The sequence below is a fragment of the Mycobacterium gordonae genome (assembly GCF_017086405.1).
Taxonomy (GTDB): Bacteria; Actinomycetota; Actinomycetes; order Mycobacteriales; family Mycobacteriaceae; genus Mycobacterium; species Mycobacterium gordonae_D.
Genome location: NZ_CP070973.1, coordinates 5124642 through 5182312, shown reverse-complemented (window position 1 = coordinate 5182312; position 57671 = coordinate 5124642). Strand labels below are relative to the sequence as shown.

The 57671-nt window shown below is 66.8% G+C and carries 47 protein-coding genes (1 of these 47 only partly in view); 22 read left to right on the top strand and 25 right to left on the bottom strand.

The window, feature by feature from the left end:
• Both JX552_RS33460 and JX552_RS21940 read left to right on the top strand, forming a co-directional pair.
• Positions 1–1658: the 3' portion of a nucleotide-binding protein gene (locus tag JX552_RS33460; protein ID WP_277396002.1), read on the top strand. The gene continues 1435 nt to the left of window position 1, outside the view; the window shows 1658 of its 3093 coding nt (coding positions 1436–3093); its start codon lies beyond the left edge, outside the window; it ends in the stop codon at positions 1656–1658.
• 48 nt (positions 1659–1706) lie between these two features.
• The gene (locus tag JX552_RS21940; RefSeq protein WP_205873984.1) at positions 1707–3347 is read left to right on the top strand and encodes an outer membrane protein assembly factor BamB family protein; all 1641 of its coding nucleotides are present in this window, start codon (positions 1707–1709) and stop codon (positions 3345–3347) included.
• A 265-nt stretch (positions 3348–3612) separates the two neighbouring features.
• Here JX552_RS21940 and JX552_RS21935 read toward each other — a convergent pair whose 3' ends face one another.
• From JX552_RS21935 to JX552_RS21895, 9 genes are all read right to left on the bottom strand, one after another.
• The gene (locus JX552_RS21935; protein WP_205873983.1) at positions 3613–3909 is read right to left on the bottom strand and encodes a hypothetical protein; all 297 of its coding nucleotides are present in this window, start codon (positions 3907–3909) and stop codon (positions 3613–3615) included.
• A gap of 17 nt (positions 3910–3926) precedes the next feature.
• Complete coding sequence (locus JX552_RS21930; protein ID WP_205873982.1) at positions 3927–4202, bottom strand: hypothetical protein; 276 nt, start codon at positions 4200–4202, stop codon at positions 3927–3929.
• Between the two features lie 67 nt (positions 4203–4269).
• Complete coding sequence (locus tag JX552_RS21925) at positions 4270–5088, bottom strand: ESX secretion-associated protein EspG (protein WP_205873981.1); 819 nt, start codon at positions 5086–5088, stop codon at positions 4270–4272.
• A complete protein-coding gene (locus JX552_RS21920; protein ID WP_205873980.1) occupies positions 5085–6161 on the bottom strand; it encodes a PPE domain-containing protein in 1077 nt (358 codons plus the stop codon). The genes JX552_RS21925 and JX552_RS21920 overlap by 4 nt, the downstream gene beginning before the upstream one ends.
• 47 nt (positions 6162–6208) lie before the next feature.
• Positions 6209–6511 (bottom strand): PE family protein, encoded by a 303-nt coding sequence (locus JX552_RS21915; RefSeq protein WP_205873979.1) that lies wholly within the window; start codon positions 6509–6511, stop codon positions 6209–6211.
• Positions 6512–6521: 10 nt separating this feature from the next.
• The gene (locus tag JX552_RS21910; RefSeq protein ID WP_241010674.1) at positions 6522–7889 is read right to left on the bottom strand and encodes a hypothetical protein; all 1368 of its coding nucleotides are present in this window, start codon (positions 7887–7889) and stop codon (positions 6522–6524) included.
• 10 nt (positions 7890–7899) lie between these two features.
• Positions 7900–8187, bottom strand: coding sequence for a hypothetical protein (locus JX552_RS21905; protein ID WP_069434235.1), 288 nt, complete (start codon positions 8185–8187; stop codon positions 7900–7902).
• Between the two features lie 185 nt (positions 8188–8372).
• Entirely contained in the window at positions 8373–8723 is a 351-nt protein-coding gene (locus tag JX552_RS21900) for a YbaB/EbfC family nucleoid-associated protein (protein WP_205873978.1), read from the bottom strand.
• Entirely contained in the window at positions 8720–9064 is a 345-nt protein-coding gene (locus JX552_RS21895) for a hypothetical protein (RefSeq protein ID WP_241010673.1), read from the bottom strand. The genes JX552_RS21900 and JX552_RS21895 overlap by 4 nt, the downstream gene beginning before the upstream one ends.
• A gap of 206 nt (positions 9065–9270) precedes the next feature.
• On the opposite strand from JX552_RS21895, the gene eccA reads away from it, so the two are divergent.
• The 3 genes from eccA (at position 9271) to JX552_RS33455 (ending at position 16413) form a co-directional block, all read left to right on the top strand.
• The gene (eccA, locus tag JX552_RS21890) at positions 9271–11109 is read left to right on the top strand and encodes a type VII secretion AAA-ATPase EccA (RefSeq protein WP_205873977.1); all 1839 of its coding nucleotides are present in this window, start codon (positions 9271–9273) and stop codon (positions 11107–11109) included.
• A 257-nt stretch (positions 11110–11366) separates the two neighbouring features.
• Positions 11367–12704, top strand: a complete 1338-nt coding sequence (locus JX552_RS21885) for a MinD/ParA family ATP-binding protein (protein ID WP_431196004.1) — start codon at positions 11367–11369, stop codon at positions 12702–12704.
• Between the two features lie 877 nt (positions 12705–13581).
• On the top strand, positions 13582–16413 hold the full coding sequence (locus tag JX552_RS33455) for a PPE family protein (protein ID WP_277396001.1): 2832 nt from the start codon (positions 13582–13584) through the stop codon (positions 16411–16413).
• 92 nt (positions 16414–16505) lie between these two features.
• Here JX552_RS33455 and JX552_RS21875 read toward each other — a convergent pair whose 3' ends face one another.
• From JX552_RS21875 to JX552_RS21855, 5 genes are read right to left on the bottom strand one after another with little or no spacing between them, the layout of a single operon-like run.
• Entirely contained in the window at positions 16506–17996 is a 1491-nt protein-coding gene (locus JX552_RS21875; RefSeq protein WP_205873976.1) for a class I adenylate-forming enzyme family protein, read from the bottom strand.
• Complete coding sequence (locus JX552_RS21870) at positions 17993–18928, bottom strand: acyl-CoA dehydrogenase family protein (protein ID WP_205873975.1); 936 nt, start codon at positions 18926–18928, stop codon at positions 17993–17995. The genes JX552_RS21875 and JX552_RS21870 overlap by 4 nt, the downstream gene beginning before the upstream one ends.
• The gene (locus JX552_RS21865) at positions 18925–20082 is read right to left on the bottom strand and encodes an acyl-CoA dehydrogenase family protein (protein ID WP_205873974.1); all 1158 of its coding nucleotides are present in this window, start codon (positions 20080–20082) and stop codon (positions 18925–18927) included. Before JX552_RS21865 ends, JX552_RS21870 begins: the two co-directional genes overlap by 4 nt.
• Entirely contained in the window at positions 20079–21173 is a 1095-nt protein-coding gene (locus JX552_RS21860) for an acyl-CoA dehydrogenase family protein (RefSeq protein WP_205873973.1), read from the bottom strand. The genes JX552_RS21865 and JX552_RS21860 overlap by 4 nt, the downstream gene beginning before the upstream one ends.
• Positions 21174–22244, bottom strand: coding sequence for an acyl-CoA dehydrogenase family protein (locus JX552_RS21855; RefSeq protein ID WP_205873972.1), 1071 nt, complete (start codon positions 22242–22244; stop codon positions 21174–21176). It abuts the gene before it with no gap.
• A gap of 73 nt (positions 22245–22317) precedes the next feature.
• Between JX552_RS21855 and JX552_RS21850 the strand changes: the two genes are divergently transcribed.
• Positions 22318–23169 carry an LLM class flavin-dependent oxidoreductase gene (locus JX552_RS21850; protein ID WP_205873971.1) on the top strand — a complete coding sequence of 284 codons (852 nt, stop codon included), beginning with the start codon at positions 22318–22320 and terminating at the stop codon, positions 23167–23169.
• Here the strand turns inward: JX552_RS21850 and JX552_RS21845 are convergent.
• Together JX552_RS21845 and JX552_RS21840 are read right to left on the bottom strand one after the other, a co-directional pair.
• A complete protein-coding gene (locus JX552_RS21845; RefSeq protein ID WP_205873970.1) occupies positions 23132–23860 on the bottom strand; it encodes an SDR family oxidoreductase in 729 nt (242 codons plus the stop codon). The genes JX552_RS21850 and JX552_RS21845 overlap by 38 nt on opposite strands.
• The gene (locus tag JX552_RS21840; RefSeq protein ID WP_205873969.1) at positions 23857–24678 is read right to left on the bottom strand and encodes a FadR/GntR family transcriptional regulator; all 822 of its coding nucleotides are present in this window, start codon (positions 24676–24678) and stop codon (positions 23857–23859) included. The genes JX552_RS21845 and JX552_RS21840 overlap by 4 nt, the downstream gene beginning before the upstream one ends.
• A gap of 86 nt (positions 24679–24764) precedes the next feature.
• Between JX552_RS21840 and JX552_RS21835 the strand changes: the two genes are divergently transcribed.
• Complete coding sequence (locus JX552_RS21835) at positions 24765–27152, top strand: CaiB/BaiF CoA-transferase family protein (protein ID WP_205878607.1); 2388 nt, start codon at positions 24765–24767, stop codon at positions 27150–27152.
• A gap of 18 nt (positions 27153–27170) precedes the next feature.
• Positions 27171–27362 (top strand): ferredoxin, encoded by a 192-nt coding sequence (locus tag JX552_RS21830; RefSeq protein ID WP_205873968.1) that lies wholly within the window; start codon positions 27171–27173, stop codon positions 27360–27362.
• A gap of 65 nt (positions 27363–27427) precedes the next feature.
• Here JX552_RS21830 and JX552_RS21825 read toward each other — a convergent pair whose 3' ends face one another.
• Positions 27428–27754 (bottom strand): DUF222 domain-containing protein, encoded by a 327-nt coding sequence (locus JX552_RS21825; RefSeq protein ID WP_205873967.1) that lies wholly within the window; start codon positions 27752–27754, stop codon positions 27428–27430.
• A gap of 454 nt (positions 27755–28208) precedes the next feature.
• Between JX552_RS21825 and JX552_RS21820 the strand changes: the two genes are divergently transcribed.
• From JX552_RS21820 to JX552_RS21800, 5 genes are read left to right on the top strand one after another with little or no spacing between them, the layout of a single operon-like run.
• A complete protein-coding gene (locus JX552_RS21820; protein WP_205873966.1) occupies positions 28209–29330 on the top strand; it encodes an aromatic ring-hydroxylating oxygenase subunit alpha in 1122 nt (373 codons plus the stop codon).
• The gene (locus tag JX552_RS21815; RefSeq protein ID WP_205873965.1) at positions 29330–30889 is read left to right on the top strand and encodes an AMP-binding protein; all 1560 of its coding nucleotides are present in this window, start codon (positions 29330–29332) and stop codon (positions 30887–30889) included. Before JX552_RS21820 ends, JX552_RS21815 begins: the two co-directional genes overlap by 1 nt.
• 29 nt (positions 30890–30918) lie before the next feature.
• Complete coding sequence (locus JX552_RS21810) at positions 30919–31341, top strand: nuclear transport factor 2 family protein (protein WP_205873964.1); 423 nt, start codon at positions 30919–30921, stop codon at positions 31339–31341.
• Between the two features lie 59 nt (positions 31342–31400).
• Positions 31401–31874, top strand: a complete 474-nt coding sequence (locus tag JX552_RS21805; protein WP_205878605.1) for an FAS1-like dehydratase domain-containing protein — start codon at positions 31401–31403, stop codon at positions 31872–31874.
• Positions 31871–32311 carry a MaoC family dehydratase gene (locus JX552_RS21800; RefSeq protein WP_241010671.1) on the top strand — a complete coding sequence of 147 codons (441 nt, stop codon included), beginning with the start codon at positions 31871–31873 and terminating at the stop codon, positions 32309–32311. Before JX552_RS21805 ends, JX552_RS21800 begins: the two co-directional genes overlap by 4 nt.
• On the opposite strand, the gene JX552_RS21795 is transcribed toward JX552_RS21800, so the two are convergent.
• Positions 32283–33767 carry an aldehyde dehydrogenase gene (locus JX552_RS21795; RefSeq protein WP_205873963.1) on the bottom strand — a complete coding sequence of 495 codons (1485 nt, stop codon included), beginning with the start codon at positions 33765–33767 and terminating at the stop codon, positions 32283–32285. The genes JX552_RS21800 and JX552_RS21795 overlap by 29 nt on opposite strands.
• A 92-nt stretch (positions 33768–33859) precedes the next feature.
• Between JX552_RS21795 and JX552_RS21790 the strand changes: the two genes are divergently transcribed.
• Positions 33860–35182 (top strand): lipocalin-like domain-containing protein, encoded by a 1323-nt coding sequence (locus tag JX552_RS21790; RefSeq protein ID WP_205873962.1) that lies wholly within the window; start codon positions 33860–33862, stop codon positions 35180–35182.
• Here the strand turns inward: JX552_RS21790 and JX552_RS21785 are convergent.
• Together JX552_RS21785 and JX552_RS21780 are read right to left on the bottom strand one after the other, a co-directional pair.
• On the bottom strand, positions 35154–36308 hold the full coding sequence (locus JX552_RS21785; RefSeq protein ID WP_205873961.1) for an aromatic ring-hydroxylating oxygenase subunit alpha: 1155 nt from the start codon (positions 36306–36308) through the stop codon (positions 35154–35156). The two genes, JX552_RS21790 and JX552_RS21785, sit on opposite strands and share 29 nt — an antisense overlap.
• Before the next feature lie 70 nt (positions 36309–36378).
• A complete protein-coding gene (locus JX552_RS21780; protein WP_205873960.1) occupies positions 36379–37215 on the bottom strand; it encodes a helix-turn-helix domain-containing protein in 837 nt (278 codons plus the stop codon).
• Positions 37216–37463: 248 nt separating this feature from the next.
• On the opposite strand from JX552_RS21780, the gene JX552_RS32645 reads away from it, so the two are divergent.
• The 4 genes from JX552_RS32645 to acpS all read left to right on the top strand — a co-directional run bounded on the left by JX552_RS32645 (position 37464) and on the right by acpS (position 48730).
• Entirely contained in the window at positions 37464–37739 is a 276-nt protein-coding gene (locus tag JX552_RS32645) for a hypothetical protein (protein ID WP_241010670.1), read from the top strand.
• A gap of 59 nt (positions 37740–37798) precedes the next feature.
• Positions 37799–38518, top strand: coding sequence for a DUF1906 domain-containing protein (locus tag JX552_RS21770; protein ID WP_205873958.1), 720 nt, complete (start codon positions 37799–37801; stop codon positions 38516–38518).
• 548 nt (positions 38519–39066) lie between these two features.
• Positions 39067–48309, top strand: coding sequence for a type I polyketide synthase (locus JX552_RS21765; RefSeq protein WP_205873957.1), 9243 nt, complete (start codon positions 39067–39069; stop codon positions 48307–48309).
• Positions 48310–48337: 28 nt separating this feature from the next.
• Positions 48338–48730: a holo-ACP synthase AcpS gene (acpS, locus tag JX552_RS21760; protein ID WP_205873956.1), complete on the top strand. Its 393-nt coding sequence runs from the start codon at positions 48338–48340 to the stop codon at positions 48728–48730.
• Between the two features lie 162 nt (positions 48731–48892).
• On the opposite strand, the gene JX552_RS21755 is transcribed toward acpS, so the two are convergent.
• The gene (locus JX552_RS21755; protein ID WP_205873955.1) at positions 48893–49222 is read right to left on the bottom strand and encodes a hypothetical protein; all 330 of its coding nucleotides are present in this window, start codon (positions 49220–49222) and stop codon (positions 48893–48895) included.
• A gap of 39 nt (positions 49223–49261) precedes the next feature.
• On the opposite strand from JX552_RS21755, the gene JX552_RS21750 reads away from it, so the two are divergent.
• The 3 genes from JX552_RS21750 (at position 49262) to qcrB (ending at position 51927) form a co-directional block, all read left to right on the top strand.
• Positions 49262–49882 carry a helix-turn-helix domain-containing protein gene (locus JX552_RS21750; RefSeq protein ID WP_205873954.1) on the top strand — a complete coding sequence of 207 codons (621 nt, stop codon included), beginning with the start codon at positions 49262–49264 and terminating at the stop codon, positions 49880–49882.
• Complete coding sequence (locus JX552_RS34250) at positions 49828–49986, top strand: hypothetical protein (protein ID WP_431196003.1); 159 nt, start codon at positions 49828–49830, stop codon at positions 49984–49986. Before JX552_RS21750 ends, JX552_RS34250 begins: the two co-directional genes overlap by 55 nt.
• A 330-nt stretch (positions 49987–50316) precedes the next feature.
• Positions 50317–51927, top strand: a complete 1611-nt coding sequence (gene qcrB, locus JX552_RS21745; RefSeq protein ID WP_205873953.1) for a cytochrome bc1 complex cytochrome b subunit — start codon at positions 50317–50319, stop codon at positions 51925–51927.
• Positions 51928–51976: 49 nt separating this feature from the next.
• Here the strand turns inward: qcrB and JX552_RS21740 are convergent, their stop codons facing one another.
• From JX552_RS21740 to macS, 3 genes are read right to left on the bottom strand one after another with little or no spacing between them, the layout of a single operon-like run.
• Positions 51977–53863: a DUF2339 domain-containing protein gene (locus JX552_RS21740; RefSeq protein WP_205873952.1), complete on the bottom strand. Its 1887-nt coding sequence runs from the start codon at positions 53861–53863 to the stop codon at positions 51977–51979.
• A gap of 59 nt (positions 53864–53922) precedes the next feature.
• A complete protein-coding gene (locus JX552_RS21735) occupies positions 53923–54579 on the bottom strand; it encodes a response regulator (protein WP_205873951.1) in 657 nt (218 codons plus the stop codon).
• Positions 54572–55702 carry a MacS family sensor histidine kinase gene (gene macS / locus JX552_RS21730; RefSeq protein WP_205873950.1) on the bottom strand — a complete coding sequence of 377 codons (1131 nt, stop codon included), beginning with the start codon at positions 55700–55702 and terminating at the stop codon, positions 54572–54574. Before macS ends, JX552_RS21735 begins: the two co-directional genes overlap by 8 nt.
• 26 nt (positions 55703–55728) lie before the next feature.
• Here macS and JX552_RS21725 point away from each other — a divergent pair, with 26 nt between their 5' ends.
• Positions 55729–57069, top strand: a complete 1341-nt coding sequence (locus tag JX552_RS21725) for a dipeptidase (RefSeq protein ID WP_205873949.1) — start codon at positions 55729–55731, stop codon at positions 57067–57069.
• Positions 57070–57196: 127 nt separating this feature from the next.
• Here the strand turns inward: JX552_RS21725 and bcp are convergent, their stop codons facing one another.
• Positions 57197–57670 carry a thioredoxin-dependent thiol peroxidase gene (gene bcp / locus JX552_RS21720; protein WP_205873948.1) on the bottom strand — a complete coding sequence of 158 codons (474 nt, stop codon included), beginning with the start codon at positions 57668–57670 and terminating at the stop codon, positions 57197–57199.
• Between the last annotated feature and the right edge of the window lies 1 nt (position 57671).

Sequence of the window (57671 nt, the reverse complement as noted above, 5' to 3'; positions counted from 1 at the left end):
CTCCCGCCGAAAGTACCAATGACGCTGAGGCGGAAGCTGTTTCGTCGGCCCACGACGAGCCGGACCTCGAGCCCATCAGCGACGAAGCGCCGACCGACGATGCCGTGCCAACACAATGGCTGCCGACCGACCTCGTCGGCGGTGCTGCCGCACCCGAGTACTCACCGGTCAACGACCCCGACATCGTGTCACCACCTGACCCGGTAACCGCGGATGAACAGGCCGACGACGCCGTCGTTACCCAGGCCGAATCCCTGTTACCCCAGCAGGGCACCGGCGCTGCGCCCGCCGCCGAGCAACGCAGCAAAGGGCCTCGACGGCCGGCGCAGCCCCCATGGCAGACGCCCAGCTCTGCCATGGCAGCGGAGATAGAAGAAGTGGTGTTGGACGTTCCGGTGCCGCAGCATGAGCCCGCGCCGGCGCCCGAACAACACCAGCCGCCAACACCACACGGTCCGTCAGCTTCCAGCCCGCAACCGCCGGTGCAGACCAGAAAGAGACCGCGCCCGAGCGGGCGACCCCCTTGGCCGCCACCGCCGCCACCGGGCCCTTTCCCGCCGCCGCCCTGGTGGCCGGGCCCACCACCCGGTCAGGGACTTCCGCCGAAAGCACGTCCGGCGGCGTCAGCCCAACCGCCGCGGGCACCGCAGCCGGTGCCGCCGCCGGGCCGTCCGCAACCACCCCTCGGAGGTCCGCCGCAGGGCTACCAGCCGTTCCGGGTCCCGCCCTCCATCGACGAGGCGGAGATCACCAACCCGGATCGTTTTGCGCCACCGTCAGGTTGGCGTCGCGCGGTACATAAAGCCACAGGGGGCCACGTCAATCCGGGTGCCTCCCGCAAGGAGCGCCAGCAGGATCATCTGCTCGCTGAGATCCGGCAGCCGATCGTCGGGGACTTCCGCATCGCCGTGCTCTCGATCAAGGGCGGGGTCGGAAAGACCACCACCACGTTCGGGCTGGGCTCGGCACTGGCGACGGTGCGTCACGACCGGGTGATCGCCGTCGATGCAAACCCGGACCGCGGCACCCTGGGGGAGCGCGTCGGTGACACATCGACGCAATCGACCGTCCGTGACCTGCTGTCGGATCCGAACATCAACCGCTACGCCGACGTTCGCAATCACACCCTGATGGCGACCAGCCGGCTGGAAGTTCTTGCCAGTGAACAAGATCCGGCAGTGTCCGAAGTGTTCGGCGCTGACGATTACCGGCGCACGGTGGACATCCTGCGGCACTACTACAACATCATCCTGACCGACTGCGGCACCGGCATCATGCATTCGGCGATGTCTGCGGTCCTCGACCTGGCGCACACCATCGTGCTGGTGAGCTCACCGGCGATCGACGCCGCGCGCAGCGCCTCGGCCACCCTGGATTGGCTGATGCAGCACGGACATTCGGGGCTGGTCCGGGAGGCGCATGTGGTGCTGAGTGCTTCACGCCCGGGTTCGGCGGCCCTCAAGCTGGACAAGGTGTACGAACACTTCCAATCACGTTGCCGTTCCATCCATCTCATTCCGTTCGACCCGCACCTGGCTGAAGGCGCCGACGTCGACTTCGGCCGGCTGAACCCCGCCACCAGGCAGGCCTACCTCGAACTGGCTGGGTCGGTGGCGGAGAACTTCGGGCGGCTGCGGGTGCCGCGCGAACAGTCTTGAGGCTGGTTCGGTGGTCCCTCGCACGCGCAAGGTAGGGCGTGTCGGTTCATGGTGACCTCTGAGGAAGAAACGCCGGTGATGCCGCGGCTCTGGCGCCTGCGCAGGTTGCTGACGAGCGTCGGCGTGGGCGCTGTGTGGGCGGCGGTCAGCGTCGCGGTCGTCTCTCCGGTGTTCGCCGTAACGAGCGACAGCCCTCCACGACCGTCTGCCATGGCCGGATTTGTCGCCATCTGGGTGTTCATCTTGCTGTTGCTTGCGGCGGCGACACATCGGTCGGGCAGGGTGGCGTTAGCCAAGTTCCTCGGTGTGGTCGCCGTGGCCGCAGCTGCGTGGGGCCTCTGGGACGTTAGGGCATGCTTTGGATCCCGCGCTGAGCTTCCGTTGGTGCCCGTCTCAACCGGAGGCGCCGTCATGGTGGCGGCCGCGATGATAGCGGCCACGACAGCCGCGGTCTTGGGCCTGGTTCTTTCAGCCTTCCTTCGGCACGTCGACGCGCGAACGGCGGTGTGTGCATACCTGGTCGTGCTGATCGGCGTTTCGGCCCTGATCCACCATGTGTTGGAGGATTATCGCGCGCGCCTATGGCATCCCGGGCACACCGCCGCCGCTGCGCCGGCCGCCTCGCTGCCCGATAGGATCGGCCCGGCCCGGTACCGGCTTCCGCTTCTGGACAAATACGGGGCATCCACCGTGCTCCCCGCGGGTAACGGCTTCATCGTCCGTAGCAGCGAAGAAGTGACCGCGTACGACGGCCCGACCGGGGCCTTGCGCTGGCGCGCAAAGGATTTTGGCGAATATCGACTTTCGACCGTCGAAGTGGTTCGGCGTGATCTGCACGATACGACGGGGATCGTGGTGCTCTTCTTTGATGCCGCCGTTGTTGCGCTCGACGGCAGCTCGGGTGCGGTGGTGTGGCGCCGCCATTACAGCGGTCGGGTGATCGCGTCGAGCGCGTCAGTTGACGGATTGGGCATCGCGGTCGATGACGACAGGCCAGCACCCGATAGACGCACGATGGTTTATTCCCTGGGGCCCGCGAACGGCGAACTCCGATGGCGTAAAGGCGCTCCATGTAGCCATCCGACCGGTGCCATGGCAATTCCGGGACAGTTGGGCTTCCGCTGCGAAGGAACCCCGTCGATTATCGACGCGCACAACGGAAACATCGTCACCATCTCAGCGCTGAAGCTGAAGCCGTACGAGTTCGTAGCGGGCAGCGACGTCTATCTGGCACGGATCGATGCCGGCCGGTCCGACGGGGCAGGCGCAGACACCGGACTCATTGTCATCGATCCGACGGGGCGGATCATCGATCAAATCTCCGGTCTTTACGCTATTTCCACGCCCGCTGATGGCCGTCTGCTCTTGTACGACGGCCGGGATAATTGGACGCTGCGCGATTATCACCAGGGCAAATCCACGCCGGTGCCGATTCACTTGACGAAGCACCCAGAATTTCTCTCCGAGCTGAAGACTACATGGCTCAAACACCGCCTCGTATTCTTCGGCTTGGACGAATCGCAGCCGGTGCTCGTCATCGACCCGGAAACGCGGACTACCGAAACTGTCGGCATCGAGAGGATTTGTCCGTTTCAAGAGGCTATTCGACGCCTGCAGGCTGTCGCGGGTGCTGTAATCGCAGAGTGCGGCGAGAACGATCTTGTGGGACTAGTGCCGGCGGCCTTCTAGTAGTGTGGACCGCCGGACCGACGTGAAATGCGCCCGAAGGTAATTGTCAGACAAGTGCGGGGAAGTTTCTCCGTCCGCAACGCGAAGAGCACTTCCTGCGGGAGATGCGGAGTATTAGCCACCGCTACACCCTGGCGTGTCGGGTCAGCCCGGGGTGCCCAACAGAGGTGCTATGCCCGATCTCCTTCACGCGTCCGCGAATAGCCGATAGCCCGGACTCACCGAAACCGGTGAGTCCGGGCCGCGGTCGAAACCGCAACAGCGGTCAGCAGCTGATGTTGGCCGCTTGGCTGTTGTCGAGGTCCTGAACCTGCTGGTTCTGGTCGACGGCGCGCGCCCTGGTGGTGTGCAGATCGTTGATGATCTCGTCCATCTCGTTGGAGAACTGCGTACGCAGTGCGTGGATCTCTTCCGGGGCGTGGCCCGTGTAGGCCCCCGAGGTAAGCGCGTTGAACAGTTGGTCGACTTCGTTGCGCATCTGCTCGGCGTCGGAGGTGATGCTGCCGATCAGGTCCAGCGATTCGTAGTTCGCGGCGAAGTTGTACTTGATGTTGTGCGTCATGATCGTCTCCTGAATTCCTAGCCGTCGAGGTTCTGGTGGGCCTGGATGTACTGCATCGAGCTTTCCGCGAGATTCTTTGTCCGCATCTGAATTTGCGTGAGGTGCTCAAGGTGCTCGGTCATGCGGCCGTGGAACAGTTGAGCCTGGTTGCCCGCCCAGTTCGCGCCGACCATGAGACCGACTTCGTCTTCCATCTTGCGCAGCAGCCGGTCGGTCTCGACCAAGTGCTCGTGAATTGACTTGACCTGCGGCGGTGCGTCTTCGGTGACTTCGAACTGCCCTGGAACTGCCATTATCTCTCCTTGATCATGTGCCCTGAATCGCCGGACACGATGGGTCTGGTCTCATCGAAATACCGTGCTAAACCAATGACGCCTCCCACTGGTCCGTCGATAGCTCGACAAGCTGCCTGATCGCCTGGCCGATCGAGTGATCCGATCCCGGCTTCAACGTGGTCCACAGTTGGCTGCTCGGGGACGCGCTCGGCGCCCCGACGATCCGGCCCTTCTTGGTATAGAACACCCCTACCGCCGCCGGGCGACGGGTGATCCGGTCCTGGTCGGGGCACAGGGCGTAGTACACGATTTCGGCGAATGCCATCCGGGACGACAATGCCGAGCCCAGCTCCATTGCCGCGCGAGGTTCGGCGCCCAAGGCGCGCACCCGGTCGGCGAGTAATCGCGCGTCGTGGGTGCCGATCAGGTTGCGGGTCACCGTCTCTGTCGGCGCACCGACCGGCGTGACCTGCGCCGCCTGGGCCCGCGGCAGCTGACCGATGAGCGCCTGGATGGCCCACGACAGACCCGCGGCGCCGTCGGCCACCTGCAGGCTGATGGTGTCGCCCACTCGTCGCGCCACCACACCCGAAGCGCCGCAACGCAATACGCATACCCGGGCGATGCCGTCCGGGGTCACCAGCCGCATCGCCAGCTCCCGCTCAGGCCGGCGCAGTGCTCGCAGTATCGGCACCAGGTCAGGCTCGATCACGCCGTCGGCGATCAGGCCGCGCGCGATGAGGCTGCGGGTGGCCGCGTCGAACGCTGCCTCAAGGGAGTCGACGTGTTCATACCTGGGCCGCACGTTCAGCACCGTGGGGAAGCCCTGCACCCCGACGCGCTCGCCGACGACCTGTAATTCATCGTCGGTCAGGGTGAAGCCGGACACCAGCGTGGCGGTCACAAGGTCACCTCCTGCTCGGCGCCGATCACCGGCGGGGACACCCACCGGTCGGACACCTGCTGCAGCGTCCGCTCGGGCTCCTCGGCAAAGCCTTCTGGCTGCTGCGGGTCGGGCGCGGCGAGGTCGTCGAAGATCGCGGTGTTCGGGCCCCAGCTGACGTGCGACACCTCAAACGGTGCGTCGCTCTGATGCGCGGCCGGCAACCAGGACTGGCCACCCTCGGACAGGCTGGCGCCGGGCTCGCCCGCACCTTCCAAAGTCCCTGCCTCGCGGAACGACTCGTAGGACTGGCCGCTGCCGTCTCGCCGGTGTCCACCCATCGGGGCGTAACCCGCGCCGCCGCGGCCCATTCCGCTGCCGCCGCCGGAGCCGTCGGATTTGAAGCTGGTCTTCTTGAGTTCCTTGGCCTCGGCACTGGGCGTGACCGGGGTGGCCAGCATGGGTGACAGCTGCCGCGCCGCGCCGCCGCCACCGCCGCCGCGCGATCCGCCGCGGGACTTGCCGTCCTTCTCGCCGTTGAGCGCAGCGGAATTGGTGACCTGTGGCGGAACCGGCTGTTCCCACGGCTGGGCGAGTTCGGCAACGGCATCCTCGTAGCGATGCATCACCGCCGCGGCGTCCGCCTGCTGCGCCGAGGCGGCCTCTTCGAACTCGGCGAAGTGGCCCTGCACGATCGCGCCGTTGTAGGCCGACAACGACGCCATCATGTCCTGGGCGGCTTTGGCTTCGACGGCCTCGGACACGCTGGGCATCGACAAGATGGCGACGGTGTTCGCGACGGCGGCTTCCTCGGCCCGCCGGCCATTGGCGGCGGCGCTCAGGCTAGCCGCCTGCAGCCACTTGCCGAACGTCTCCAGCTTCCGCACGGCGGCCTCGGAGGCGTTGCCTTCCCATGCGCCGCGGACACTTTCGACCAGCCGGTCGTAGTCGGCGGAGATCTTGGCGAACTCGTTGGCCACCCGAATCCAGGCGGCGCCGGCTTCACCGACGGAGGATGGGCCGGGGCCCTCGGTCAGATCGCGCGCGAGCTGCTCGGTGCTGCGCGATTCCCACACCACATTGGTGAATCCCATTGCCTCAACCCCCCTTTCGGTGTCTACTCGCGGTGCGGCAGTCGGTGTTACCCCATTACTCGGTCCGCGAGGTCGGCGTCGGAGATGCGACCCGCGTGGGTGCGCATTGTCGCCGAGACCTCGCGAATTTCGTTGGCGCCCTGGTCGGATGCCTTGGTGAACGAGCCGTGCACCTCGTTGAGGGTGTGCGCGACGCGCTGCGACACCTCGTCCTGACCGGAGGCGATGGTGGTCAGGTTGGGCCGCTCGGTTTCCAGCACGTGCTGCATCCGGTTGGCGAGTTCGTCGAGTTGGTGGGAGACCTCGGTGACCTCGTCGGGCCGGATGGACAGGCGGTTGTAGTCGGTCATGTCAGTGCTCCTAGATTCGAAGTTTGATGTCGGGGCTGTCGTCGGGATCGATTGTGGTGTCACCGATTACGGCCGGGCTGGCATGGCCGAGGTCGCCCACGATCTCGCCGCCCTGTTCCGTCGTGTGCAGGAATGACGCGGCGGTGTGGTTACCGCTGCCGCCGGCCTTGCCGCCCTGACCGCCGTAACCGGCCGCGCCCGGCATCATGCCGCCGCCGCCCAATCCGGCGGCGCCGGCCGTCGGCCGGGCGGTCGCCGACCGCGCCGCCGCGGCGGCTCCGCTGTTCTCGTTCTGCACCAGTGGGGAGGAAGCGGGGTTGCGTGCCGGAGTCGTCGCTCCGATACCGCCACCGCCACCGTGTCCACCCCCGCTGGGGTGAGTCGCGCTGACCATCCGTCCGGTGTGCCCCAGCGCAGAGGCGGGGGCGGCGCCCGCGCCCTGCCCGGCCTGGCCGAGACTTGAGATCAGCCCGGTGCCGGCTTGCATGCCCGCCTGCAGGGCCTGGGTGCCTGCCTGCACGCCCATGGTCAGGGGCATCATGCCCATCTGCATTGCCGGACCGATCATGCTCATTCCCACCGAGAGCATCGGGCCGACCATCCCCATCGCCATCTGGGGGCCCTGCGCGACCGCGACCGGAGCGCCGGTCGCGGTGGTGGTCGCGGCCTGGCTGGTCAGGGTGCTCTCCAGCTCGGTGATGCATTCGGTGGCCAGTGCGCTGGCCCGGGATGCGGACTCGACCATGTTGGCCGCGGTCCAGGGCAGGCCCGCGGCGAGACCCTCCAGCTCGTGCTGGCACTCCTGCAGGATGTGCAGGAGTCGTTCCTGGCCTTGGGCGACGTTGGCCGCCGCGGCGCTATATTCGCCACCGAGTGCGGTGCCTTGTGCGGCGACGGCGGCGCCGTTCGCCAAGGTCTCGCCGGTCTTGGCCGCGGCAGCTCCGGCCCCGGCTCCCGACCAGCCCTGGCCGCCCATGCCGCCCATCATTTGGCTCATGGCCTGCTGGACACTCCCGGCGGCCTGCTGAAACGCCTGGCTGATCCCCCCGAACATCTGTGTCGGGTTCAGGCCCTGAAACAGACCCGGCCCCAAGGTGCCGAGCATGTCGGTGACCGGTTTGAGCAGCCCACTGGCGAAGTTGCTGCCCATGCCGCCGGGCGCGGCGGCACCGGTGAGTTCGGCCGGGATTTCCTCGCCCGGCAGGCCGGGGAACGCGGGGCCGCCGGCGGGCAGCTGCCCCAGGTTGAACTGGTTCAGGATGTCCTGAACAGGCCGATTCAGCCACGCCTGCAGGTCGTTCTCCATCTGGTTGACGACCGGCGTGTGATCGAAGTCGGGAATCGTGCCCGGCTGTGGTGCTGGGTCGGTAGTGCCCACGACGGGTTGCCTAGACGTCGGTGGCGTCGACGGCGGTGTGGGTTGCGCCGACGATGTGGGTTGCTACGCCGAGCATGCCGTGCTTGGCGGCCGTCATCATGCCGCTGGCGACGTTGTTCGCGGTGGATTCGAACATCGCCGGGATCATGTTCGCCGCGGCGATCGGGCCGAGGGCCATCGAGAACGAGCTCAGCTGAGCCGGGGTGACCGCCCCGAACGCGGTGGTGATCGCGGTGCCCGCCGCCTCCTGCGCGTCGGTCAGCGCCTCCATGAACTCAGGCTGCATTTCGAATGTCATTGTCGGCTTCTTTCCCCCAGATTGTCCGCTGAGCTGCAGCTAGCGCTGGTCCCTCAACCTTAAGCGCTGCCTCCACCAGTAAATTGCACGAAATTTAAGCAGACTTTCCCAATGCGCGCAGTTCACTTGGGTCCAACATTGCCGGGGCTGTGGTCTACATGTGTGCAATAACACAGCCCATTTGGCTATCTCGGTTCGATAACGGTGCCGTCAGAGCGGGCCAGCGGGGCTCTCTGCAGCTCCTCCATGCGTGCCATGAACTCCCTGAGCAGGAAGTTATAGCGTTCGGCGGCGACCCTGGCCGCAGCGTGCGCGGTGTCGACGATCAACGTGGCCAGGGTGTCAGGGTCCAGGCGGCTGGCCGGTGGGCCCAGCCACAATCCGGTCAGGCTGCCCAGTCCGTCCACCTCGGCGCTAACTGCCCGGTCTCGGCTGGTCACCCGCGCCGTGATGGTCCTCGACTGCTCGTTCATCGCCTGCATCAGGTCGCGTTGTTTGATGGCTCGCGCGATCACGGACTGCGCCAGGCTGGTCATACCGACCTCATCCAGGTGGCTGGGGGATCGTCGTCTTCTTGGCCGAACAGCTGTTCTTCCAGCCGAGCGAGGTCCTCCTCGGTCGGCAGCCCCATCTGGCGCAGTGTCGAGGAGGTGTAGCCCTTGCCCGCTAGGTCACGCCGAAAGGCGACCTGGGCGCGCAATGCCGACAGCTTGCACAGCGACAAGATCTCGGTGGCCAACTCCTGCGGGGGTCGGGCGAGTTCGGAGCGGTCCAGCTTCAGTGCCGTGGGCAGTCCGCGTTCGGTGGTGACCACGGCGATGGTCCCGGTACGTGACCGCACCGGCTGCCGCTGTTGCGGCTGTTGCTGTTGTGGCATTCGGCCTCGATTTGGCTGGCTGGATTTGACGACGAATTGAAAGTCCCCAGATCGGTACAATAACTTTCTACCGCTATGTCATGGCACACCTCGTTTTACGTGCATGATTACGCGGGACACCCCGAGGGGCAGCGGGTTCGTTTGTGCGGCAGGGCCACCGCGCGGTAGCCGCTAGTTGGTTCGCTAGTAGTAAGGACACCGAGTAGATGCCTGGCACCAGGGACGCGCAGCGGGTCTTCGACGCCGGCGTGTTGTCACTGGGAATCCCCATCGACGGGCTGGAAACCGATCGCGATGTCCAGTACGCGGCCCTAGCTTTCAAGCGTGCCACCGAGCACGACCCGCAGATGAGCGACGCCTGGCTGGGCCGTGCCGCCGCCGGCGACGTCAGCAGCGAGGTGCTCTACAACCTGTGGCGGACAAGCAAAGACAACCTCAACCGCGAGCAACGCCGGCTCGGATTGCCCCGCCGCGCGCTCAGCGGCCGATTCCAGACCGGTCTCTACCTCGACTACACCCTGAGCACCCTCACCGAGGTGTGGCTCGCCTACGCGGCAAGCATGATCGCGGGCAAGGACTACGACGAAGCGCAGCGGGTGCTCGACGAACTCGAGACGCTGCGGCGCTCGATGCCCGATGGTGACGCGGGGAACAACGAGATCTGTGCGTATATCCGGGGGGTGCTGCACTTCACCACCCAGCGCTGGCCCGATGTCCTTACGGCACTGGCCAATTCGGCCTCGTTCAACGACGAGTACATCGGCGCCGGGGCACACCTGATGGTGGGTTCGGCCTGCGCGCAGATGGGCTTGTTCGGCGAAGCCATTCGGCGGCTCGACCAGGCGATCGACGGGCCGATTCCGGCGGCGAGTCGGGCAGCCGAGTTCTGCAAAGGGCTGACCCTGCGTGAGATGGGTAAGGAACCGGAGGCGCGAACCATTTTCGAGCGCATCTACAGCGAGGAGCCCGGCTTCGAGGCCAATGCCGCCGCGCTGCACGACCCGAAGTACCGCCTGATCGTCAGCACCAGAGAAGACATCGACTCCCGCACCGACAAATGGGATCCGTCGACCGCACGCAGTGTCCGTGCAGTCAGCGCCGAGGGCTTGACCGAACGCGGCAACGAATATTTGCGCGCCGCGCAGATCGAATTGGACCGTCAGATCGGTCTCACCGACGTCAAGCTGCAGGTGGCCAAACTACGCTCGGCCGCCAAGTTGGCGAAGGTACGTGAAGGAAAAGGCTTGAGCGCTGCCGCGCGCAGCCTGCACCTGGCGTTCACCGGCCCACCCGGCACCGGCAAGACCACCATTGCCCGCGTCGTCGCGCAGGTGTACTGCGGATTAGGACTGCTGAAGACCCCCGCGGTGATCGAGGCCAAACGCAGTGATTTCGTCGGCGAACACCTCGGTAGCACGGCGATCAAGACGTCGGCGCTGATCGATTCGGCAATGGACGGGGTGCTGTTCATCGACGAGGCCTACAGCCTGATCCAGAGCGGGCTGTCCGGCGGCGACGCATTCGGGCGGGAGGCCGTCGACACGCTGCTCGCCCGGATGGAGAACGACCGCGACCGGCTGGTGGTGATCATCGCCGGATACGACGCCGAGATCGACCGCTTCTTGGCGTCCAACGAGGGCATGGCGTCGCGGTTCACCAAGCGGATCCGGTTCGCCTCCTACAACCCGACCGAACTCGGTGACATCGGCCGGCTGATCGCCAAGACCAGGGATTCCGAGCTGACCGAGGGGGCATACGACGAGTTGGTCACCGCGTGCGACGTCCTCTACCGCAACCAATCCGTGGACAACACCGGTGCGTTGCGCCGCGAGATCGACCTGGTGGGCAACGGACGCTTTGTCCGCAACGTCATCGAAACGGCCGAAGAGGAGCGGGAGTATCGCTTGAGCGAGCGCGAAGACGTCGACGTGGAGGATCTCGACGAAACCGAGCTGATGCGCATCGAACTCGATGACATGCGCGCCGCGTTGGAGAACGTGCTCGGGATCACCACCGGCCAGCTGATCTCGAGAACCCGATCGTGAGCGGATCCGAAGCCCCGAAATCCGGGTTCAAGCGCAGCAGTGACGCCGACACCAACCCGATTCCGGTTCGGGAGATCCAGGCCAAGCTGGCCGAGGAGGCCGCAGAGGCGGCGACGGTTGTAGAAGAGCTGCCGCCAGCTCCGGGACCGTCGTCGGCGGGCACCCGGGTGATCGACGTGCCGCCGGCGCCGCAGCCGGTTGTCGAGGCCGCGCCTGAATTAGAGCCCGAGCCCGCGGCTGAGCCCGGACCAGACCCGGTGCGTCCGGCCCCGACTGCCGAGGGCACCCGGGTGATGGAGCTGCCGCCGCTGCCGCGGCGTCCGGTACCTGAACCGTCGGCAGCCGAAGCACCGCCGCCCCGGCCGGCACCGGTGTTCAGCAAGCCGCCGGTGTTCAGCGAGCCACCCCGATCGCCGGAGCCCCCGGCACCGGAAGCCACCGCCGTCGTCGAGATACCCGAACAGCCTCCGGTACGTCCGGCGCCGATTCCCGGCCGGCCTGCGCCGGAACCGCCACCAACACCGCCGGCTGCTGCCGCACCGCCGCCGGCGCCTGTTCCGCCGCCGCCGGCGCCGGATCCCCGGTTGAACCCGCCTGCCCCAGCTCCGGTTGCGACGCCGTTTACCAGGGCCGCGCCGACCGCCCCGCCGCAGCACCCGCAGGACCCGCGGATGCCCTCGCATACGGACCTGGGGCTGGTGCGTCGCGTTCGGCCGCTCCCGCAGAGCGGGTGGCGCAAGGTGGTGCATCGCGTCACCGGCCTCAACCCCAAGGAGTCCGAACAGGAGAACACCCGGCAGCAGCTGGTGGCGAGGGTGAGCCAGCCGGTGCGAGGTGATTACAGCATCGCCGTGTTGTCGATGAAAGGTGGTGTCGGCAAGACCACCACCACGGTCGGGTTGGGGTCCACCTTCGCCGCGATCCGGGGTGACCGCGTCATCGCGGTCGACGCCAACCCCGACTTCGGCACTCTGGCGCAACGCGGTCCCGATCAGAGTCGCTCGACGGTACGCGATTTATTGTTGGACGACAACATCTTTCGCTACTCCGACATTCGGCGGCACACGTCGCAAAGCACCAGTCGGCTGGAAATCCTTGCCTCCGAACGCGATCCGGCGACCTCCGAGGCGTTCTCGGACGCCGACTACCGCGGGGTGATCCGGCTGCTGCAGCGGTTCTACAACCTGATCCTCACCGACTGCGGCACCGGGCTGGTGCACTCGGCGATGTCGGCCGTGCTCGACGAGGCCGATGCCATCGTGTTGGTCGCTTCGCCCGCCATCGACGCCGCTCGTAGCGCCTTCGCCACGCTGGATTGGCTGGAACACCATGGGCGTGGGCATCTGATTCCCAACGCGACGGTGGTGATCAGCGCGTCACGGCCGGGGAAGTCGTCGGTCGAACTGGACACGCTGGCCGCGCAGTTCCTCACCCGGATTCGCGCGGTCCACGTGATCCCCTTCGACGACCATCTGGCCCAGGGGTCAGAGATCGTCCTGGATCTGATGGCCAGCCGAACCCGTCAGGCGTTCCTGGAACTGGCTGCGTCCATCGCTGACGGGTTCGCGCACACCAAGCGGACCTCGCGGGCCTGAATCGTTTAGCCTTCAGATATCCGTTTGCCGGGCCGTCGAGCAGAAAGTGCGCGGTACCCAGGCGCGGCGTAATTGGCTCCGAGCGTTATCAGCGCGCGGCATGTATGCAGGTTCGGGCGGTCGACACGTCATCCGTGAGCATTGCACGCGACGGCTGATCGAGAGCCGAACCGCGGGCTGACGACGTGTTGTGATCCGCCTGGGATTGGCAACGCTCCCGTGCCTTTTAGTGCCGAACGAGTTTATACACCACTTTTTCTATGAGTATTCGCGAGGCATCGAAGGCGTCACGCGGCACCGCAACCGTCGAAGTACCCGCCCTCGGCGCTGGTCGATTTGCGATACCGGCGATGGTCCGCCCGTCGACTGCGCGCCGGTCTGGCGGTCTCGTATCGGTGTCCTCATTCCTTCACAGCTTCGAATCCAATCTGCAGGGGATCCGCGCTATGCGGCTGATGAATGGCCTCTAATCAGGCAATTTGGTGCGGTGTGCGCAGATTGATGTCGATGATTCGCCGGGTTGTCGGGATGGGATCGGCTCCAGCGCGCAGGGCCTGCACACCATCGAGTCAGTGTGGAGCCGGTCGCCGGCAGCAGGTGATCTCGACCATCCCGCGGGCCGGCATCTGGCCGCACCGGGTGGCGGCGCGAAGCGAATGCCGACCAATAACTGAATGGTCGGCGCCGCCACTTACTAGCCAGTGCTCGGTGCGTCTTGTACCGTGTCGCGCTATCAAACTTCACTGCGAAGACTTGATGCAATTGTGACCATCTTGGCAGGGCCTATCCGGTCGTTATCAGACCCGGCGAGAGCAATTAAATAGTGCGGGTACCGGCAGGGGTGCTCGCGATTGATCTGTCGAAAAGGAATGCAAATATGAGTTTCTTGACTTCGCCTCCTGAGATTAATTCCGCCCGGATTTTGTCCGGGGCAGGGTCGGCGCCGATGTTGGAGGCGGCCGCCGCCTGGAATGGGCTGGCCGGTGAACTGGCTTCGGCGTCGGAATCGTTTTCGTCGGTGACCGGTGAACTGACGGGCACGGCGTGGCAGGGGCCGGCATCGGCGGCGATGGCCGCTAGTGCTGCAAGGTATGCGAGGTCATTGGCCGTCGCGGCAGTGCATGCTTCGGGAGCGGCCGGCCGGGCCGAACAGGTCGCCGGTGCTTACGAGACGGCGCGGGCGGCCATGATCCCTCCAGCGGCAGTTGCGGCCAACCGCGGTGGTCTCGTGCGGCTGGTTGTGTCGAATTTCTTTGGCCAGAATGCGCCGGCGATCGCGACCGTCGAGACGGTCTATGAGGAGATGTGGGCGCAGGACGTGACGGCCATGGTCGGGTACCACGGCAGCGTGTCGGCGGCCGCCGCCGAACTGGCGCCGTGGGATCAGGTCGCCCACACCCTGTCGGGTCTGACGGCGGCCGCACCTGCCCGGCCCGAACCGGCCGCAGGCGCCGTGGGTGGAGCCGCGGAAGCTGGGGCGACGACGCCCTTGTCAATCAGTAGTGCCAGCGCGAACCGCGCTGCAGTTGCACCGCAAGACAGCCACGCCCTGAGCTCCGTCGCCACTGGCGCGAGAGGGCTACTCACCAGCGGTGGTGGGCAGGTGGGGGCGGTGTCGGTGGAGATGAATGTGGGTGACAGCGGGGTGGTGGGGGTGGCCTCGGGTGTGGGGGCTGGCGGTGCTACTGGCGGTGTTGGTGGTGGTGGGGGTGCGGTGAGCGTTGGACAAAGTGGGGTGGGGCATTTGGGTGCTGGGGTGGGCATTGATGCGGTTTCGGGTCAGGTGGCAGGTGGTGGTGAGTCGTTGTCGGGTGGTCGGCTTGGTACGGGTTTGCGGGTGGTGGATGCCGGTGATGACAGCGCGGCGTGGAGTATTTCTGAGCGGTTGAGGACCGGTGGCCAGATCAGTGTGGGTGATCTTGGTAGTGCGGGTGTGCTTGGTGGTGGGTCGGTGAGCCCGGTGGCTGATCCTGCTGGGCAGCTTGGGGTGGGCCCGGTGCCCCTCCACGGTGGCGGGTCGGTTGCTTCGGTGGGTGGGGGAAGTGTGTCGATCGGGGATGGGGTGGGTGCGGTCGTTGGCACTGGTGTCAGCGGTGGTGGGCAGGTGGGGGCGGTGTCGGTGGAGATGAATGTGGGTGACAGCGGGGTGGTGGGGGTGGCCTCGGGTGTGGGGGCTGGCGGTGCTACTGGCGGTGGTGGTGGGGGTGCGGTGAGCGTTGGACAAAGTGGGGTGGGGCATTTGGGTGCTGGGGTGGGCATTGATGCGGTTTCGGGTCAGGTGGCAGGTGGTGGTGAGTCGTTGTCGGGTGGTCGGCTTGGTACGGGTTTGCGGGTGGTGGATGCCGGTGATGACAGCGCGGCGTGGAGTATTTCTGAGCGGTTGAGGACCGGTGGCCAGATCAGTGTGGGTGATCTTGGTAGTGCGGGTGTGCTTGGTGGTGGGTCGGTGAGCCCGGTGGCTGATCCTGCTGGGCAGCTTGGGGTGGGCCCGGTGCCCCTCCACGGTGGCGGGTCGGTTGCTTCGGTGGGTGGGGGAAGTGTGTCGATCGGGGATGGGGTGGGTGCGGTCGTTGGCACTGGTGTCAGCGGTGGTGGGCAGGTGGGGGCGGTGTCGGTGGAGATGAATGTGGGTGACAGCGGGGTGGTGGGGGTGGCCTCGGGTGTGGGGGCTGGCGGTGCTACTGGCGGTGGTGGTGGGGGTGCGGTGAGCGTTGGACAAAGTGGGGTGGGGCATTTGGGTGCTGGGGTGGGCATTGATGCGGTTTCGGGTCAGGTGGCAGGTGGTGGTGAGTCGTTGTCGGGTGGTCGGCTTGGTACGGGTTTGCGGGTGGTGGATGCCGGTGATGACAGCGCGGCGTGGAGTATTTCTGAGCGGTTGAGGACCGGTGGCCAGATCAGTGTGGGTGATCTTGGTAGTGCGGGTGTGCTTGGTGGTGGGTCGGTGAGCCCGGTGGCTGATCCTGCTGGGCAGCTTGGGGTGGGCCCGGTGCCCCTCCACGGTGGCGGGTCGGTTGCTTCGGTGGGTGGGGGAAGTGTGTCGATCGGGGATGGGGTGGGTGCGGTCGTTGGCACTGGTGTCAGCGGTGGTGGGCAGGTGGGGGCGGTGTCGGTGGAGATGAATGTGGGTGACAGCGGGGTGGTGGGGGTGGCCTCGGGTGTGGGGGCTGGCGGTGCTACTGGCGGTGTTGGTGGTGGTGGGGGTGCGGTGAGCGTTGGACAAAGTGGGGTGGGGCATTTGGGTGCTGGGGTGGGCATTGATGCGGTTTCGGGTCAGGTGGCAGGTGGTGGTGAGTCGTTGTCGGGTGGTCGGCTTGGTACGGGTTTGCGGGTGGTGGATGCCGGTGATGACAGCGCGGCGTGGAGTATTTCTGAGCGGTTGAGGACCGGTGGCCAGATCAGTGTGGGTGATCTTGGTAGTGCGGGTGTGCTTGGTGGTGGGTCGGTGAGCCCGGTGGCGGATCCTGCTGGGCAGCTTGGGGTGGGCCCGGTGCCCCTCCACGGTGGCGGGTCGGTTGCTTCGGTGGGTGGGGGAAGTGTGTCGATCGGGGATGGGGTGGGTGCGGTCGTTGGCACTGGTGTCAGCGGTGGTGGGCAGGTGGGGGCGGTGTCGGTGGAGATGAATGTGGGTGACAGCGGGGTGGTGGGGGTGGCCTCGGGACCCGTGGCCGTTCCACTGGCTAATCTCCTGCCCGCATTCCGGCTGCCGTGAAATGTAGAACTGGCGTTGCCCGCTAGGTTCTTCTAGGGCCGGCAACTCCTGTGGCAGCTCGGTAGGCCGACAACACAGCGGGTTTCATTTGCTCATCCTCCCCGCGCCGCGACCATCGTGGAACGGTTCACCTTGGTGGCCGCGGTGCGGGGGATGGCGTCGACGAATTCCACCGTCTTGGGAACTTTGTACGGCGCCAGTCGGCTCTTGGCGTACTCGATCACCTGCTGCTCGGTCAGCGGACCCGCGGCGTGTACGACGGCGTGGACCCGCCGTCCCCAGCGCGCGTCGGCGAGGCCGATGACCACGACATCGGCGATACCCGGATGCCCGGATAGTGCCGATTCCACTTCTGCGGGAAAGACATTGGCGCCCCCGCTGATGATCATGTCGGCGCGTCGATCAGTGATGTGCAGGTAGCCATCTTCGTCGAGATGGCCGATGTCGCCGGCCGAGCGGAACCCGTCCTCGGTCGACGGCAGTGGCGGAGCCCCACCCAGATACCGGTAGCCGGCGCTCATCGGCGCCCGCAGATACACGTCACCCTGTTCACCGGGAGCGAGGGGCCGCTTGTCGGCGTCCAGAATTCTGATCTCGGTGTCCCGGAAGCCGCGACCGACGCTGCCCGGATGACTCAGCCACTCGTCGCCGCGCAACGCGGTCAGACCAAGGTTCTCGGTCATACCGTAGGCCATCACGATCTGTTCCGGGCTGAGCAACTCGAACCAGGTGTGCAGCAGCGACGGCGGCATCACGGCCGCGCCCTGCAGGATGAACACGATGCTGGACAGGTCGCGCCGGCCGATGTCTGGCAGTGCGGCGACCCGGGACAGCATCGTCGGCGTCGCCGTGAAATTGCTGATGCGGAAGCGCTCGATGGTGTCGACAAACGTTGGCGCGTCGAACTTTTCCAGTATCACCAGGTGATCGCCGGCCAGCAGCATCAGCAGCGGTGCGAAGCCGTTGGTGTGGTACATCGGGGCGGGCACCATGATCCGCTGCGGCTTGGGCACCGGCGTCCAGTTCTCCAGGAACGGCTCGCCCTGCTGGGGTATCCACAGCGACGGCGCCAGGTTGAGGATCACTTTGGGCACGCCGGTGGATCCGCTGGAACAGATGCCGTTGGCGGTGGGGGACACGGCTGTCGGAAGCGGAGTTGCCGGTGCGGCCGTCGCGTACGCATCCAGCTCCCAGCGGCTGACCTCGTCGACCACGACTGCCGGGTTGATCACCGCCCGCACCCGATCGCGTTCCCACTCCGGCAGGTCCCAATGCATCGGGATCGGAACGGCGCCGACCTTCCAGCAGCCCAGCGTGGCCAGCACCAGGTGCATCGAGTTCGGGATGGCGATGGCCACCAGCGAACCCGTCTCCGCCCCGCGAGCCGCCAGCGCCCGGCCCCACTGACTGGCCCGGGCATCGAGTTCCCCGAAGGTGACTGCCTGCGCGCTGCCACCCAGCGAGACGACCGTGACCGCGGTGTCGTCAGGTTGTTGTTCGGCAAGCTCGGTCAGCTTGGTCGCGAACGGGACACCGTCCTCGAACGGGTTGGACGGCATCGCCGCGGTGACTGGCTGGTTCATGCCGGGACACGCCCGCTGAACAAGGTCTCGAAGGAACCGTCCGCCACATCCGGAATCAGCCGCAACGCCAGCGCCTCTGGACTCAACGGCAATCGAATCAGCGGTTGGGTGTGCCGGTCGAGCACGCTGATGTCGGACTCGTCGCAGAAACCCAGCGCGCCGAGCAGTTGATGCGCGGTGCGTAGCACCTGCCGTGCCGTCTCGGCCGCCTTGAGACGCAGTATCCGGGCGTCGGACGAAAAGGTCTGCGCCGGTGCTGATTCCGGCCGGCACAGGGTGTACTTGGCGAGCTCGTGCAATCCCCGCACCGCGACCGCGGCATCGGCCACGGCGAATCGGACGGTTTGAAAATCGGCGAGTGGTTTGCCGAACTGCACCCGCGCCTGCACATGCCCGGTGGCGATCTCCAGTGCCTGCTGCACCGCACCAAGAATCCGCCATGACCCCAGCACGAGATGAAGGTTGACGTCGGCAGCCGGCACCGTGCCGTCGGGCGCCGACAACGTGGCCGAAACCAGAAACGGCCCCAATTTGGCGGCCGTCCGCGACGTCGGCTGGGCCCGGTAGCGGGTGCCGTCGACAGCGGCGCCGAGCCAGGCACCGGGCAGGTCGCCGTGGTCGATGCGCGGCGCTTGCGGATTGACCAGGCTCAGCCGGGCACCGTCGATTCCCAGCAGTTCCTCGACAAGCGGATACGGCAGGGCCGTCGCTCCGGCAGCCTGGCAGAGCACCGCGGCGGCCAGCAGGTCGTCTGATTGCGACCGGACGTCGAGGTCGAACGCGCCAACTTCCGCCAAAGCGTCGCGCGCCGCGAGCCGAACACCGTCGTCGCTCTCGGCGCGCAGCGCGGCCGGCGGCCCGCCCAATCGGGCCAGTCGCTTGACCGCCACCGCGGCGAAGTCGGTGATATCTTGTGGCAGTTCGGTATTCACCGGTGCTCTCCCAAAACGTCGCGTGCCACCATCATCCGCTGGACTTCGATGGTGCCCGAGGCCACGGTGGCGGCCTGGGCGTAGCGCCAATGGTCGTCGACCGCGCCGTACAGCGCCGCGGAGCTGCCGCTGTCCAGAGCCGTGGGGCCCAGCACGTCGAAGAGCAACTCGGCGACCAGTTGATCGCAGGTGGTGGTGGCGATGCGTGCCGCGCTGGCTGCCGCGCCCGCCGCCGGGTCATCCTGCAGCGACACAGCGCGGTAGGCCATCAACCGGGCCACCCGCAGATCGACGAGCGCCCGAACCCACCGCACCCGAATCGATTCGGGCAGTCGGTCCCAGTCGGCGCCAAGCTCGGCCTGCATCCGGTGCAGCAGCGACTCGCAGCGGGCATAGCGCGCGATGCCGACCCGTTCGAAAGCCAGCGCCTCGCGCATCACCCGCCAGCCGTCGCCGGGCTCACCGAGCACATCACCGGGCGTGGCCGACAGCTCGTCGAGAAACACCTCGTTGAGGTGATGGGGCCCCAGCATGGAAGGGATGCCGCGAACGGTGAAACCGGGCCGGTCCATCGGGATCAGAAACAGGCTCAGCCGCTTGGACTTCGGCGCATCGGGGTGCGTGCAGGCGGCCAGCACGCACCAGGACGCCATGCGAGCGTAGGACGTCCACACCTTCTGCCCGGTGATCCGCCAGCCGTCACCGTCCGGGACGGCGCGGGTGCGCAGCGACGCCAGGTCGGTTCCGGCTTCGGGCTCGGAGAAGCCCTGGCACCAGATCACCTCTCCAGATGCGATGCCGGACAGATGTTGGGCCTTCTGCTGCTCGGTCCCGTAGCGCATGATCGCCGGGCCGACCCAATTGATGCCCATGTACTGAGGACCTCGGGGCTCGTAGTTGGCCCACATCTCCTCACGCAGTACGGTCTGTTGCCAGATCGAACCGCCTCCTCCGCCATGCTCTTTCGGCCACGCCAGGGCCAGCAGTCCCTCGGACGCCAGCAGCTTGCAGAACGATTCGGTGGTCGCCAGGTCGTCGGGATCGTCGGTACATGCGCCCAGGAAATCGGCGGGAATGTGTTCGGCAATGAGCCGCCGCAACCGGTTTCGCAATTCGCCGGCGTCGTCGCCGAGGTCGTAGTCCATCGTGGTCATCCCTTCGGCAGCCCGAGCAGCCGCTCGGCGATGATGTTGCGCTGGACCTCGGAGGTCCCGCCGTAGATGGTCGCGGCCAGGGCGTCCTGCCGTTCGAACAGCAGGTCGGGGTCGCATGTCGAAGCCGGTCCCGCCGCAGCCGCGCTGAGTTCCCAGACTCGCTGCAGGGTAACCGATCCGAGCAGCTTCATGGTGTCGGCTTCCGGGCTGGGGCGACCGGCCAGTTCGTTCTGCAGGGCGCGGTATCCGGTGGCCCGTAACGCTTCGGCGTCGGCCAGCAACGCGCCGAGTTCACCGTAGACGTCACCGGTTGCGGTACCGCGGATCGAAGTCAGCCCACGCTGGATCTCGACCCAGTTCATGATCCAGATCATCTGGCGCTCATGGTGTAACGACGACATCGCAACATTCCAGCCGCCGTGGAGCGGACCCAGCAGGTTCTCTACCGGCACCTCGACGTCGTCGAGAAAGACCTCGCAGAACGTCTCGTCGGAGATGGACGCCATCCGGATGGGTTCGATCCGCACGCCGGGTGACCGCAGATCGAGGATCAGGCACGAGATGCCGCGGTGCTTGGGCGCGCCCGGATCGGTGCGGGCATACAAGGTGCACCAGCGGGATTCGTGGGCGTGGGTGGTCCAGATCTTGTGGCCGTTGACCCGGAACATCTCACCCTCGCGCTCGGCCCGGGTGCGCAGGCCGGCGAAGTCCGAACCGGCTTCGGGCTCGGACATGCCCAGCGCCCACCATTCGTCGCCGCGCAGCAGTGGCACCAGCAGTCGGTCGATCTGCTCGGGGGTGCCGAACTGGCGAATGCCTGGTGCCGCGACCCCGGGACCCTGGACGTTGGGCAGTTTGGGCGCCGACCGCACCGCGGCCTCAATGCGTATCTCCATCGCCTCGCGCAGGCCAAGCGACCGGCCGCCGTGTTCGCGGGGCCAGGTCGGTTGCAGCCAGCCGGCCTCGAAGGCGGCCCGCTGATAGGCCCGCCGCAACGGAATGTCCCACCGGTACTCGCGATAGCGGTCGTAGTAGTCGGGTGGTAGGAAGTCACCCAGCCAGGAACCGAATTCATCTGTGACCGAAGTCATTTAGTGCCCCTCCGCGAACCGGCGACCCACCTCGTGGTACAGCGTGCGGCTGTCACCCAGCAGGGCTGCCCCCTGCCAGGCGTGCCGGACGTAGAGGTGTGCATCGTGTTCCCAGGTCTGCCCCAGCGCGCCATGCACCTGAACCATGGCGCGCGCACACGCGCTCGCGGCATCGGCCGCGGCCGCTTTGGCCAGGGCCGCTGAAGTCCATGAGTCGGGTCCGCCGAGGCGTGCCGCAGCGGCATAAGTGAGGCTGCGGGCGCGTTCCACGCTGACGTAATTGTCCGCCAGAGCGTGTTTGACGCCCTGGAAAGCGCCGATCGAGCTGCCGAACTGGCGGCGCGTCTTGGCGTGCTCGACCGAGCGTTGTAGCGCCGCTGCGGCCACCCCGACCAGGTCCGCTGCGATCGACACCAGCGGCGCCGCCAGCGCGGATTCGACGGACGCCACGGGCGCGACGGCCAGAGGGGCGGCGTCGATCTCGACGTCGGCGACCGGCTGGGCGGGGTCGGTGCACTCGGCGGGCGCGACCGTGACACCGGCACCGGCACGTGCAACAGCGGCCACCTGCCCGCGATCGCTTTCGGCCAGTGTGACGATCAGTTCCGCGCGGGCAGCATGGGGAACGGCAACCGCGCGACCACGCAACCGGCCGTCCCGTAGTGTCACCGGCGCGCCGGGCAGCCGGCTGCCGGGGGAGTGGACCGCCAGGGTTGCGACGACCCCGGAGGCGATCTCGGCGAGCACCTCGCCGACATCGGTACCGACTTGCGGGCCGGCCGCCCGCAGCAGGGCGGCGGCCAGCCCGATGCTGCTCAGCATCGGCACCGGCGCGACGGCGGCGCCGCATTCCTCGAGTACCACCGTCAACTCGACCGGGCCGAATTCGCCGCCTGGGTGACACCAGGCCAGCTCCGCCCAGCCCAGGTCGACGAACGTCTTCCACAAAGTGCGCCAGCGGTCCGGATCCTCACAAGCTTGCCGGGCGGCATCGGGTGGACACTCGGCACGCAGGATGCCACGCACGGTGTCGCGCAGCGCCAGCTGCTCCGAAGTCAGACCAACATCCATAAGACCCCTAACATAATAAAAATAGTAAACTAGCGAGCGGCACGCAATCGCAGCCGTCGGGAAGTGGGGTCGGGTGGTCGAGTGGTATCTGTTCCTGCCGCAGGTGCGGCTCCCCGTCGCCGACATCGTGGACCGGGCTCAGCGCGCCGAAGCGGCCGGATTCGACGGGATCGCCTTCATCGACCATCTCGAAGCCCCGGGTCAGCCCAATGAAAACATCTGGGAGGCAATGGGCATTGCCAGCTGGGTCGCCGCCAAGACCGAGCGGCTGCGCATCGGTCACCTGGTGCTCTGCGACGCGTTCCGGCATCCGGCGGTACTGGCCAAGCAGGCCGTCACGCTGTCGGCGGCGTCCGGCGGTCGTTTCGACCTGGGTCTGGGATCCGGCTCCTGGCCCGCGGAGTTCACCAAATTCGATGTCGGTCAGCAAGATCCGGTGGCTCGGGTCGAACAACTGGGCCGTCATCTGTCGTTGATCAGCCGGTACTGGGCAAGCGGCCAGCGTCCGGGCCCGGCGCATCCGATACCGTTGATCCTCGGCGGCAGCGGTCAGCGGATGATGAAACTCGTTGCCGAGCATGCCGATTGGTGGAACCTGCAGGCGAATCATCTGGACCGCTTGGCGCGATTGGCCGACTCGACGGGTTCAGCCCGCATCTCGGTGCAGCAGATGGTCGGCTTCGTGCGGGCCGGGGCCGATCCCGGCGTCGTGCGCGACGTCAGCGTTCGACGATTCGGCCACCTGGGCCCAGGTCTCGTCTGCGGCGATGCCGGCGAGTTGATCGCGCACTTCGCCGGTCTGGCCGCCCAGCGCGTGGAACGCTTCTACGTCTGGTTCGCCGACTTCGCGGCACCACAGACCCTGAAAGAATTCGGCGACTCGGTGATCAGCGACTTCCCGAACGGCGCCGGCGCACTTCGGTAGGCACCACCGGCGGTCGGGCGTAGGGTCCGCGCTCTACCGCGCTGAGCCTGATCTCCGGCAGGTCGACCGACGGATCGACGGTGTCCAGCCACGCCACCGTGTCGGCGATGTCGGAGGCGCAGATCGCGTACATCTCGAACGGAACGTCCTGCAGCATCTCGGTTTCCACCGGACCCGGGGTGACCAGATGAACGGCGATGCCGTCGCGGTCGACCTCCATCGCCAGAGCACGGGCGAACGCGTTCATACCGGCCTTGGACGCCGAGTAGGCGGTCCGCGCCATCATCGGTTCGTGCGCGGCCGAGGAGGAGATGAAGATCAGGCGTGAACCCGGGCGCATCCGGGGCAGCACCGCGGAGGTCACCACGAAACAGGAATCCAGGTTGGCCGAGATGATGGTGCGCCACTGCTCGAACGTCTGCTTGCGCGCATACGTTCCACCCAGGGCCCCGGACGCGTGAACGACGAGGTCGACGTGGGCGAGCTGGCTTATCGCAGCGGCGAACCCCTCCGGATCGGATGCGTCGGCCACGATGGCACGGGCACCGATCGCCTCGGCCGCCGCGCAGAGTGGCTTCGGGCGGCGGGCCACCACCACGACGTCGTAGCCGAGCTCACTTAGCTTGGCAGCACACGCTTTTCCGATGCCACCGCTGCCCCCGGTGACCAGTGCGGTCCGTGGCGTCGTCAAGGGCGCCGGACGTCCCGCGGACGCGACAACGCTTGCGGGGACAGCGCGTAGATCCGTTGTTCCGGCCGGCCGGACAGCACGTAGGTCTGGGTGTCGGCGAGGTGGCGGCCGGCGATGCGTCGGGCCCGGTCGACGTCACCCTCGGCGATGGTCTCGGTGAGTTTGACGTGGGTGTTCAGTGCCGCACGTCGCTTGGCTAGCGAAGGATAGGTGCCGCGCGCCGCGCTTTCGTCGGCCCACTGCTGTTCGTGGCTGCTCCACAGCGTTTCCAAGCTGCCGACGACCGCGATGATGGTGTGGTTGCCGCAGCCGCGGACGATCAGATTGTGGAATTCGCGGCCGATCTCGGTGAACAGCCGCCCGTCTTCGAGGTTCTCGGCCATGGCGTCGTTGACCCGCTTCAGTTCCGGTACCAGGGTGTCGGCGCGGTCGGGCCGCTGGGCGGCCAGCGCCGCGCAGGCAGGCTCCAATTCCTGTAACGCCGCGCCGAGGTCGCTGACGGCGACCGACTCGCTCTGGAGGACCAGACCCAGCATGTACGCGGCGCTGGTCTTGGCGGGTGCATGCACGACGGCACCGCCGCGGTTGCCACGCCGCACCGAGACCAGTCCCTCGGTCTCCAGGATTCGCAGCGCTTCACGCAGCGACACCAGGCTGACCTTGAACTGCTCGACAAGCACCTCCTGCCGCGGCAGCAGGTCGCCGTCGGCGAGTTCTCCGTCGATGATCTGGCGGCGCAACTCGTCGGCTACGATTTCGGCAATCCTCGGCGCCGAGAGCCGGCGACGGGCGTCGGGTCCAATACCCAAGGCGGTCATCCGGTTCCTCGCAACCTGCAGCAGGAGAGAGCGCACGGTCGGAGGGCCGCGAACTCGACTGGCTTAGCTATTTTAGCAGTAATGGTATAAATAGCCGCGTGAGTCACGTGGCCGATAACCGGCCGACGCCCCTGGAAGAACTTCGGGTCGTCGAGATCAGTGACCGGCTGGCCGGCAGCTACTGCGGGAAGCTGTTGGTGGACGCCGGCGCGCAGGTCCGAAAAGTCGAGCCGCCGCAAGGGGATTCGCTGCGGGGATACTCGGCGACGTGCTCGCCGGTGCCACCCGGGCAAGCCTCGCCGCTGTTCTGTTATCTCAATGCCGGCAAGAGCAGCCTGAGCGTGTCGCCGGAATCACAACGATTACAAGCCGAACTGGCCGGGGCCGACGTGGCGATCGTCGCTTTGTCCCCCTCACGGGCGTCGGCCCTGGGCATAGACCCGCAGCGGTTGCTGGCCTCCGCTCCTCGGTCGGTTGTGGTGACCATCTCCGACTTCGGCTGGACCGGACCGTTCGCCGACCGGGCGGCCACCGAGTTCACCCTGCAGGCATGGGCGGGCTGCACCGGCTTCCGCGGCGACCCGGCCGGCCCGCCGATCTCGATCGGCGGTGACCTCGGGGAGTACATGGGTGGGGTCTACGCCGCGTTCGGTGCGCTGGCCGTGCGCCGCCGCGTGCAGCGTGGCGGCCCCGGCGAGCATCTGGACTTGTCCATGCTCGAGGCGATCACCGCCATGCAGAGCAGCGAATGGCTGCACTCCCAACTTCTGCGCGTCCCGCCGATTCGTCGCACGCTGGAGGTGCCGTCGATCGTGCCCGCCAAAGACGGGTACGTCGGCATCACGATGGTCACCGGTCAGCAATGGCTGGACTTCGCGGCGATGGTCGAATGCCCCCAGTTCGAGGAGATTCCGCAGCTGCGGTTTCAGATCGGCCGGTGGGAGTACCGCGACTTCATCTACGAATCGATCGGTCCCTGGTTCGCCGAGCGAACGGTCGCCGAGATCGTGGAGCTGGGTCAGCTCTTTCGGCTGCCGATCGCGGCTCTGGGCAACGGCGCCACCATCCGCGACATGGAGTACATGACCGAGCGTCGGGTTTTCGTCGAGAACCCGGCCGGATTTCACCAACCGCGCCCGCCGTGGCTTATGGCGACGTGCGGCCCCGCGCCGCTGCGCGATACGCCTGCACTTGGTGCGGCCAATGACGAAGCACCCTGGCAGCGGCCGCAATCCGGCGCTACCCTGACTGACGCGGAGCTGCCGCTGCGGGGCGTGCGCATCGTCGACCTGACGGCCTTCTGGGCCGGCCCGGCAGCCACCCACCTGCTCGCGGCGTTTGGCGCCGACGTGGTCAAGGTGGAGTCGATCCAGCGCCCCGACGGTATTCGCTACTCGGGTGGCATGCGGACCGATGTGGACGACTGGTGGGAGTACGGCTGGGTCTTCCACGCGATGAACACCAACAAGCGTTCGGTCACATTGGATTTGGGAAGCGAGGAAGGCCGCGGATTGTTCCGGACGCTGGTCGCCGGCGCCGATCTGGTGATCGAAAACTTCTCGCCCCGCGTGATGGACCATTTCGGGCTGACCGCCGACGTACTGCTGAAGATCAACCCGCAGTTGGTGGTCACCCGCATGCCGGCCTTCGGACTGACCGGGCCGTGGCGCGAGCGGGTGGGATTCGCTCCCACCATGGAGCAGATCGGCGGACTGACCTGGGTGACCGGGTTGCCCGATACCCCGCCGGTGACGCCGCGCGGCGCCTGTGACCCGCTGGCCGGTGTGCACGCGGCGTTCGCGGTACTGGCCGCATTGCATTTCGCGGAGCGCACCGGCACCGGCCAACAGGTCGAGTTGCCGATGCTCGAGACGGTGCTCAACACCACTGCGGTACAGCCGATCGAGGCCGAGATATTCGGTAAGACATTGAGCCGCAGGGGAAATCGTGGCCAGGCCGGGGCGCTGCAGAACATCTACCGGTGCTCGGGAAACGACGACTGGATAGCGGTCAGCGTCTGTAGTGACGGCCAGTGGGCGGCGCTGGCGCGGGTAGTCGGCGCCTTCGGCGATGACTTGGCCACTGCGGCTGCCCGCCTGGAACGGGCTGACGAGATCGACCGCGTGCTGCGGGACTGGTTCGCCGCACAACCGCTCGATGCGACGGTCGAATTGCTGGCGGCGGCCGGTGTTCCGGCCGCGCCCGTTGGCTCGCCGTCGTTGGTCACCGAGAATCCCCAGCTGCGGGCACGTGGATTCTTCGAGCCGCTGGACCATCCGCGGACGGGTCCTGGCCTGTACCCGACGCCGCCGTTCGGACTGCTGGCGGGTCAACGGCAGTGGCTACTGCGCCCGCCGCCGACGCTCGGCGAGCACAATGAAGAAGTATTGCGCGATCAGTGTGGCCTGACCGAGGCCGAACTCGCGCATCTTGCCGCCGGCAAGGTGATCGGGACCCGGCCAGTCGGGCTCTGAGGAGGAAGGGGGCATCCGATGCGGGTGATCGTCGACGCAGACATGTGCGAGGCCAATGGCTTCTGTGAATCCATCGCAGCGGACATCTTCGAGCTGGGGGACGAGGACGTGGTAAGGATCGCCGACGGTACCGTGCCGCCGGATCGTGAAATCGACGTGCGCGCCGCGGTCGAACAGTGTCCGAGGGCCGCACTGCGCGTCGTGGAGTAGCGCCGATTCAGAACCAGCTACGGTTCATCGGCCTCGGGCGCCAGTGGCCTTTCGGGGTGGTGCATTCAGTTGGTGAGAGGTCGTCCGAAGTCGAGGTGTGCGGGCAGGAAGTCGTCGTCAGGCTTGAGACAGTCTTTGAGGACCTGGGCGTACTCGGCGAGTTCGTCGGGGCGAAACCCGGTCGCGGCTAGAGCCAGTTGTCCTTCGGCATAGGTGCGGGCGGCGGCATCTACGGTATCGGGCAGCTTGGCGAAGAACTCACGGATGACCGCGACATTGCCGTCGCTGATCTGTCCCTGGCGTTGAGCAGCCGCGTTCGCGGGCAACACCGGCGACAGTGGCTCTCCGGTCAGGGCGCGGCGCGGGCCCAGGTCGGCGGCCTCGGCGATCAACCGATTCCTCGGTGGTGGTGATCCGCAACTGATTGGCCAATGCCTGGCCCACGCTGCCGCCCAATTCGGCGTTGGTGGCACGGGTGCACAGTTGGTCGATCACCGCAGCCCGGGCACCCGCAGCTTACGCGCCACCCGGTGCAGACGGTCCATGACCGCCAACAACTCTCAGGTACCAGGATCCTCAAATCCGAACTTGCACAGTCGATCCGCGCACGCTCCGAGCCCGCCGAGAACCTCGGCGATCTCCTCGCACGTGCTCGCTGACATGCCCGAATTATATTGAAGGGCCACCGACAAGTCGTCGCGCGCAAGCGGTGCAGCCCGTGCCCCGTCGGCCCACCGGCAGTCGCGTTGACGTTCAATGTCTAAGATAGTAAAAATAGACGCACGCGCCGAACCGCGGTGCAGCGTGGGTGGCCTCAGCCGCGCAGCCGCGTGGAAACGGAGAATCGTGACAGAGACATCTTCAGACCTGGCATCGGCTGCCGACCCCTCAGAACAGGAATTCGGGCCGACCGGTATCGCGCTGTCCACCTACCGCTTTCCGACAGGGTGGTTCATCGTCGGCTTCGCCTCTGACCTCGCCGCCGGTGAAGTCAAGCGGGTGCACTATTTCGGCGAGGAATTGGTGCTGTTCCGGACCGCGTTGGGCAAGGTACATGTGCTGGACGCCTACTGTCAGCACCTGGGCGCCAACATGGGCGTCGGCGGCACCGTGGAGGGTGAACACATCGTCTGCCCGTGGCACGGCTGGCAATGGCGCGGCGACGGCACCAATGCGCTGATCCCGTACAGCAAGATCGGCTGCAAGAACAACGTCCGCATCCGGACCTACCCGGCCACCGAGTGGTACGGCTTCATCCTGGTCTGGCACGAACGGCACGGCCGGCCGCCGTACTGGCAGCCGCCGGTGCTGCCCGAACTGGAGACCGACGAGTACTACCCGCTGCACCCGCACACCCGGATGGTCAACCGGGTGAAGGTGCACGCGCAGATGATCATCGAAAACGCGGCCGACCCGTACCACGTGCAGTATGTGCACAAAGCGGCCAACCCCGCCAACACCGCGTCGTTCGAGGTAACGGGATATCACCTACATGCCACGGTGAACGCCCACTTCGGCGGTGGGCGGGCTAAGACCTGGTTGACGCCGAACGGTCCGGTGGACGCCAAGATCATCTACGACAACTACTCGCTGGGACTGGGCATCGTCCGCTTCCCGAGCGACCTGGTGGCCACCTGTCAGGTCACCGGCCAGACTCCCGTCGACGAGGACTACACCGACTACTTCTACACCCAGGCCTCCATCCGTGAGCCCGGCGACACCGGTGACGCGCCGACCGGTCGCGCGGCCAAATTCCTCGCGCTGCAGCAGGAAGTGATCAAACAGGACTTCTTCACCTGGGAGAACATGAAATACCTGGAGAAGCCGAATTTGGCGCCGGAGGAGGCGCACGACTACGCGGCGCTCCGGCGCTGGGCACATCGCTTCTACCCGGGTAAACAGCCGTCGCCCAACGACTTCGGCTACACCGCCGAGGGCGAGCCGGACTCGGCGGCCGCCGAGGTCTGATGGGACCGCCGGAGCCCGCGGAATTCGGTGTCGACAGCTTCACCGTGGCGGCAGTCCTCGATCGCCGCGCCGAGCAGTATCCGGATCGGGTGGTGTTGTCAGTGGCCGGAACCGACATCACCGTTGGGCAGCTGCGGCAACGCTCCTGTGCCGCGGCGAAGTTACTGATGGAGAACGGTCTTGGCACGGGAGACTGCGTTGCCTTATTCACCGCGACCTGCCCCGAGTGGATCTATTTCTGGCTGGGAGCGGCCCGGATCGGTGCGGTGAGTGCCGCGATAAACGCAGCCAACAAAGGCCAATTCCTCCGCCACAATCTTGAGCTGTCACGCGCCAAGCTGGTTGTCGCCGATGCAGAGCGCAAACATCGCATCGACGAGATTGCCGATACGAGAACGATTGTGGTGCATGATGTCTCGATCGCTGCGGCCCTCGACCGGGACGCTTCCGTCCCGGTTGTCGACGGCAGTGAGACGGGCGCGCTGTTCTTCACCTCGGGCACCACGGGCCCGTCGAAAGCGGTCGCCACATCGTGGCAGTACCTGTTCACCGTGGCGGCGACCGCGGCTGCGGCCTGGGAGTTGCGCACCGGGGAGGTGGTGTGGACCGCGATGCCGCTGTTTCACCTCAGCGCGGCCCCTAGCGTGCTGGCGCCGCTGCTGGTCGGTGGACAGACTGTGCTTGCCGGTGCTTTTCATCCGAGTGAAGTGTGGGATGACGTACGGGCGCACGGAGCTGTCGGCTTCGTGGGTGCCGGAGCGATGGTCGCCATGCTGCAGAACCTGCCCGCGGATCCGCGTGATGCGCAGCTGCCACTGCGGTTCATCTCGGCAGCCCCCATCGACGCTGCCTCCTACCGGACGATCGAAAACCGTTACCGCTGCGCTGTTGTCACCATGTACGGCATGACGGAGGCCTTTCCGCTCGCGGTCAATTGCGTCTCCTACGACGGCGTTCCCGGCACCTCGGGCCGGACGAACCCGAACTTCGAGGTGCGTATCGTGGACGCCGCCGGTGCCGCGTTGCCGGCCGGATCTGTCGGTGAAATCACCTGCCGACCCAGGTTCGGCCAGGTGATGAGCCACGGGTATGTGCGTGCGGGTGACGGACCGCACGTTCAGGTGGATTCCCACCCCGACTGGTTCCGCACGGGCGACCTGGGCAAGCTCGACACCGACGGGAACCTGACGTACGTGGACCGGGTCAAAGACTCGCTGCGCCGCCGCGGCGAAAACGTCTCCTCGGTCGAAGTGGAAGCGGTGGTGATGAGTCACCCGGCCGTGGCTGAAGCCGCGGCCGTCGCCGTCCCCAGTGACCTCGGTGAAGACGACATCCTGATCGTGGTGACGTTACGGCCCGGCGCCGCAGTGGATTGCGCGGAATTGCTCGATCACTGTAGCGCCCGAATGCCGTACTTCTGTGTGCCGCGGTACGTCGATACGGTCGATGAGATTCCGAAGAACGCGATCGGGCGGGTGCGCAAAGATCTGTTGCGTGCCAGGGGATTGTCGGCGGCTGCATGGGATCGTCAACGTCACGGATACGTGGTGAGTCGGTGAGTTCGGGAAGGCGAGGTTGGAGAAACGCTATGACAATGACCTACCAGGAACAGCAGATGCTGCAGGCCGCAACCGGTCGCGCGGGCATCCTGGATCTGACCGCGCGACACAACCGGGCTTACTCCGCAGGGAACCGGGAAGCCTGGATCGCCACCTTCCGCCATTCGGGTGCCCGGTATGTCCGCGGCGGGGAATCGTTCACGGACCTGTGGTCGGCCTTCGACGGGGGCGACGGCCAGCGCCTGGTCAGCGTCGATCATGAAATCCACGTCGACGGTGTACATGCGACACAGCATTGCGTGGCAATGCTTTTCGCCGCTGTGCAGGACGACACCACGTTGCGGGCCACCGGCACCTACCGCGATGAGCTGATCTACGAACGGGGCGGCTGGTATTTCACGTCCCGAGAACTCGTCTGGGATTCGGTGCCCGCCCGTCACCTCGTCATGTGAGTGCGGACGTGGAGCTGAGCTACCAGCTGGCTGTCGGCACCTACGAAGACGCACTGCGGATGGTTGGCACGGCGGGCGAACCCCGCACGGCGGCAACGCCGGTCAGCGCTGCGCGCATCCAGTTGTTCGCCGCCCTGGTCCGCGACGGCAACCGGTCCTACTGGGATGAGGAGTTCGCCCGGCGGCGGTGGGGCGGCCTGCTGGCACCGCCGGCCCTGCTGATGGGCTGGTTGATCCCGCCACCCTGGCAACCGGGGGGCCGTCCGCCGACCGCCGCACTGGCCCTACGGGTGCCGTTGCCTGGCACCACCTTCATCAACGCCGCCAACGACGTCGAGTTCCTGCATCCGATCCTGGCAGGCGATCAGCTCACCGCCGTGGAGGAATTGGTGTCGGTGTCACCGGAGAAGCGGACCCGGCTCGGCGTGGGACATTTTGTCGAGACGCTGGAAACGTATCGTCGCCAGGACGGCGTCGTAGTCGCCACCTCGCGCAACACCCTGTTCCGATTCACCCCAGAGCGGGCCTCGTGAGTGAACTGGACTGGAACGCGATCAGCATTCCCATCGACCTACCCGACGTCGTCGACGAGATCAGCTATCAGCGTGTGGTCGAGAACGTCGGTGCCACCTGGGACTACTTTCCCGGCCACTTCGATCCGGCCTACGCGCAAAGCCAGGGCAACCCCACTATCTTCGTCAACACCATGCACCTGGCCGGATTTGTCGACAGGATCGCCACCGATTGGGCCGGCCCGGGCAGTCGGGTGCTGCGTCGCTCGATGCGACTGGCGGGTTCGATCTATGCCGGCGACACCATGATCGGCCGCGGTCGGGCGGTGGCAAAACGCCGCGATGACACGGTCAACCCGCCGCGCTATCTCGTGGACCTGCAGATCGAGGTGCGCAACCAGCATGATGTGCTGTGCTGCCCGGTGCAGATCACTCTGCAGCTTCCCGAACCGCGTTGAGCGGCGGTAACTTACCGCTGCAGGCGATCGACTGCAGCTCGACGTATTCGGACAGGCCCTCCGGACCGAACTCGCGCCCGATGCCCGAGTGCTTGAAGCCGCCGAACGGGGTGCTGATGTCGAGCATGTACATGTTGATGCCGTAGGTGCCGGTCCGCACCCGCGACGCGATGTCCAGGCCGTGCGCGGTGTCGGCGGTCCACACCGAACCGGCCAGGCCGTAGTCGCTGTCATTGGCGATGCGGACCGCGTCGTCCTCGTCGGTGTAGGTGAGCACGGTCAGCACCGGACCGAATATCTCCTCGCGGGCGATCCGCATGCCATTGGTGGCGTCGGTGAACAACGTGGGGCGCACGTACCAGCCGCGTGGTTCCGGCGCCTCGGCGCCGCCGGTCACCAGGCGGGCGCCCTGCTGTTGGCCGGACCGGATGTACTCCATGACCCGCTGCTGTTGGCGTTGCGCGACAAGCGGTCCGACGTCGGTCTTGTCGTCGGTGGGATCACCGACGGACAGGCTCGACATCATGTCGGCAAGTGCGTCGACGAGTTCGTCGTGGCGTTGCCGGCTGACCAGGATGCGGGTTTGCGCGACGCATGCCTGGCCGTTGTTCATCAGGCCGGCGGTCTTCAGGCCGGCCACCGTCTTGCCGATGTCGGCGTCGTCGAGCACGATGGCCGCCGACTTGCCGCCCAGTTCCAGGCTCACCCGTTTCAACTGCTCGCCGCACAGGGCCGCGATGCGCCGTCCGGTCACGCTGGAACCGGTGAACGCGATTTTGTCCACCCCGGGATGCCGGACCAGGGCCTCGCCGACGTCCGGACCGCCGGTCACCACTGACACAACGCCCTCCGGGAGCTCGAGTTGTTCGATCATCTCCGCCAACCACAAAGCGTCCAAAGGGGTTTCGGGAGCGGGCTTGATGACCACGCTGCAACCGGCGAGGAGCGCTGGGATGAGTTTAGGCATGATCAGGCACTGCGGCACGTTCCATGGGACGATCGCGCCGACCACACCTACCGGGGCGCGGCGCAAGTGCGCTTCGCCCAGCACACCCTGACGGCGCTCCATCCAGGGGAAGTCGCGGGCGGCCGCCAGCGACAGATGGATCATCGACGCGGCTCCCGCCGCCTGGCCGAGCCGGCTGAAACTGCGCGGCGAGCCCATCTGAGCGGTGATCAGGTCGGCCATCTCCTCGATATGCCGTCCGTAAAGCGTGGCCAGCTCTTCGATTTTTCGCATCCGCTCCGGCGGCTGAAGCCGCGGCCACGGGCCGTGGTCCAACGCATGTCGCGCGGCGGTGACGGCGGCGTCCACATCAGCGGCCGACCCGGCGGGGACACTGGCGATCGGCTCTTCGGTGTGCGGTGAGATCACCGAGAGACGCTCCGTGCTGGACGGTTTGCGCCACCGGCCGCCGACGAACAGTTCGTCATAGGAGCGCAGATTCGCCGTCATCGGGGTAACCACCTCAGGGCAGGCGACGGTAATTTCGCTATTGATGCTAGCATAGCAAAAAAGCGGGATTTCCCCTCAAGGCGAGGCGTGACGTGACCAGCGACTGGCGTAGCTACCCGTTCGAATTGGTACCCGGTGACAGCCAACTGGACTTCCCCGCGGCCGAAGGGCAACACCCCGATCAGGAATCCGACACGTGGTTCATCGCGGGTGAATTGGCCTCCGAGGATCGCTCTTTCGCGTTCCTGACCATTTTCAACCGGAACCGGCCCGGCGGCAGCGTCGTTGCTGATTTCTACACGCTGGGGCTGTTCGATCTGGACACCGGCGAGTACGGCACGTATACCGACTACGACATGCCGCCGGCCAGTGCGCAGCCGGGTGCGACGCCGAAAATGTCCAGCGCGGTTGGGCATCTGGAGGTTTCCTACGACACCGGTGCCGGCATCGCGCGGTGGGCTACCATGCGCGACACCGGGGGCGCCCTGCGGCCCTACACCTACGACATCAGCCTGGTGGGCACCGACCAGGCCGGCCGGTCGATGCGGCTTGACTTGACTGTCACGCCCACCCGGGCGCCCACACCGCTGGGTGCCGCGACGCACAACGGCATGATCGCGTGCTTCGGCCAGGATGACACCTACTCCTACTTTCAGACCGGCATGGCTATGGCCGGAACCCTGCACTGGGCCGACACTCAGGAACAGGTCACCGGAACGGCGGGGCACGTGGACCGGCAGTGGTTTCCGAAGTATGCGGGCGGCGGAACGGGTGAGCCGCCGCGGACCAGGTCGCACGAATGGCGCACCATCAACTTCGACAACGGCGTGGACATGAGCATCTGGCGACAGTTCCTGCGCACCGAAGGCAACGCGCTGCAACCGTTTACCGGTATCACTACGAGCTATCCCGACGCGCGGTCGCCGCAGTGCGCCGAGGATTTCGATGTGGCGGTCACTAGTTACGTGAGGTGGCCGGACGGGATCCGGACGCTCATCCGGCCGCCGCGTAAGGCCCGGTATATGCCGGATCGCCACCGGATCACCTGTGCGGCATTGGGATTGGATATCGTCGGGGAGCCGCTGGTGGCCGCCCCTGCTCATGGGTTACCGATCGAATACATGGAAGGCCCGTACCGCTACCGCGGCACGCTGGCGGGCGAGCCGGTGACCGGGTTCGCGTTCAACGAGCGTTCGCTGGCAATGTACCGGGACTGGGAATTGATCGAAGTGCTGGCGTGCGCCGGCACCGACGATCCCGACATCCGGGCTGCGGCGGAGCAGTTGACGTCGTTGCTGGCAGCCGGACACCGACACGAGGCGCTGGCGCTGGTGAGCAAGGTGCGTAGCGGCCGACGTGAACCGGTCGCGACCATCCTTGACGATCTCAGCACGGCGTTGCGTCAGCCTGGATGAGCGCCCGTTCCCACGCGATATGGCGATGCTGCAATCCAGGTTCGTTGCGCCCGAACACAAGTCGTTGCCGAGCACCGGATTCCAGATTGGCCTGCAGGCTCTCGACCAACCGGTAGTCCTCGTCGCGCACGGTGGCGTGGGCATACTCGAAAACGGCTTGCGCGCCCGCGGCCACGGATTCGTCCGAGATGTCCAGCGGAGTCGAGTTCTGGTGGACAGTGATGGACCTGCCCGGCCGGTCGCTGGGGTAGACGCGGAACAGCTCGCCGTTGGCAATCGTCACCGAGATCACGATGTTCGGGAACAGCGCATAGATGACGACGAGGTTGTTCAACGGAACCCAAGTGTCCTCCGACGTCTCGTCGAGGTCCACGATCGTGTTGAGGGGGAAGATCAACCGGTGGTGGGGGCCGTAGGCGTCGAAAACGGTGCAGTTGCTGCGGGCGATCGTCGCGAACGTCTGCTGGTGCACGGTGGCGAAGTGGTAATTCTCGGCGAAGGTGTCGATGGCCAGCTTCCAGTTGATGGGGGAGTCGAGCACCTTCTCACCCAGCGGTGACCAGCGGCCGATGCCCCACGAGTCGAGTTCCTCGGCCAGCGGCCCCAGGTGCGCGGCCACGTCCAGCCTCGCTCCGGGTTCCATTGCCACCCAGAGGAACCCGGCGAACTCGGTGGCCGGCAGCTCGTTAAGGCCATCCGAGTGCGGTGTCACGTCGGGGAAGCCTTCACGGCCCGGGACGGCGACCAGGCGCCCGGTGTTGTCGTACGTCCAGGCGTGGTACGGGCAGGTGAACCGTTTGGCCACTCCGCATCCCGATGCGACCTGCGCCTGCCGGTGCAGGCAGACGTTGTCGAACGCCTTGACCGAACCGTCGGCGATTCTGGTTAGCAGGATCGACCGGCCCATCACCGTCTTGGTGCAATACGAACCTGGCCCGGGCAACTCAGAGACATAGCCGACCAGTTGCGGGCTGGCCATCACCAGGGCGCGGTCCCGCTGGTGCCGTTCGGCCGAGGTGTATTCGCGCGCGTCGACCAGGTGCTGAGCGGGCGCGAGGTCAGTTGTCTTGTCCCGCGCCAGTTTCAGGGCGCGGCGGGTGAGGTCGATGAGTTGGTCGTGTTGCATCCGCACCCCCGATATGACGGTCGCTGTCGCCTAACTTTACTAACTTTATATTGACAAGGAAATGCGGGCGTCAGCGCAGTCCGACATAGCCGAGCAGCGCGGGGTAATTCCGGATGTGCGCGCGCAGCCGGTCGTCATCGAGACCGTGCAGGTAGTCGGCGGTGGCGCTGTCGGCTGGAAAGAACGACTCCATGGCCAGACTCTCCACGCGAATGTCCAGTGGACCGCCGAACGTGGCGATGGTGTTCAGGAAGGTGAGCTCCGCGCCGTCGGTGGTGACAAGGCGAAACGGTACGTAAAGCTCGCCTGCCGGCTCGGCTGGTTCCCCGCTGGGCTCGGGTGGTGGGTAGGCCGCCAGCTCCCGGTACAGGCGTTGAACATCGGGCGACGCGGTGCTGGCGGCCGCCCGGCGGACCCGGCGCAGGATGCTCGCGTGCACCTGAGCCCCGTTCAATAGACGCTGCGACAACCCTCGCGGATGCAGACACAGCCTCATCACGTTGACGGGCGGATCGAGCAGACCCGGGTCCACGCCGTCAGCCAACACGACGCAGCCAAGGTTCGCGGCGATCAGATTCCAGCAGGAATCGGTGACAATCGCCGGATAGGGCGCATGCCCGCGCAGCACCGCGTTGATGGCCGACTTCACCGGCCGCATCTCCTCGGCGTCCAGCGTGTGCTCGCTGAAACCGGGCGCGTATCCGCCCGCCAGCAGCATCCGATTTCGGGCGCTCAGCGGCAGATCCAGCGATTCGCCGATGCGCAGCAACAGCGCCCGGCTCGCATTGGACCGTCCGGTTTCGACGAAACTGATGTGCCGTGGCGAGACGCCGATCTGATGGGCCAACTCCAGCTGGCTGATGCGGCGGTGGGTTCGCCACTCGCGCACCGCGTCACCGGCAGACATCTCTGGAACCTATCGCCGGAGCGACGGCTGGACCACTACCTCGCAGGTAATCGACATAATGACCGCGACGGAGCGAGACTGCGAACATGAGCACACCATGCACGGCGCAGCCGACACAGCCCGCGGTCCTGCGGCACGCGTTCACGGCGGCAGCCGTCGGCCGAATTATGTTGGGCGCCAGCGCCTTTGTGTCGCCTCGCTCCCAGACACGGATAAATGGCGCGCCGGACAACTTGTTGTCTACCGAGATGAAGTACATGATCCGCATCTTCGGCGCCCGAGCCCTGGCCCTGGGTGTCGGCTATCTCAGCAGCGACGAACCCAACCGGCGACGTTGGCAGCGCATCGGCCTGTTGGTCGACGTGTTGGACAACGTCAATGCGGCGATTGAACTGCGAAAGCTCGAACGGGGCGATCAACGGATCCGTACTCTGCTGAGTCTGGTTGCGGTGACAGGGCCCTACGCGGCACTGGGCGCGGCGGGCCTGGTGCAGGCGCGCCTGGCGACCGATGCGACAAAGTGACATACATGTGACTGCTGAGATCCCTGAGTCTGTTGTGGTGTTTGCGTACCCTGTGGCATGTGCCAGTCTCCCGACGTGACGTGCTGAGACTCGCCGCCGCTGCGCCCGGCCTGCTGGGCCTCGGCGTCGCGGCGTCGTCAGTTGCTGCCGCGCCGGCGTCGGCCGCGCTGGGTACCCTGCTCGACTACGCCGCCGGCGTCATCCCGGCCAGTCAGATCAGGGCGGCGGGCGCCGTGGGAGCAATCCGCTATGTCTCGGATCGCCGGCCGGGCGGCAACTGGATGCTGGGTAAGCCAATCCAATTGGCCGAGGCTCGCGACCTGCACGGGAGTGGGCTCAAGATCGTCTCGTGCTACCAGTTCGGCAAGGGCAGCACCTCGGACTGGCTGGGTGGTGCGGCGGCCGGTATGCAGCACGCCAAGCGCGGCGCGGAATTGCACGCCGCGGCGGGTGGTCCCGCCGGTGCCCCGATCTACGCGTCGATCGACGACAACCCGTCGCTGGAGCAGTACAGGAACCAAATCGTGCCGTATCTACGGTCCTGGGAGTCGGTGATCGGGCACCAGCGCACGGGCGTATACGCGAACTCGAAGACGATCGACTGGGCGGTCAACGACGGTTTGGGTGCGTACTTCTGGCAGCACAACTGGGGCTCGCCGCAGGGGTACACCCATCCCGCGGCGCACCTGCATCAGGTCGAGATCGACAAACGCACGGTGGGCGGCGTCGGGGTGGACATCAACGAAATTCTCAAGCCTCAATTCGGGCAATGGGCCTGACCGTCACGGTTCCTAAGACTCCGACAAACATTCCAGCAAACACTCGTTCGCTCAGTGCTCGCCGTTGGCTACACCGGTGAATCCGCGCGGCTGCGGCGCGTCGCACGGCACGCGGCCGGCACAGCTGAATATTTTCAGATAACGATTTGGTAACAATGCTGCTTTGAACAGCGCTGTTGTAGCTACTCGACCGTAACCACCTGCATGCAGGACGTTTGTCCGGGACGCTCGCGCTAGCGGTTTGGGCCGGTGTTACCCGCGACACGGTTACCCGTGCGTAGAACTCGTCAGTAACCTTCTAACGTCAAGAAAACGTACAGATCCTTATGACACTCTTATGGGGTCCGATGCAGGTGGACGGCGCCGTTTCCTGACGGGATCAAGCACCAAGAATGCACCGGTCAAACGACTATCGGCTGCGATTCGGTGCGGAATCGCCCGGAATGTGACGCGGTCCTGTGGCGAGGGCCGGCCCGGAACCGGCCGAACGAACCGAAACGCGACACACGCATACACGCGAACACAGACGCATACAGGGAGATGTAACGGTGACGATCCACGAGCACGACAGGGTGTCAGCAGACCGCGATGGCAGTGGACCGCACAGCACCCATGCTCTGGTCGATCGTCTGACTGCAGGCGAGCCCTACGCGGTCGCGTTCGGGGGCCAGGGCAGCGCCTGGTTGGAGACGCTCGAAGAATTGGTATCCGGGGCCGGCATCGAATCCGACTTGGCCGAGCTGGTCGGCGAGGTGCAACTGCTGCTCGAGCCGGTCGCCAAAGAACTGGTTGTGGTGCGTCCGATCGGTTTCGAACCGCTGCAGTGGGTCCGTGCGCTGGCGGCCGAGGACACGGTTCCCTCAGAAAAGCACCTGACGTCGGCGGCGGTGTCCATACCAGGCGTGTTGCTGACTCAGATCGCCGCTGTCCGCGCCCTGGCCCGCCAGGGTATGGATCTCATCGAAACCCCGCCGGTGGCCCTGGCTGGACACTCGCAGGGCGTGCTGGCGGTCGAGGCGCTCAAGTCCGGCGGCACCCGCGACGTCGAGCTGCTGGCGATGAGTCAGCTGATCGGCGCGGCCGGCACCCTGGTCGCTCGCCGGCGGGGCATCTCGGTGCTCGGCGACCGGCCGCCCATGGTGTCGGTCACCAACGCCGACCCGGAGCGCATCAGCCAGCTACTCGACGAGTTCGCCCAGGATGTCCGCACGGTACTGCCGCCGGTGCTGTCGATCCGCAACGGCCGGCGGTCGGTCGTCATCACCGGCACCCCCGAGCAGCTGTCACGATTCGAGTTGTACTGCCAGCAGATCTCCGAGAAGGAGGAAGCCGAGCGCAAGAGCAAGGTGCGCGGCGGCGATGTCTTCGCGCCGATCTTCGATCCGGTCAAGGTCGAGGTGGGCTTCCACACACCCCGGCTGTCCGACGGCATCGACATCGTCGGCCGCTGGGCCGAGAAGGTGGGCCTTGATGTCGAGCTCGCCTGTCAGCTGGCTAACGCCATCCTGGTTCGCAAGGTCGACTGGGTCGACGAGATCACCCGCGTGCACGACGCCGGGGCGCGCTGGATTCTCGACCTGGGCCCCGGTGACATCCTCACCCGGCTGACCGCGCCGGTGATCCGTGGCCTGGGCATCGGCATCGTGCCCGCGGCGACCCGCGGCGGTCAGCGCAATCTGTTCACCGTCGGAGCCACCCCGGAGGTGGCTCGCGCCTGGTCGAGCTACGCGCCGACCGTCGTTCGCCTCCCCGACGGTCGGGTCAAGCTGTCCACCAAGTTCACCCGGCTCACCGGTCGCTCGCCGATTTTGCTTGCCGGCATGACCCCGACCACAGTGGACGCCAAGATCGTGGCCGCCGCGGCCAATGCCGGGCACTGGGCCGAGCTCGCCGGCGGCGGGCAGGTCACCGAGGAGATCTTCGCCGACCGAGTCGCGGAGCTGTCCCGGCTGCTCGAACCCGGCCGCACCTATCAGTTCAACGCGCTGTTCCTGGACCCCTACCTGTGGAAGTTGCAGCTGGGTGGCAAGCGACTGGTGCAGAAGGCCCGTCAATCCGGCGCCGCCATCGACGGCGTCGTGGTCAGCGCCGGCATCCCCGATCTCGAGGAAGCCGTCGAGCTGATCGAAGAACTCAACGACATCGGCATCAGCCATGTGGTCTTCAAGCCCGGGACCATCGAGCAGATTCGCTCCGTCATCCGCATCGCCACCGAGGTCTCCACCCGGCCGGTGATCATGCACGTCGAGGGCGGCCGCGCCGGAGGCCACCATTCCTGGGAGGACCTCGACGACCTGTTGCTGGCGACGTACTCGGAACTGCGCTCACGCGCCAACATCACCGTCTGCGTCGGTGGCGGCATCGGCACGCCGGAACGGGCCGCCGACTACCTGTCCGGGCGCTGGGCGCAGGATTACGGCTTCCCGTTGATGCCGATCGACGGCATCCTGGTCGGTACCGCCGCGATGGCGACGCTGGAGTCCACCACGTCGCCCTCGGTCAAGCAGATGCTCGTCGAGACGGGCGGCACCGATGAGTGGATCGGCGCCGGAAAAGCCCAGGGCGGCATGGCCTCCAGCCGCAGCCAGCTCGGCGCCGACATTCACGAGATCGACAACAGTGCCTCGCGCTGTGGGCAGCTGCTCGACGAGGTGGCCGGCGACGCGGACGCGGTCGCGGAGCGTCGCGACGAGATCATCGCTGCCATGGCCAAGACCGCCAAGCCGTACTTCGGCGACGTCGCCGACATGACCTATCTGCAATGGCTACAGCGGTACGTCGAACTGGCCATCGGAGAAGGCGATTCGACCGCGGACACCGCGGCGCCGGGCAGCCCGTGGCTGGCCGACACCTGGCGTGACCGGTTCGAGGAGATGCTCAAGCGCGCCGAGGCGCGTTTGCACGCAAAAGATTTCGGCCCGATCGAGACCCTGTTCAACGACACCGCGCTGTTGGAGGACCCGCAGCGGGCTATCGCCACCCTGGTGGCGCAGTACCCCGACGCCGAGACCGTGCAATTGCACCCGGCCGACGTCCCCTTCTTCATCTCGCTGTGCAAGACCCTGGGCAAGCCGGTGAACTTCGTGCCGGTCATCGACAAGGACGTCCGGCGCTGGTGGCGCAGTGACTCGTTGTGGCAGGCTCACGACGCCCGCTACGACGCCGACCAGGTGTGCATCATCCCCGGACCCGCCGCGGTCGCCGGTATCACCCGGATGGACGAACCCGTCGGTGAGCTGCTGGACCGCTTCGAGCAAGCCGCTATCGACGAGGTCGTCGCCGCCGGTGCCGAGCCCCGGGATGTCACCGCGCGCAGGCTGGGCCGCGGCGACATCCGCGGACCGTTGGCCGTGGTGCTCGATGCGCCCGACGTCCTGTGGGCGGGCCGCACCACGATCAACCCGGTGCACCGGATCGCCGAGCCCGGTGACTGGCAGGTTCACGAAAGCCGTACCGCCACAAATACATCCACCGGTTCGAGGCTGCAGGTGACGGCGGACGGCGCCGGCGTCACCCTCAGCGTGCCGGTATCGGGCACGTGGATCGACATCCAATTCACCCTGCCCGCCAACACCATCGACGGCGGCATTCCGGTGGTGTCCACCGAAGATGCCACCGCCGCAATGCGTTCCGTGCTGGCTATCGCCGCGGGAGCCGACGGACCGGAAGCGCTGCCCGAGGTGGCCGACGGCACCGCCACGCTGACCGTGGACTGGGACCCCGAGCGGGTCGCGGACCACACCGGCGTCACGGCTACCTTCGGTGAGCCGTTGGCGCCGAGCCTGACCACGGTGCCCGACGCGCTCGTCGGGCACTGCTGGCCCGCCGTTTTCGCGGCCATCGGAGCGGCGGTGACCGACGCTGGTGTGCCGGTGGTGGAGGGCCTGCTCAGCCTGGTGCACCTGGACCACGCCGTCCGGGTGGCCGGTCAGCTGCCCAAGGATCCGGCCCAATTGACTATCGCCGCAACCGCATTGAGCGCAAACGACACCGACATGGGCCGCGTCGTGCCAGTCACCGTCACCGTCACCACAAGCGACGGGGCCGCTGTGGCGACGCTCGAGGAACGCTTCGCGATCCTGGGCCGCACCGGCCCCGCCGAACTCACCGATCCCGCCCGGGCCGGCGGTGCGGTCTCGGAGAACGCCACCGATACCCCGCGGCGTCGGCGCCGCGACGTCACGATCGGGTCCCCGGTCGACATGCGTCCGTTCGCCGAGGTGTCTGGGGACCACAACCCCATCCACACCGACAAGGCAGCCGCCCTGTTGGCCGGTCTGGGATCGCCCATCGTGCACGGCATGTGGCTGTCCGCCGCAGCGCAGCACGCGGTCACCGCGACCGACGGGCAGGCGCGGCCACCGGCCCGGTTGATCGGCTGGACCGCCCGGTTCATGGGCATGGTGCGCCCGGGCGACGAGGTGGACTTCCGGGTCGACCGTGTCGGAATCGATCAGGGCGCAGAGGTTCTGGAGGTTTCCGCTCGCATCGGATCGGATCTCGTCATGACGGCGACCGCGCGGCTGGCGGCACCGAAGACGGTGTACGCCTTCCCCGGTCAGGGCATCCAGCACAAAGGCATGGGCATGGACGTCCGGGCCCGGTCCAAGGCGGCCCGCAAGGTGTGGGACGAGGCCGACCGATTCACCCGCGACACCCTGGGTTTCTCCGTGCTGCACGTGGTTCGGGACAACCCGACCAGCATCATCGCCAGCGGCGTGCACTACCACCACCCCGACGGCGTGTTGTTCCTGACGCAGTTCACCCAGGTCGCGATGGCGACGGTGGCGGCCGCCCAGGTCGCCGAGATGCGCGAGCAGGGCGCCTTCGTCGAAACCGCGATCACCTGTGGCCACTCGGTCGGCGAGTACACCGCGCTGGCCTGCGTCAGTGGCGTGTTCGAACTGGACGCGTTGCTGGAGGCCGTGTTTCACCGCGGCTCCAAGATGCACGACATCGTGCCGCGTGACGAGCTGGGCCGCTCCAACTACCGGCTGGCAGCCATCCGGCCCTCGCAGATCGACCTGCCCGACGACGAGGTCACCGACTTCGTGGCCAGGATTGCGGACAAGACCGGGGAATTTCTGGAGATCGTCAACTTCAACCTGCGCGGCTCGCAGTACGCGATCGCCGGCACCGTGCGCGGTCTGGAAGCGCTGGAGGAGGAGGTGGAGCGGCGCCGCGAAATCACCGGTGGCAAAAGGTCATTCATCCTCGTCCCCGGAATCGACGTGCCATTCCACTCGCGGGTGCTGCGCGTGGGTGTCGCCGAATTCCGTCGGTCGCTCGAGCGCCTGATGCCGCGCGACAAGGACCCCGACGTCATCATCGGGCGCTACATTCCCAACCTGGTGCCGCGGCCGTTCACGCTGGATCGCGACTTCATCCAAGAGATCCGGGATCTGGTGCCCGCCGAGCCGCTCGACGAGATCCTCGCCGACTACGACACGTGGCGTAACGAGCGCCCGCGCGACCTGGCGCGCAAGGTCCTGATCGAGCTGCTGGCATGGCAGTTCGCCAGCCCCGTGCGCTGGATCGAGACACAGGACCTGCTGTTCATCGAGGAGGCCGCCGGCGGTCTGGGCGTGGAGCGGTTCGTCGAGATCGGGGTGAAGACCGCGCCGACCGTGGCCGGTCTGGCAACCAACACCCTCAAATTGCCCGAATATGCCCACAGCACCATCGAAGTGCTCAATGCCGAGCGCGACTCCGCGGTGCTGTTCGCCACCGACACCGACCCCGAGCCGGAGGACGACGTGGTGGCGGAGGATTCCGACGCTGCCGGGTCGGAGGGTGCGCCCACTTCTCATGTCGCGCCGGACGTCGCTGCGGCTCCCGCCGAAGCTCCGTCGGGTGCTCCGCGTCCTGACGACATCGGGTTCGACGCCGCCGACGCCACCCTGGCATTGATCGCCATCTCGGCGAAGATGCGCCTGGACCAGATCGAGCCGCTGGACTCCATCGAGTCCATCACCGACGGCGCGTCGTCGCGGCGCAACCAGTTGCTGGTGGACCTGGGATCCGAGCTGAACCTCGGTGCCATCGACGGCGCCGCTGAGGCCGATCTGGCCGGGCTGCGGGCGCAGGTCACCAAGCTGGCCCGCACCTACAAGCCTTTCGGCCCAGTGCTTTCCGATGCGATCAACGACCAACTGCGCACGGTGCTCGGGCCCTCGGGCAAGCGGCCGGCGGCGATCGCCGAGCGGGTGATGAAGACCTGGGAACTCGGTGAGGGATGGGCCAAACACGTCACCGTCGAGGTGGCGCTGGGCACCCGGGAGGGCACCAGCGTACGCGGCGGTGCCATGGGCCACCTGCATGAAGGCGCGCTGGCCGACGCAGCGTCGGTTGACAAGGTGATCGACGCCGCGGTGGGCGCGGTAGGCGCGCGGCTCGGTATCGCCGTGTCGCTCCCGTCCGCGGGTGGTGGTGGCGGCGCGACCGTCGACGCGGCAGCGCTGAGCGAGTTCACCGACCAGATCACCGGTCGCGACGGCGTGCTGGCCTCGGCGGCCCGCCTGGTGCTGGGACAGCTGGGTCTGGACGACCCGGTCAGCGCATCCCCGGCGGCGACCGATGCCGAGCTCATCGACCTGGTGACCGCCGAATTGGGTGCGGACTGGCCACGTTTGGTGGCGCCGACGTTCGACGGCAAGAAGGCCGTCGTCTTCGACGACCGCTGGGCCAGTGCCCGTGAGGACCTGGTCAAGCTCTGGCTCACCGACGAGGGCGACATCGACGCCGACTGGGTGAGGTTGTCGGAGCGCTTCGAGGGCGCCGGGCACGTCGTCGCCACCCAGGCCACCTGGTGGCAGGGCAGGTCGCTGGCCGCGGGCAGACAGATCCACGCCTCGCTCTACGGCCGGATCGCCGCCGGCGCGGAGAACCCCGCCCCCGGCCCCTACAGCGGTGAAATCGCCGTCGTAACCGGCGCTTCCAAGGGTTCGATCGCCGCATCGGTGGCGGCCAGGCTGCTCAGTGGCGGCGGCACCGTCATCGCGACCACCTCCAAGCTCAACGACGAACGGCTGGCGTTCTACCGCACTCTCTATCGCGACCACGCCCGCTACGGCGCAGCGCTGTGGGTGGTGCCGGCCAACATGGCGTCCTACTCCGACATCGACGCGCTGGTCGAGTGGATTGGCAACGAGCAATCTGAAAGCCTTGGGCCGCAGTCTATTCACATCAAGGACGCGCAGACCCCGACGCTGCTGTTCCCGTTCGCGGCACCCCGCGTGGTGGGCGATCTGTCCGAGGTCGGCGCGCGCGCCGAGATGGAGATGAAGGTGCTGCTGTGGGCCGTGCAACGGCTCATCGGCGGACTGTCGAAGATCGGCGCCGAGCGCGACATCGCCTCGCGGTTGCACGTGGTGTTGCCGGGCTCGCCCAACCGGGGCATGTTCGGCGGGGACGGCGCCTACGGCGAAGCCAAGTCCGCGCTCGACGCCGTGGTCAGCCGCTGGCACGCCGAGACCTCCTGGGCGGAGCGGGTCAGCCTGGCGCACGCGCTGATCGGCTGGACCCGCGGCACCGGGCTGATGGGCCACAACGACGCCATCGTCACCGCCGTCGAGGAAGCCGGTGTCACCACCTACTCGACCGACGAGATGGCCGGGTTGCTGCTCGGGCTGTGCGACGTGGAATCCAAAGTCGCGGCAGCCAGTTCGCCGATCAACGCGGACCTCACCGGAGGGCTGGCCGAGGCGAAACTGGACATGGCTGAACTGGCGGCCAAGGCGCGCGAGGATCATGCGGCGAAGGCCGCAGAAGACGGGGTCGGCGAGGATGACGCGGCTGAGGGCACCATCTCGGCGCTGCCGTCACCGCCGCGTGGCTACACCCCGGCGCCGCCCCCTGAGTGGGCGGACCTCGACGTCGACCCCGCCGATCTGGTGGTGATCGTCGGCGGCGCCGAACTGGGTCCGTATGGATCGTCCCGCACCCGCTTCGAGATGGAGGTCGAGAACGAACTGTCGGCCGCCGGCGTTCTCGAACTGGCCTGGACCACCGGTCTGGTCCGCTGGGAAGACGACCCCCAACCAGGTTGGTACGACATGCAATCTGGCGATCTGGTGGACGAGTCGCAATTGGTCGAGCGCTATCACGACACGGTGGTGGAACGCTGCGGCATCCGCGAGTTCGTCGACGACGGCGCGATCGACCCCGACCACGCCTCGCCGCTGCTGGTATCGGTGTTCCTGGACAAGGACTTCACCTTCATGGTGTCCTCGGAAGCCGAAGCCCGGGCCTTCGCCGAGTTCGACCCCGAGCACACGGTGGTGCGCCCGGTGCCCGATTCGGGCGACTGGCAGGTCACCCGCAAGGCGGGAACCGAGGTGCGGGTCCCGCGCAAGACCAAGTTGTCACGGGTGGTCGGAGCACAGATCCCGACTGGATTCGACCCGACCGTGTGGGGAATCAGCCCGGACATGGCCACCTCGATCGACCGGGTGGCGCTGTGGAACATCGTCACGACCGTGGACGCCTTCCTGTCGGCCGGATTCAGTCCCGCCGAGGTGATGCGTTACGTGCACCCGAGCCTGGTGGCCAGCACACAGGGCACCGGCATGGGCGGCATGACGTCGATGCAGACGATGTACCACGGCAACCTACTCGGCCGTAACAAGCCGAACGACATCCTTCAGGAAGTGCTGCCGAATGTGGTTGCAGCGCATGTCGTTCAGTCCTATGTCGGTAGCTATGGGTCGATGATCCACCCGGTCGCCGCCTGCGCGACGGCGGCGGTGTCGGTTGAGGAGGGCGTCGACAAGATCCGCCTCGGCAAGGCCGAGTTGGTGGTGGCCGGCGGTCTGGACGACCTCACGCTGGAAGCCGTCATCGGCTTCGGCGACATGGCCGCCACCGCCGACACGTCGATGATGCGGGGCCGCGGCATCGAGGACTCGAAGTTTTCCCGGCCCAACGACCGCCGCCGGCTGGGCTTCGTCGAGGCCCAGGGCGGCGGGACCATCCTGCTGGCCCGCGGCGACCTTGCCCTGCGCATGGGATTGCCGGTGCTGGCCGTAGTGGCGTACGCGCAGTCGTTCGGGGACGGGGTGCACACCTCGATCCCGGCGCCGGGACTGGGCGCGCTGGGAGCGGGTCGCGGCGGACGGGACTCGGCGCTGGCGCGGTCCCTGGCCAAGCTGGGTGTGACGGCCGACGACATCGCAGTGGTCTCCAAGCACGACACGTCGACGCTGGCGAACGACCCCAACGAGACGGAGTTGCATGAGCGGCTGGCCGACTCGATGGGCCGCTCGGAAGGCGCCCCGCTGTTCGTGGTGTCGCAGAAGAACCTGACCGGTCACGCCAAGGGCGGGGCCGCGGTGTTCCAGATGATGGGGCTGTGCCAGATGCTGCGCGACGGGGTGATCCCGCCCAACCGCAGCCTGGACTGTGTCGACGACGACCTGGCCGGCTCGTCGCACTTCGTCTGGGTGCGAGACACCCTGCGGCTCGGTGAGAAGTTCCCGCTCAAGGCCGGGATGCTGACCAGCCTCGGGTTCGGCCACGTGTCGGGTCTGGTCGCGTTGGTGCACCCGCAGGCCTTCCTCGCCGCGTTGGAGCCCGGGCAGCGGGCGGACTACCAGCGACGTGCCGACGCTCGACTGCTGGCCGGTCAGCGACGGCTGGCCTCAGCGATCGCCGGTGGCGAGCCGATGTACCAGCGCCCGCCGGACCGTCGGTTCGACCACGACGCGCCGGAGAAGCGGCAGGAGGCGGCGATGCTGCTGAACCCGGCCGCCCGGTTGGGTGACGGTGACGCCTACCAGGTCTCTGCCGGGTGACTTGGCGGATCCGTTAACCTGGCCACCCATGGGAATCGTCGGAATCGGGATTGACCTTGTCTCCATACCTGATTTCGCCGAGCAGGTGGACCAGCCGGGAACCGTGTTCGCGGAGACGTTCACTCCGGGTGAGCGCCGCGATGCCTCCGACAAGAGTTCATCGGCGGCGCGTCACCTGGCGGCTCGCTGGGCGGCCAAGGAGGCGGTGATCAAGGCGTGGTCCGGGTCCCGGTTCGCCCAGCGGCCGGTGTTGCCGGAGGACATTCACCGCGACATCGAGGTGGTCACCGACATGTGGGGCCGACCGCGGGTGCGGTTGAGCGGTGAGATCGCCAAGCACCTGACCGACGTGACGATTCACGTGTCGCTGACCCACGAAGCCGATACCGCGGCCGCGGTCGCGATTCTGGAGACCAGCTAAGAGTTGATTCATAAGTCGGCTGGTGCGGACTGTTGAATCGTTGGGTTTGTGCTTGTTCGCCTGGTCCGCCGACGTCCCCGGGTGTAGCCGCGGGGTCTGTTGCGGGGTAGGGCGGGGCGTTCCCCTTGTCCGGCAGGGGCCCTAGGGTTGGGGCTGCCATCCTCACCAGCGCCCGGTGTGGTGGTCGGGTTGTGGTGGATGGTTGACCGGACCAGCCCCTCGTGCTGGGTCCCCGGCCCGCTCGTGGCGGGCGGCAAGATAGGCGCGGCTGGCCGCGCCGGCGCCCCGTTGCACAGCGCGACGCAGCCGAAACACTGCATCCCAATGCTTTTCGACCCGGCGGCGCATAACCGCATCACCGGAGAGGTCCAACTCCAGTGCGATGACCGCTACCTGCTCGGGCCGGCGCCAATTCGCGGTCTTCGACTTCCCCCGCCGCCGCACCGCCACAGCAGCAGCTACCACCGGATCGTGCAACGCGGCGGTCCTCACGCCCCGATTCTGTCGTAGGCCTCTGACAAATCCGGACAGGTGAGAATCACCAGACTGGGGCAGGCAGACGTCTACGCCCTGACCGGCGTCACCGTGGCCGAGGTCGACCGCATCACCGCCATCACCGATCCCGGGCATCGGCCGGGCCGCCCACCAGGGCTGACCCACCGCGACCGCGTGCTGCTGACACTGGTCGCGCTGCGCACCAACCTCACCGAACGCGCCCTGGCGGCCATCTTCGACACCAGCCAGCCCACCGCCCATCGAATCATCCGCGACCTCACCGCCGCCGTCGCCGGGCTTTTCGTCCCCGACCAATTCGACGACACCGACACCCTGCTCCTGGACGGAACCCTCATCCCGGTCCACGACCAGTCCATTACCCGACCCAGCAAGAACTACCGTCGCTCGGTCAATATTCAGGTGATTGCCACCCTCAATCGTCGGATCGTGCGCGTAGGCAACGCCTGGCCCGGCAACCGCAACGACATCGTCGTCGCCAAAGCCACCATCACCCTGCCCGCCGGGATCACCACACTGACCGACGGCGGCTACCGCTCCATGCCCGGCGCAACACTGCCACCCACACAGACGACACCTCCCGCCTGGCCGAACACCGTCGTCGACGCGCCCGCATCGAACACATCCTGGCCCGAATGAAGGACTGGCAGATACTGCGCCAATGCCGCCGACGCGGCAACGCGATCAACCTCGCCGCTCGCGCCGTCGCCTACCTCTGGAACACCAAGCTCGCACACTTATGAATCAACTCTTAGCGCGAGCAGACGCAAAATCACCGTGGAGCTTGCGCTCCAGCGGGATTTTGCGTCTGCTCGCGCTAGCTGAGGGGCCTTCAAGCCGTCCCGCCGCCGAGGCTGAAGAGCGGTCGGCCGCGACTCGAACTCGGCCCGCGCATCTGCAGGCTCGGTGAGTGGTGTTGTCCCGCCGCACCGCATCCTCGGTCGATCGACCGCCAACCTCTTCAATGAATTCATTTACAGAGGCGGGTCAAAGTACTACTCTCTGTGGTACTACCGAATGTAGTAATACGCGCGACAGCCGGCTCGCAACGGCGCGGTTCCGGTGGTGAGGGGATGACCGCCGTGAACCTCGAACTGGCGAAAGTCGTTGCCGGACAAGCTCGCGCCATCGACTCCCGGTACCATCCGGCGGCGGCGGTGCGTCGTCAGCTCAACAAGGTGTTCCCGACGCACTGGTCGTTCCTGTTGGGTGAGATCGCGCTGTACAGCTTCATCGTGTTGCTGATCACCGGCGTGTACCTGACGTTGTTCTTCGACCCGTCGATGGCCGAAGTCACCTACCACGGGGCGTATCAGCCGTTGCGTGGGGTCGAGATGTCACGGGCCTACGAGACGGCGCTGAACATCTCCTTCGAAGTCCGCGGCGGTTTGTTCGTCCGTCAGGTCCACCACTGGGCGGCGTTGATGTTCGCCGCCTCGGTCATGGTGCACCTGGCGCGGGTGTTCTTCACCGGCGCGTTCCGGCGTCCGCGTGAGGCGAACTGGGTGATCGGGTCGCTGCTGCTGATCGTGACGATGTTCGAGGGTTACTTCGGCTACTCGCTGCCCGACGACCTGCTCTCGGATATCGGACTGCGGGCGGCGCTGTCGTCGATCACGTTGGGATTGCCAGTGATTGGCACTTGGCTGCACTGGGCACTGGTCGGTGGTGACTTTCCCGGCTCAGTGCTTATTCCGCGGCTGTACGCGCTGCACATCTTGCTGATCCCCGGCATCCTGCTGGCGCTGATCGGTGTTCACGTGGCATTGGTGTGGTTCCAGAAGCACACCCAGTTCCCTGGCCCGGGCCGTACCGAGCACAACGTGGTCGGCGTGCGGGTGATGCCGACCTTCACGGTCAAGTCCGGCGCCTTCTTCGCCTGCATCGTCGGCGTGCTGGGTCTGATGGGCGGGGTGCTGCAGATCAACCCGATCTGGAATCTCGGCCCGTACAAGCCGTCCCAGGTTTCGGCGGGTTCGCAGCCGGACTTCTACATGATGTGGCCGGACGGCTTGCAGCGCCTGATGCCGGGCTGGGAGCTCTACATCGGCCACCACACGGTGCCGGCGACGGTCTGGGTGGCCTTGACCATGGGCCTTGTCTTCGTCCTGCTGACCCTCTACCCGTTCCTGGAGAGGCGGTTCGCCGGCGACCACGCGCACCATAACCTCTTGCAACGCCCGCGCGATGTTCCCGTGCGCACCGCGATCGGCGCCATGGCCATCAGCTTCTATCTGGTGCTGACGCTGTCGGCGATGAACGACATCATCGCGTTGACGTTCCACATCTCGCTGAACGCGACCACGTGGATCGGGCGTATCGGCATGGTGGTGCTGCCGCCGCTGGTCTACTTCATCGCCTACCGGTGGGCCGTGGGGCTGCAGCGCAGTGACCGTGCGGTGCTCGAGCACGGCGTCGAGACGGGGATCATCAAGCGGCTGCCGCACGGTGCCTACGTCGAATTGCATCAGCCGCTTGGACGCTCAATTCCGTTGAGCTATCAGGGTGCACCGCTTCCCAAGCGGATGAACAAGCTGGGCTCCGGCGGCTCGCCCGGCAGCGGCGCCCTGCTGCTCGCCGATCCGGTTGCCGAGGACGTGGCGTTGCGCGAGGCGGGTCACCGAGCCCATCAGCGTGCGCTTGCCGCCTTGCGTGACGCGAACAGGGAGGCCGACCAGACCTAGAGCACCGTGGAGGTTGCGATCTACGGTGCTCTAGGTCTGGTCGCGAGGGCTAGCGGGCCAGACTGCGGGCGTAACCGGCTCCCATGCTCAGCAGCACGAGACCCACGACGATGAACGCCGCTACCCGGAATATGCCGTCCAGGGTGGCGAGGTCGAACAGGAACAACTTGGCGGTGGCGGCGCCGGTGAGAGCCAGGCCCGCCGTGATCGCCTCCGTCCTACGCTCTCGGCCGCCTTGGCGCAGCGCGTAGACGAAGAGCCCTGCCGCCATACCGATCCAGCAGATGGTGGCCGCCATGTGCCCGGCCAGGAATCCGCCTCCGGCACCGCCGACCAGGACGCCGGCGGTCACCGTGAAGGCGGTGACGGCGTAGACGATCAATGCCCCCGCCGTTGCCACGAACAACCCCGCGGCTTCGGATTCCAGCCACGCCCGGGTCATGGCGACGGCCAAGGTGATGACCAGCAGACTGGCGGCCAGCGTGGATACTGCTACCGAGGTCGGCACGGCGGTGGCGCGCACCAACACGTGCAGTGGCGCGTAGCTGTAGAACAGCCCGCCGCCGATGATGCCGAATCCCATCGCGATCCAACGTGCTACGGCGTCTCGGCGGCCGACCACAGCAATGACGACGGCCAGCGCCAGCAGTACCGGGCCTTCGACATAGCCGGTGCAGGCAACGGTGAGAGCGATCAGCGCGGAGATCGCCGACCACACCGACCAGATCTGGGTAACGATGCGGGGACGCTGACCAATCAGCGCGGCTGCCAACATGCCCGCCGCCAGCGCAGCGGCGAGGACCGCAGCCAACACCCGATCCACCGAGATTGCACTGGCCAGCACCGGGGCAGTGCCAACGGAGGTCACCAGGGCCAGGCCGCTGGCGTTGGTGCTAGCCGGCAGCAGGATGAGACCGCTGGCGATCGCCAAGAGCGCGGCCACCGCGCATGCGCCACCGAGCAGCGACGCGTTGTCGTGTGGACGGGCTGCCGGCAACGCGACCAGCAGCGGCAGTGTCGACGCCGCGATACGTGCAGCGTGCATCCACAGCCAATCCTTGCCGAGCTGCACCGGCAGCGCGGCCGCAGAGAGTGCGAGCATGAAGCTGATCAGCAACAGATCGACCCCGTGGGTGATTTCGGGTGCTAGCACGATCAGCGGTATGAGTACCAAGAGGGCCAGTTGCTCGGAGTCCCAGCGGCGGGCCAGCGCCAAACCAGCGCCGCCCACCAAAGCGGCCAGCACCAGCCCGATCGGCGCAGCCACCCACTTGTAGATGGTGACGACGGCGATCACGTCCAGGTATGCGGCGGCAATGCCCGTGGCCGCCAACGCAATCGCTCCGATTCGTCCACCGGGGCGGCCACGCAAGCGGACCGCCACCGCCACCAGGGCACCAGCCAGAGTAGTGCCACCGGCTACCCGGATCTCTGGTCGAAGCAGCCCGGCTTGCGCTGCCAGTACGAGCAACAACACGACCCCGATCAGCGTCACGGCGACTCCGGCGACGGCGAGCAGCTTGCCGATCCAACCTGACTCGGCCCCATCGGACGCGTTCTCAGGCTGCGGGGGAGGGGGCGGAGCCGGCCGCGGCGTCTTTTGCCGCGGCGGGCGGGGTGCGGGTGGCGCCGCCGACGCCGGCTGCCAATACTGCCAGTAGTTCTGCCAATACGGCGCTGCCTGCTGAGGGGGCGCGGCGGGCGCGGGCGCGGGTGCGGCGGGCGCGGGCGCGGCGGGCGCGGGCGCGGCGGGCGCGGCGGGTGCGACGGGTGGCGGCACGAATACGGGGGCGGGCGCCGGGGCGGGGGGCGGCGCGGGGGTAGAGAGCAAGCGGTCCAACTGGGTGAGTTCACCCGACACGCGGGACATCTGACGGGCCAGGGCATCGAACTCGTGCGAAAGCCGGCTGATCACAGCCTGATGCGATTCGGTCATGCTGGTCCACCCTGCCGGTGTGTGGCAGCGATCGGATGAGTAGGACTACCTGAATGCCGCTATTGGTCGAGGCCGTGCTCGATCGCGTAGCGCGTCAGCTCCACGCGATTGGCGACCTGCAGCTTGCGGAAGGTCGCCTGCACATGGTTCTCCACGGTCCGGTGGCTTAACGACAGACGCTCGGCAATCTGCTTGGCGGACAATCCTTTCGCGACAAATCGCAGCACTTCGGTCTCGCGTTCGGTGAGGCTTGGGGTAGCGGGATCGGAAGTCGGGTTCGCCGCGATGCGCCGATATTCGCCCAGCACCAGCCCGGCCAGGCTCGGGGTGAACACGGCTCGCCCGGCCGCGGTGGCTCGCACCGCGTCGGCCAACTCGGCCTTGGATGCGCTCTTGACCAGGTATCCGGTGGCTCCTGCTTTGACCGCCTCCAAGACGTCGTCGCGTTCGTCGGAGGCCGAGAGCACCAGGACTTTGGTGGACGGCGACACCTCCAGCACCTCGGTCGTCGCCGCGACGCCGTCACCGTCGGCCAGGCGCATGTCCATCACCACCACGTCCGGTTTGACCACCGCCGCCCGACGCCGCGCCGACGCGACGCCGTCGGCGGTGGCGACCACCTGGAAACCGTCGTCGGCCAGATCGCGCGCCACCGCGTCCCGCCAGATGGGGTGGTCGTCGACAACCATCACGGTAGGTTCGGACGCCTCAGTCATGACGGGGCACGCTCAATTCCCATTCCGTTCCCTCTCCCGGGTTGGTGTGCAGCTCAGCGCTGCCACCCAGTGACATCAACCGTCCCACGATTGACTTCGAAATGCCGACGTGCCCTTGGCCGACCGCCTCCTGCAGTCGGCCGGGGGCGATGCCCACCCCGTCGTCGCGGATGCTCACGGTCACGGAATCGCCCAGATCTTCCAGCAGTACAAAGGCGCGCGCATCGGGGCCGGCATGGGCCCGCACGTTGTCTAGGGCGTTGCCCACCGCGGCGTCCAGTTCGGTGGCGACACGGCCATCCAGGGGAACTGCGGTGCCCGGCAGGCTCATCGAGACGCGCTCACCTTCCCGGCGGCGTAACAGGGCGCGCATATCGATCGTCCGGTCGGTTTCGCTTTCCATCTCCGTGGAGGTCACCCAACTGCGCAGCGTCCGCTCCTGTTGGCTGGCCAGCGTAGCGAGTTCGGCTGCGGCGCCGCCAATTTCCTGACCCCTCTTGGCGACCAGGGCAAGCACCTGGATGACGCCGTCATGCACCTGTCTGGACAGCCGCTCTCGTTCTTCCAGCGCCGCTGACAATCGGGCCGCACGCTGCAATTCCTCGTGGGCGCGTCGGGCCGTGCTGGCCGCCAGGCCGACCGCAAGGCCGGCCGCGAGCTCGACGATGATGGTGGCGTTACGTCCCAGGTTGACGTTGATGTATCCCTTGACGAATTCACTCGCGGCCGTCACCGCCAGGCCGGTCAACATGCCGCCGGAGGGGCCGAACTGCAGAGCTGCCGAGATGGTCGCGTTGCTGGCCCACAGGGTCGTGGGCCAGGTCTGATTGTTGTGCGCCCACTGCCCGGAAGCGACCACCTCGGTGGACAGCATGAGCACCACCACGACCACGAGTTCGGCGATCACCCAGGCAGGCCGCCTGCCGAACCCCCGCAGATAGGCGACCGCGCAGGCCGCACTCCAGCCGACGAGCACTACGAACAGCGACCAGCCGAGCGCGGGGTGGCGTAGGTCGGAGGTGATGGCGATGTGAAAACCCAACGCATACAGGCAGCTCAACAGTCGAAACAGCTGGGCTGCCCGCCACAGTGGTGTCGTCGGATCGGGACCGTCGTTGGTCACTGCGCAAGTTTAACTAGCCTGTGGGCATGACTGATCTGGTTGAGCGGGTGCGCGAGGTGTTGCCTTCGGTGCGGCGCGACCTCGAAGATCTGGTGCGCATCGAATCGGTGTGGGCGGACCCGGGTCGCCGCGACGAGGTGCATCGCAGCGCCCGAATGGTGTCGGACCTGTTGTCGCAGGCGGGTTTTGACGATGTACGGATCGTCACCGAGGGCGGCGCCCCAGCGGTCATCGCCCACCACCCGGCGCCACCGGGGGCCCCGACCGTGCTGCTGTACGCCCACCATGACGTGCAACCCGAAGGCGACCGCGGCCAGTGGCACTCGCCGCCCTTCGAACCGACCGAACGTGACGGGCGCCTGTACGGCAGGGGCACCGCCGACGACAAGGCAGGCATCGCAACACATCTGGCTGCAATCCGGGCACACGGTGGCCGCCCGCCGGTGGGCGTGACGGTGTTCGTCGAGGGCGAGGAGGAGTCGGGCTCGCCGACGTTGGGCCGGTTCCTCGCCGCTCATCGCGACGAGCTGGCCGCCGACGTGATTGTGATCGCCGACTCGGACAATTGGAGCAACGAGGTTCCCGCGCTCACGGTGTCACTGCGGGGGATGGCTGACTGCGTGGTGGAGGTCGCCACGCTGGACCATGGGCTGCACTCGGGGCTATGGGGTGGCGTCGTCCCCGACGCGCTGGCGGTGCTGGTGCGGCTGCTGGCCAGCCTGCACGACGACGACGGCAACGTCGCAGTGCATGGGTTGCATGAGAGCAAGGCCGCTGACGTGGAATACCCGCCGGAGCGGGTGCGCAAGGACTCCGGTCTGCTGGACGGGGTGACCGAGATCGGGTGTGGCTCGGTGCCGCAGCGGTTGTGGGCCAAGCCGGCGATCACGGTGATCGGCATCGACACCACTTCGGTGGCCGCGGCCTCCAATACCTTGACTCCGCGGGCGCGGGCGAAGATCAGCATCCGGGTGGCACCGGGCGGGGACGCGGCCAAGCATCTGGACGCGGTGGAGGCGCACCTGCGTGACCACGCACCCTGGGGTGCGCAGGTCAAAGTCATCCGCGGCGAGATCGGCCAGCCGTATGCGATCGAGGCGACCGGTCCCGTTTACGACGCCGCGCGTGCGGCGTTCCGACAGGCATGGGGGGTGGACGCCATCGACATGGGCATGGGCGGGTCGATCCCGTTCATCGCCGAGTTCGCGAAGGCGTTCCCGCGGGCCACGATTCTGGTCACCGGGGTGGAAGACCCCGGCACGCAGGCGCACAGCATCAACGAGAGCCTGGACCTGGGTGTGCTGGAACGGGCGGCGATAACCGAGGCGCTGCTGCTGGCCAACCTTGCTACGAGAGTTTCGGATTGAGATAGGCGTCGGGCATCGCGCACGACGACGCCGAGGCCGGTGTATGTGGGCGGCTCAGGTTGCGGTCCCGGTCCCCTCACCGCAAACGTCGGTCAAGTTTCGTGTCAAGTTTCGTTGGGTGCCCGGCTCAGACCGACAGATCCCGCCGCAACTTCGCCACGTGCCCCGTAGCCTTGACGTTGTACTGTGCGACGGCGATCTTGCCCCTCTCGTCGACCACGAAGGTCGAGCGGATCACCCCGGTCACCGTCTTGCCGTACATCGGCTTCTCGCCGAACGCGCCGTAAGCAGTGAGCACCTTGCGCTCCGGGTCGGACAGCAGGGGGAACGTCAGACCCTCGGCGTCGCGGAACTTGGCCAGCTTCTCCGGCTTGTCTGGCGAGATACCCACGACGTCGATGCCGGCCTCGTTGAGCTCGGCCAGGCTGTCACGGAAATCGCAGGCCTGTTTGGTGCAGCCGGGCGTCGAGGCGGCGGGGTAGAAGTACACGACGACGCGGCGTCCCTTGTAGTCGGACAATTTGACGATGTTGCCGTCGGCGTCGGGCAGGTTGAAGGCGGGCGCTTTGTCGCCTGGCGCCAGCCGCGTGGTCTCGGTCAAG

What these genes read in the sequence shown, in the direction of transcription:
- JX552_RS21940 (WP_205873984.1), top strand. Translation starts at nt 1,707, where the DNA reads ATGGTGACCTCTGAGGAAGAAACGCCGGTGATGCCGCGGCTCTGGCGC.
- JX552_RS21935 (WP_205873983.1), bottom strand. Translation starts at nt 3,909, where the DNA reads ATGACGCACAACATCAAGTACAACTTCGCCGCGAACTACGAATCGCTG.
- JX552_RS21930 (WP_205873982.1), bottom strand. Translation starts at nt 4,202, where the DNA reads ATGGCAGTTCCAGGGCAGTTCGAAGTCACCGAAGACGCACCGCCGCAG.
- JX552_RS21920 (WP_205873980.1), bottom strand. Translation starts at nt 6,161, where the DNA reads ATGGGATTCACCAATGTGGTGTGGGAATCGCGCAGCACCGAGCAGCTC.
- JX552_RS21915 (WP_205873979.1), bottom strand. Translation starts at nt 6,511, where the DNA reads ATGACCGACTACAACCGCCTGTCCATCCGGCCCGACGAGGTCACCGAG.
- JX552_RS21905 (WP_069434235.1), bottom strand. Translation starts at nt 8,187, where the DNA reads ATGACATTCGAAATGCAGCCTGAGTTCATGGAGGCGCTGACCGACGCG.
- JX552_RS21900 (WP_205873978.1), bottom strand. Translation starts at nt 8,723, where the DNA reads ATGACCAGCCTGGCGCAGTCCGTGATCGCGCGAGCCATCAAACAACGC.
- JX552_RS21895 (WP_241010673.1), bottom strand. Translation starts at nt 9,064, where the DNA reads ATGCCACAACAGCAACAGCCGCAACAGCGGCAGCCGGTGCGGTCACGT.
- eccA (WP_205873977.1), top strand. Translation starts at nt 9,271, where the DNA reads ATGCCTGGCACCAGGGACGCGCAGCGGGTCTTCGACGCCGGCGTGTTG.
- JX552_RS33455 (WP_277396001.1), top strand. Translation starts at nt 13,582, where the DNA reads ATGAGTTTCTTGACTTCGCCTCCTGAGATTAATTCCGCCCGGATTTTG.
- JX552_RS21875 (WP_205873976.1), bottom strand. Translation starts at nt 17,996, where the DNA reads ATGAACCAGCCAGTCACCGCGGCGATGCCGTCCAACCCGTTCGAGGAC.
- JX552_RS21865 (WP_205873974.1), bottom strand. Translation starts at nt 20,082, where the DNA reads ATGACCACGATGGACTACGACCTCGGCGACGACGCCGGCGAATTGCGA.
- JX552_RS21860 (WP_205873973.1), bottom strand. Translation starts at nt 21,173, where the DNA reads ATGACTTCGGTCACAGATGAATTCGGTTCCTGGCTGGGTGACTTCCTA.
- JX552_RS21855 (WP_205873972.1), bottom strand. Translation starts at nt 22,244, where the DNA reads ATGGATGTTGGTCTGACTTCGGAGCAGCTGGCGCTGCGCGACACCGTG.
- JX552_RS21840 (WP_205873969.1), bottom strand. Translation starts at nt 24,678, where the DNA reads ATGACCGCCTTGGGTATTGGACCCGACGCCCGTCGCCGGCTCTCGGCG.
- JX552_RS21830 (WP_205873968.1), top strand. Translation starts at nt 27,171, where the DNA reads ATGCGGGTGATCGTCGACGCAGACATGTGCGAGGCCAATGGCTTCTGT.
- JX552_RS21815 (WP_205873965.1), top strand. Translation starts at nt 29,330, where the DNA reads ATGGGACCGCCGGAGCCCGCGGAATTCGGTGTCGACAGCTTCACCGTG.
- JX552_RS21810 (WP_205873964.1), top strand. Translation starts at nt 30,919, where the DNA reads ATGACAATGACCTACCAGGAACAGCAGATGCTGCAGGCCGCAACCGGT.
- JX552_RS21805 (WP_205878605.1), top strand. Translation starts at nt 31,401, where the DNA reads ATGGTTGGCACGGCGGGCGAACCCCGCACGGCGGCAACGCCGGTCAGC.
- JX552_RS21795 (WP_205873963.1), bottom strand. Translation starts at nt 33,767, where the DNA reads ATGACGGCGAATCTGCGCTCCTATGACGAACTGTTCGTCGGCGGCCGG.
- JX552_RS21785 (WP_205873961.1), bottom strand. Translation starts at nt 36,308, where the DNA reads ATGCAACACGACCAACTCATCGACCTCACCCGCCGCGCCCTGAAACTG.
- JX552_RS21780 (WP_205873960.1), bottom strand. Translation starts at nt 37,215, where the DNA reads ATGTCTGCCGGTGACGCGGTGCGCGAGTGGCGAACCCACCGCCGCATC.
- JX552_RS32645 (WP_241010670.1), top strand. Translation starts at nt 37,464, where the DNA reads ATGAAGTACATGATCCGCATCTTCGGCGCCCGAGCCCTGGCCCTGGGT.
- acpS (WP_205873956.1), top strand. Translation starts at nt 48,338, where the DNA reads ATGGGAATCGTCGGAATCGGGATTGACCTTGTCTCCATACCTGATTTC.
- qcrB (WP_205873953.1), top strand. Translation starts at nt 50,317, where the DNA reads ATGACCGCCGTGAACCTCGAACTGGCGAAAGTCGTTGCCGGACAAGCT.
- JX552_RS21740 (WP_205873952.1), bottom strand. Translation starts at nt 53,863, where the DNA reads ATGACCGAATCGCATCAGGCTGTGATCAGCCGGCTTTCGCACGAGTTC.
- JX552_RS21735 (WP_205873951.1), bottom strand. Translation starts at nt 54,579, where the DNA reads ATGACTGAGGCGTCCGAACCTACCGTGATGGTTGTCGACGACCACCCC.
- JX552_RS21725 (WP_205873949.1), top strand. Translation starts at nt 55,729, where the DNA reads ATGACTGATCTGGTTGAGCGGGTGCGCGAGGTGTTGCCTTCGGTGCGG.